This is a genomic window from uncultured Clostridium sp. (assembly GCF_934754915.1).
Taxonomy (GTDB): Bacteria; Bacillota; Clostridia; order Clostridiales; family Clostridiaceae; genus Clostridium.
This window is the reverse complement of sequence record NZ_CAKVKB010000013.1, coordinates 1-48,165: the sequence shown is the minus strand read 5'-3', so window position 1 is coordinate 48,165 and position 48,165 is coordinate 1. Positions and strand designations below refer to the sequence as shown.

Here is a 48,165-nt window from a genome sequence, read left to right as displayed (position 1 = left end):
CTAAAGAAGAAAACTGTATCATAAGAATTGCCTATAATATGGGAAAAACACATCAATTTTTAAAATAAATAGCATATTAATCCATATAATCTTTTCATAAAAATGGAGCTGTTACACAAATATTAAATTATACCATATATAGTATAAAACAACTTAATTATTGAGTAATATATGAATTGGATTTTTTAATATATAAGCTCCATTTTTTCATTTATAAACACTCTATAATATTATGCAGTTTGTAATAACTTTAATTTATTATATGCCTTATCAATGTATGGTGTTGAAACTCCAGTTTCTCTTCCCATCCTGCACAAATCATTGCAATATTGTTCTATTTCAATCTTTCGTCCATGTATTATATCATTATGCATAGAACTTATGCTCCATTTAGATAATTTCTTCAAACAATTAATAGCTGCATTATAGACATTTTCATGAAGATTTACACCTCTTGATCTGCCTATGTTTTCACATTCCTTAGCAATATTGCAGAAAGTCTCAAATTTCATTCTGTCTTCTAAGATTCCTTTTACTCCAACATCATAATATGAATCAGTCAAATTAAAAGCACAGTCAAAAACATAATTATTCCAAGCTTCTGCTTCAACATCATCTTTGATTTCACACTCTATATCAGCTTTTTTCAAAAGATTATATACTATCTGAAGATTCATTTCATATACAGGACGTTTTTTATTGCTTGATATTATTATTTTAGACTTTTGTTTCTTATGTATTACAGTTCCAGTTTCTATTGATCTTGCCCTTATATATGCGACAGCTTCTAAAATCTTTCCTCTTTCAAGATATGAATAAAGTCTGTTTCCACTATCAACTCCTCCTCCAATAGGAACTATAATAGTATATTCTCCTATCATTGGTGCAATTATTTTTGCAGTATTTTTTAGACAGCTTCTTTTTACACATACAAACATAATATCTACAATTCCTGCTTCTTTAGGATTATCCGTAACTAAATCCGGTTTTACATTAAAATTTCCATAAACATCACTATTAAGAGTTATTCCATTTTCAGCTATTTTATCTTTTGTTTTCTTGCTGCTGCTTAAAACACAAACATGTTCATCTGCTCTGCATAGCATAGCACCTAAATATCCACCTAAAGCACCTATTCCTACCACACCAATTTTCATATCCACACACTATCCTTTCTTCCTCTAAAATTATTAAAGGAAATTTTACACATCTACTATATAAGATATTCTACTATTTTTTATGATATAATAGAAATATATATTATTTATAAATACCATAACTATAAGTTATATATATGTTTCAATTAACACAAAACGTAGTTTTATTATTGATGTTTATATATTTTTTACTTATAATTAATCTCATCATCATACTAAACACATAAGATTTTTAATAATTAGGGAGTGTATATATTTAATGGTTGATTTAAATCTATATAAGGTATTTTTTACTGTTGCTGAATGCAAAAACATATCCCATGCAGCTGAACTTCTCTATGTATCACAGCCAGCTGTAAGCAAATCCATTAAAACTTTAGAACATAATTTAAATATAAAATTATTTTCAAGAAGTTCAAAAGGAGTTTCCCTCACACCTGAAGGCGAAGTTTTATATGAACATATTAAATCAGCCTTCAAAATTCTCAGCATAGGTGAAAAGTATATTGAAAAATTAAAAGATAAAGAAATGGGAAATATAAATTTAGGTGTAAGTACTACTATCGGAAAAAATTTCTTTCTTCCGAAATTCAGAGATTTCATAAAGCTTTATCCAAATTTTAAAATAAAGATCATAAATAAACCAACTCTTGAAACCATAAATCTTGTAAGAGATGAAAAATTAGATATTGGAATTATAGGTACTGCTCCTGTAGATGATGATATAGGTTTTATTAAAGTAAAAGAAATTCACGATATTCTTGTTGCAAGCAATACATACTTGAAAAAACTTAATTTAAAAAACATAGATGATATTTTTATAAAAGGATCTTTTATGCTTCTTGAAAACCCTAATGCAACAAGAGAATTTATAGATCAATACTTTAAATCACATGATTTAAACATAACACCTGATATTGAAGCCAGTAATATGGATTTTTTAATTGAATGTGCAAAAATGGGATTAGGAATAACTTCCAACTTGAAAGAATTTCTCTATGAAGAATTAAATGATGGAAGCCTTGTTGAAATACCTATTAAAGCTCCAATACCTCCAAGAAATATTGGTGTAATTTATAAAAAAAATTTAAGTTTATCAATAGCCAGTGAAACCCTTATAAAATTCCTACAGAATTAATTTTCTTATTTAATGAACTTAAACTAATTTGACTCCTTTCTATATTCTGATTTTGATAACAATATAAAAAATGAAATTGTCATAAATTTTATATAAATTTAAATTACTAGCTTTTTATGACAACTTCATTTTTGATTTTAATTTCTATATTTATTTGTTTAATTCAGTTTTAAATGTAGTTATATAATCCTTTATTACATTAATATCATAATTATTTTTTTCCATTAAAGTTATAAAATGCGATCCAACAATACATCCATCAATAATGTCTTTATATTTTTCCACATCTTCGGCATTTCTTATTCCAAATCCCATCATTACAGGAATTTTAGAAGTCTCTTTAACCTGTTTTAGATAATTTTGTACATCCTTGTGGAAATCAGCATTTTGTCCAGTAACCCCCATTGATGAAACACAGTATACAAATCCTTTTTGATCTTCAACAAGCATAGGAATTCTGTCTTTTGAAACTGGTGAAACAAGAGGTATCAAGAAAGGTGCTTTTTCATTTTTATCTAAGAATTCTCTTATTTCAAATGTTTCTTCAAAAGGAACATCTGGGATTATAAGTCCATCAACTCCACATTGAATACATTCATCTACAAATTTTTCTATTCCATGATATAAAATTGTATTATAATATAGCATAAAAACAATTGGAACTTCACAGTCTTTTCTTACACTCTTTACTAATTCAAATACTTTTTTAAGATTTGTACCTTTTTGAATAGATCTATAAGAAGCATCTTGAATTACAGGACCATCAGCTATTGGATCTGAAAATGGTATTCCAAGTTCAACAATATCAATTCCTGCTTCTGCCTGAGCTCTAATTATTTCTCCTGTTTTATCCATATCAGGAAGTCCTGCTGTCATATAAGTAATAAAAGCTTTTTTATTTTCTTTTTCAAGCTCTTTTAATCTCTTTTCTATTCTATTCATTTAAGCCACCTCTGTCTTCAATATATTTTGCAATTGTAGTAACATCTTTATCTCCACGTCCAGAAAGACATACTATTACAATATCATCTTTAGAAAGTTCTTTGCAAAGTTTTGGTAAATATGCAAGAGCGTGTGCACTTTCAATAGCTGGAATTATACCTTCCATTTTACACAATTCTAATAAAGCTTCCATTGCCTCTGTATCTGTCACACTTACATACTTAGCACGTCCTGTACTTCCAAGATAAGCATGTTCAGGTCCAATTCCTGGATAATCAAGACCTGCTGAAATTGAATAAGCAAGTTTGATATTTCCATCATCATCTTGAAGAAGATATGATCTCATTCCATGTAATACTCCAACAGTTTTTTCAGAAAACGCTGTTGCGTGTTCTCCTGTTTCAATTCCTTTTCCTGCAGCTTCAACACCATATAATTTAACATCTTTTTCATCAATAAACTCGGCAAACATTCCAATTGAATTTGAACCTCCTCCACAGCATGCAACAACAGCTGAAGGAAGTCTTCCTTCTTTTTCTAATATCTGTTTTTTAGCTTCTTTGCTTATGATGCTTTGAAAATTCTTTACTATTTCAGGATATGGATGTGGTCCTACTGCTGAACCTAAAACATAAAATGTATCCTCAGCTTCTTTTGACCATGTTCTTATTGCTTCATTGGTTGCATCTTTTAAAGTATTGCTTCCAGATGTTACAGGAACAACTTCTGCTCCAAGCATTTCCATTCTTAAAACATTAAGCTTTTGTCTTTCAATATCTTCTGTTCCCATGAAAACTTTACATTCCATATCAAATAATGCAGCTCCTGTAGCTGTAGCAACTCCATGCTGTCCAGCTCCAGTTTCAGCAATTACTTTCTTTTTACCCATACGTTTTGCAAGAAGAATCTGTCCTATAACATTGTTTATTTTATGAGCTCCTGTATGATTTAAATCTTCTCTCTTAAGATAAATCTTAGTACCATATTTTTTGCTTAACTTTGAAGCAAAATATAGAGGATTTTCTCTTCCTACATAATCCTTCATATAATAATTGTACTCTTCCCAGAACTTTGGATCATTTATTGCTTCATTATATGCATCCTCTAATTCTTTTAATGTATTCATAAGCGATTCAGAAACATACTGACCGCCAAACTCTCCATATTTTTTATTTTGCATAACTCTTCATTCCTTCCTTGTTAGCTTCCTTAATCATATGATAATATATTTTTAGAATATATTTCTATCACCGAAATTTATTTCACTTACTTTATAATTAAATATGTTCTTTTATAATTAACAATATAAAGATGATATATTTTAATACTGTTTTTCAAAATTATTCAATAAATATTTCTAAATAATTTTATTTATATGAGGAGATAAACCATGGCTATATATGATAATGAACGTCTTGTAATAAAAATCTGTAAATTATTCTATGAAGATAACATGAGCCAAAAAGATATTTCAACTGCTCTTGATATATCTAAACCACAAATATGCCGAATGTTAAATTATGCAAAGAAAAAACATATAGTTGAATTTACAATTAAAAATCCATATTCAAATGAATTTGAATTAGAAGAAAAACTTATAAAAAAATATTCTTTAAAAGAAGCTTTTGTCTTTAATTTTCCATATAATACAAATGATGAGGGCATAAAAAAACTTGGTGAATATTGTGCAGAGCAACTAGATAAATACTTTATAGATAATTCTATAATAGGAGTAATGAGCGGACGTACAATTGCAGCTATTTCAAATTTTGCTCATAAACTCACAAGAGAAGGACTTATGTTTGTACCACTTGTAGGAAATATGGGAACTAAAGGTAGGGCATGGCATGCAAATATAATTGCTGAAAATTTTGCAAGAAAAACCGGGGGAGATTACTGTCTTTTAAATGCTCCAATTGCTTTTCAAAATAAAGAAACCTGTGAATTATTTAAAAAAGAACCTTCTATTTCACAAATTTTAGAAAAAGGTAAATCCTGTAATGTAGCACTTGTAGGAATTGGTGAAATAAACCTTTCCTCTACTTCTTATTTAGAAGGTGCCTTTACTGAAACTGATATTAAAAAGCTCTCTGAAAAAAATGCTGCTGCTTCAGTGTGTACATCTTATGTTTCAAGAGATGGCCGAATTATTGATACAGATTTAACTTCTCGTTCTATCGGCATTTCTCTTAATGAATTAAAAAATACAACCACTATTGCAGTATCTACAGGAAAAGAAAAAATTAATGCTATAAATGCAGTTTTAAAAAGCGGATATGTTGACATATTTATGACATCTATTGATATAGCTGAGGAATTATTAAAGCTTTAAAATTTGAAACAATTAACAAAAAAGGAAATATAAATTAATTATAAAAGAGTATATAATTTTATTTTTTACATAAAACTATATACTCTCTTATCCAAAATTTGTTCTCCTTCAAATATTTATCATTATACTATTAATTCAAAGTCACTAATATACATTACAAGACTAAAATTACATTCAAAATTTATCTGATATATATAAAAAATATCAAAAAAATTTTTAAACATTTCATCATCAAGCACCAATTGCCCATTATAAAACGCAATACATAAAATGTAAATACTTTTTAAAACCATCAGATTTAATATATATATTTTTAAATTTCACCAAGTTCTAGATGATCTTTCACATATCTTTTCACTTTTTCTGAATCATGTTCCTTAAGTGCTTCATAAATATCTCTATGCTGAGCACATGCCTTTTCCATACTATTATTATAAATTTTCGAACTGCCTAAATATTTTTCAATCAAAGCTGATATAGAAAACATAATTGTTGAAATCAGCATATTTCCAGATGCCTGAGCAATTTTATAATGAAATTTACGATCTAGTTCTGCTCTCTTATGATTTTCACTGCATAAATTTAATTCATTCATTATATCATAGATTTCATCAAGTTCTTCTTTGCTTATATTTTGAGCTGCAATAGCAGCACATTCTGGTTCAACTATTTTTCTAAATTCAAGTATTTCTTCATTTCCATTTCCAAGCAAAAGAAATATTATTGATAATGGTTCTAATAAACTGTCTTCAAAATCTTTTTTTATAAAATTGCCTTCTCCATGCTTTGATTCGATAAGTCCAAGTATAGAAAGAGATTTTAATGCTTCTCTAACAGATGTTCTGCTTACCTGTAACTTCTCTGAAAGTTCTCTTTCTGAAGGCAGTTTATCTCCCTTTTTTAGTTCACCTGTTTTTACATTTTCTTTTATCTGTTCCATTACCACTTCATATATTTTTGTACTTTTTACTGGATTAAGCATTCCCATTTCCTTCATTTACAGATATATTTTTAATAGCTTCATCTACATATAAATTCAATTCCTTATAATTTTCTTCTGCCTTTTTTTCTTTATTTTGAAGATTATCTATTCTTGTCTTCTGTTTATCCAAATTATCTTTGAAATTCTCCAATGTGATAAATATCTCTCTTCTTATTTTTGGAATCACATCTACTATTTTCTTAATTCCATATACATATTCATCATCACTTATATTGAAGCATTGGAATAATCCTGATGTAAATCTTCCATCAGAAAATATATAGATATATCTGTCTTTCATTTCATCTGATAAATCAACTTCAATTTTATGTTTATATAATCTAAAAGTAGTATTGCCATCTTTTATAAATATAGGAAATATGCTTTCAAAAAGTCTTGTCATATCACAACTTTCATCTGTCATATTTGTAAAATCACATTCATTAAGTTTCGATAATATATCCTCTGTGAAAATGCTGTTTTTGATTTTTTTACCCAATTTTTCTTTTAGCTTCTGTTCTCTGCTTTCCATTAAAATATTATCTATGGAAGATACTATTTTTTCTAAAGGTCTGATTTTTCTTTTTGAATCTAAATCCATATAAATTCTCCTCCTCACTATAATCTTTTTGAATAGTACAAATTACTATAATTCATTGATAATACTTCATCAAAATTTTATGTAACGCATTTTTATTATACTCATACCTATATTTATCTTTTGCTTCACTGTTGAAAATTATTTTTTCTTTTTAGTTTATTATATCTATTTGTGGATATTTTATAATTGTGATTTTATATACTATAACCAATATATAATATTTATGCTTGCTTACAACATGCTATATGTTGAATTAACTTTGACATTTATACTTATATAAAAAATCCTCATTTAATAAAACTTGCGAAAACATTCCATATAGGAGGTGCTATAAGAACGGTTATAATTCCTGCAATTGCAATTGTAAGGCTACTCATAGCTCCTTCTGTTTCACCAATTTCCAAAGCCCTTGCTGTACCAACTGCATGGGATGCATTACCCATTGCTATTCCCATTGCAACCTTATCATTTATTTTTAATATCTTATCTAAAAATGGTCCCATTATAGAGCCTAAAATTCCTGTAATTATTATTGCAACAACTGTAATAGAAGGCATTCCTCCAAGCTGTTCTGAAAGTGCCATTCCTATTGGAGTTGTAATTGATTTTGGCAGTAATGATATTGTAAGTTCATCTGAAATATTAAATATTCTTGAAAGACCTATTATGGTTACTATTCCAGTAAATGCACCACATATTATTCCTATAAGTATTGGAACTGCATTTTTCTTAAATAATTCAAACTTTTTATATAATGGAAGAGCTAATGCAACAGTTGCAGGTGCAAGGAAAAATGAAATAATATCTCCACCTTTGCTGTAATCAGCATAATCAATATTGAAACATGATAATACTGCAATTAAAATTATTATTGCAATAAGAAGAGGATTAAACAATGCAAACTTTAGTTTTTCCTTAATAATCCCACCTATAAGATAGGCTATTATAGATATAAACACTCCAAATACCGGAGAACTTATTATTTCTTTCACTTTGAACACACCTTTCTCAAAAATTTAACTACATAAGCTGTTATTATCCATACTACAATTGTTGAAATTAATATTATTAGAGAAAAAGCAAGAATGTTTCCTTTTAAAAGATGAAAGCTTGTTATAAGTCCTACTCCTGCTGGAACAAATAAAAAAGACATATGAGATATTAAAATTTCACACATATCTTCTACCATCTCTACTTTTATTATTCCACTATATAATCCTAAAAATAATATTATAAGTCCTAATACTGTTCCTGGTATTGGCATATTAAATACCTTTTGAAGTATTACTCCCAAAAGATATGCCCCTAAAATAATCATAAGTTGTTTTAAATATTTCATCATATTCACCTCCATATAAATTAGCTGTTATAAAATTAAATTTAATAAATTATTAGCATATTCTTTTTATATAATATGCTGTGAACTCTTTCTCATTTCTAAAATGTAGTATAGTGGTAATACCACTATACCACTGTAGCACTTTTTTTATATTTTTTCAATAATAATCCATGATGCATTTCATATATTTTTATATTCAACATAAGAATATTTATAAATATATGTGATTGTAACTATATTTTTCATTTCAAATTTTGCATTTTATATGTATCAGATAAATTTTTAATCTTGCAATATATTAATATTAATTTTTAATAACTCCTCCTGTAAAAATTAATATACAAAAAAATATCACAATATTTTAATATTGTGATACCCTAAAAATTATTTACTTTTATCTTGAAAATTAATTATATATATTGCAGTTGCTATTATTGCTATTGCTGCTAAATATCTATAAGAAAATTTCTCTTTAAGCATTATACATGAAAATATCGTTCCAAATACCGGAATAAGAGCATTGAATATTGCTATTTCACTAACGGGATTATAACATATAAGCTGATTGTATAAAACAAATCCAACTACTGAAATTGCAATGAGTCCACATAATAAAAATAAACCTTTTAGTGTGATATGTGTAATTTCACCTCCACAAGCAATTCCACTTATAGTCAAAATAAGTCCACCAATAGAAAGACTATAGCCTGTAGCTACAATTGCATTGATTTTTCTTGTTATAATTCTTGTGATTATTCCTCCAAAAGCTGCACATATAGTATTTAATATCATCATTCCTTCTCCTGCAAGTGAAAAGCCGCTGCCTATGTCTATTCCAACATTTGCAATAATAATTCCTAAAAACCCCAAAAGACATCCTACTATTTTTTTAAAATTAATGTTTTCTTTAAAGATAATACATGCTAGAATAATAAGCCAGAATGTACCTAATGAATCAATTATAGATGCTTTACTTCCTGTACAATTAGACAATCCTATGTAAAAAAATAAATAATGAAGTCCTGTATTTACTAATCCAAAAACAAAAAGCCAACTCCATTCCTTTGATGATTTAATAATAATTGATTGTTTCATAAAATATGAAATTACTAAAGTTAAAATCCCGGCACAAAAAAATCTTATTCCTGCAAAAAGGATTTTTCCTCCAAAATCAGTATTTAAAATCTGAAATTCTTTCATTCCTAATTTTATAAACGGATATGCACATCCCCATGATGCCATTGCCATAAGTGCAAATAATATTACATATCCTTTTCTTTGAAATAAATTTTTATTCATTTTTATCTACCCACCATTATCTTAAGTTATAATTCACAACTGATTATAACACATGTTTATAATAGTTTTAAATTTCACTGATAATATTTTGTTAAATAGGAATATGTGTTATATTTTTAATTTTATTTGCTTTTTTGAAAGTTAGATTGTTTATTTTAATTAATTTTTTCGCATATTATTTATATGGTTGACGAGAATTTTTTAGTAAATTTATTTTCAGCTTTTCTCATGAACAAAATTGAAATGTTATAAATAATTTATGCAAATAAAAAAACTATAAAGCAAAATATTTTAAAATAAAAATAGATTGCTTTATAGCGTAACATCTTTTCAATAGTTAAAAATCATTCTGCTCATGAATAATTTAGTTGTGGACATTTTATAATTATAATTTATATAACATAAAATATCCTTTAACTTTTGATTACGGGCCTAAAAAATATACTCTCATCTTTTATTTTATATATTTCAAAATCAATATTATAAACAGCCTTAAGGTTTTCCTTTGTCATAACATCTTCTATAGAACCTTCTGCAAATATTTCACCATTTTTCATTAAAAATACTTTTTCACAATACTCTGCACATAAATTTAAATCATGAAGTATTGCTATAATTGTTTTATTTTCATCTTTATTTAATTTTTTTAATGTTTCCATAAGCTCAACCTGATGCTTTATATCAAGATGAGAAATTGGTTCATCAAGAATTATATATTTGGTGTCCTGTGCTATTGCCCTTGCAACTAAAACCCTTTGTGATTCTCCTCCACTTAAGTATGAAAATTTTCTTTCTTTAATGCTTGTGCAATTTGTAATTTCTAATGCATAATCAATAATTTCCTTATCTTCTTTGCTTAAATCTTTAAATTTTTTTACATATGGATTTCTTCCCATTGCAACAATATCATATACTGAAAAGTCTATATCTATGTTTACATTCTGAGGAACAAAAGATATTCTGCATGCTAATTCTTTTCTGGAATAATCATTTAAATTTCTGTCATTGAGATATATAAAACCTTCATTTACATTTAAAAATTTAAGAATATGACGTATTAATGAAGTTTTGCCAGATCCATTAGGACCTAAAATTCCATAAAATCCTCCTTCAGAGAAATTTCCATTTATATTCTTTAATATGTATTCATCTCCATAGTCACCTTTCCATGATAACTGAGATATAGTCAAATTTTTACGATCAATTTTCATATTTATGAAACCTTTCTTTTTGTACTTCTATACAAAAGATATATAAAGTATGGTGCTCCAAAAAATGCTGTAATTATTCCAACTGGAATTTCTGTAGGCTGTGCCGCTGTTCTAGCTATTGTATCACAGATAATCATAAAAATTGATCCTCCAAAATAAGAAATTGGCAGAAGCATTCTATGATCAGATCCCATTATAAGTCTTACACAATGTGGTACTATAAGCCCCACAAATCCAATTATTCCACTTACACTTACACTGGAAGAAATAAGAATTGTACTTATAATTATAAGTATCTTTTTTATCCTTGAGACATCCACTCCCAAGCTATATGCAGTTTCATCTCCAGTAAGAAGTATGTTTAATTCTCTTCCAAACATAAATAAAACAGAAATAGATATTAAAGATATTATGCTTAAAAATATTACCCTGCTCCAATTTGCAGAACTAAAACTTCCAAGTGTCCATAAATATACTTTTTCTAATTGTTCTCTGTTATAAATCATAAGAAGTGAAATTGCAGAACTTAGCATTGTACTTATAGCAGTTCCAGTAAGAAGTATATTGGTTGTTATAATACTTCCCCTTCCTCCTATGGATCCTATATTATATACTGCTATAACTGTAGCTATTGCTGCTGCAAATGAGCATATGCTTATAACTCCAATTCCTAAAAAATTCATTGTAATTCCGCTTAAAATTGCAATAGTTGCTCCAAGTGCTGCCCCTGATGAAATTCCAAGTATATGTGGATCGGCAAGACTGTTCTTAAAAACTGCCTGAAAGGTGCATCCCACCACTGCAAGGCTTCCTCCAACAAGAGAAGCCTGCAATATTCTTGGCAAACGCACCTTCCAAATAATAACTTCATATACTTGTTTAACATCTGATGAATCCACAAAACCTTTTAATATAGGAACTTTAGAAAATATTAATTTGAAAATATCTTGTATTCCTATAGATGATGAACCAACAGATGCACTTATTCCTATACAGAGGAGCAGAAAAATAAAAGAAATGCTAATGTAAACATATTTTTTTCTTTTCAGCTCCACTTATCTATCCTCCTGCTATTTAAATGCTTCTGGATGGAATATTTTTGCAAGTTCTAATACTCCATCTTTATTTCTATATCCCTGACGATCGATGAGATTATTATCTATTTCATAAACTCTTCCTTCTTTTACTGCTGTCAATTCATTATATCCTTCTTTAGACATAAAATCTTCTTTTTGTCCTTTTCCTATAACTATAATATATGGATCAGCTTCTATAAGTGATTCCAATGAAAATGACCAGCTATCAGATGAAGGAACTATATCTTTCCCTCCTGCAAGATTTATAAGGCCTCCTATGAAAGAATTTTCAGGCGCAGAAAAATCTCCACCTTCACCATATCCTACTACATAATATACAGTTGGATATTCAAGATCTTTTACTGCATTCTGTACATCATTTATTGTTTTTTTCATTTCACTTATACAATTTTCAGATTCCTTATTTTTATTTAATATCATTCCCATTGTTTCAATCATAGTGTATACACCATCAACATCATCTTTTTCATACAATGAAACGACTTTGATTCCAGCTTCTTCAAGTTTCTGTGCATTTTCTTGGTTAAAATGTGTTGACGCTATTAAAATATCAGGTTCAAGGCTTATAATTTTTTCTATATCAGGTGACATTATAGTTCCAATGGATTCAATATTTTTTGTTTCTTCTGGATAATCGCAGTAATCAGTTCTTCCAATAAGTTTATCTTGTGAACCAAGATCAAATATTAACTCTGTTATATTAGGTGCAGCTGAAATAATTTTCTCGGGTTCTTTTTCTATAGTTACCATATTTCCAAAAGAATCTTTAATATTTAAAGGATATACAGTTTCTGAACTCTCTGTAGAATTTAAGTTTACAGAACTATTATTTTGACTATTTTTAATTTCTCCACATCCTGCCATACTTAAGACAAATATAACAAGTAACAGTCCAGTGGTAAATTTCTTTAATATTTTTTTCATTGTTTTCTCCTTTGCATGTTCTTTATTATTTAAAGAACAATATATTTAATTATGGCAAATTCTCACTTTATTTCTTTTCAATCATTTCCTTGCAAAAAAACTGCCATGTTTATTCATTTGAATATTATATATTTATAATATCTGCATTTCAAGAAAAATTATACTTTATTAAATCAATCATCATTTATATACTCCAATTAACAATAGACAATTAGCAATAAAGGATGAAATCTTTGAAAGATTTCTTTATTAATTATTATGTGGTTTTCTAAAACATGTGTATATTAATGAAAAATATAAAAAGCAGCTGACGTATTAATAAATCCACCTGCTATATATAATATCAATCAAGTCGTTTGATACTAAACATAATACGATTTAATCTTTATGCGACAGCTACTTTTCATCCTACTTTATGAACTTTTACAATGAAAGTTAAATTATCTTATCATCAGATAAAAGCTTTTTATATCTATAACGCTTTTTCAATAACCATTTTATCTGTACTATTAACTCTAAAATCTTCCTTTGTCTTTTTAAGCACACTCCTAAATGCTGGTATGAGAAATGCATCTGCAAATATCCACGCAATAGGACTCGCAAGACATACTGCAATATATCCGAATATAGGAACAAGGGCAAAACCACATATGCTTCTTGCAATCATTTCACAAACTCCTGCAAGTATTGCAAACATTGAAAATCCCATACCCTGAATAGTAAATCTAACTACATTTACAAGACATAATGGAATGTAGAATAAAACATTAATTATAAGATACATATATACTTGTGAAATAATTTCTGTTTCTCCTCCATCCACAAATAAAAGAGCTATATACTTTCCAAAAAATACAGAAGCAGCAAGTGCAATTAATGAATACACTGAACCTATTATCGTGCTTGCCTTTACACCTTCAGATACACGATCTGGCTTTTTAGCCCCTATATTTTGTCCTGCATATATTGACATTGTTGATCCTAAAGAATCAAATGGACAACTTAAGAACATAATTATCTTTGTTGCTGCTGTTACTGATGCTACAACCAATGATCCTAATCCATTTACTGCTGTCTGAAGTATTACACTTCCTATAGCTGTAATTGAATACTGCAGTCCCATTGGGACACCCATAAGACATAAATTTTTTATACAGTCTCCATTTAATTTAAGTTCATCTTTATCTTCAAATTTAAGAACATCATACTTCTTTTCCATATATATAAAACATAAAACTCCTGATACCGCCTGAGCTATTACAGTTGCCCATGCTGCACCTGAAACTCCCATGTTCATATTTATTATAAAAAATAAATCCAAAACTATATTTATAACTGATGATAATATTAAAAATACCAGTGGTGTCTTACTGTCACCAAGTGAACGTATTATTCCTGACAACAGATTATAGAGATATGTTGCTGGTATTCCTAAAAATATTACAAAAATATAATCATATGCACCATCAATGATATCAAGAGGCGTATTCATCCATATCAAAATATTTCTGCACAAAATACACACTATAAATGTCATTACTGCTGAAAATATCACTGAAAGCCATCCACTGTTTGCTGCATACTTACGAAGTAATTTATAATCACCTGCTCCAAATCTTTGAGCAACAGGTATTGCAAATCCATTACATACACCCATACAAAAACCTATTATCATGAAATTTATTGAACCAGTTGAACCTACTGCTGCAAGTGCATTTACACCAAGATACTTCCCTACAATAATAGTGTCAACCATACTATAAAACTGCTGAAATAACATTCCAAAAAGAAGTGGAACTGAAAATCCAAGAATAAGCTTAAATACATTTCCACTTGTCATATCTTTTGTCCTGGTTTTACTCATTATCTATCCCTCTTCCTCTCAATATTAAAATATATAGTCTAATTAACAATTTATAAGAAATAATTAAATTTTTTTATTGTTATACAGTTCTACTATTAGAACATATATACTATAATTGTTTCTTAATTTCTTGTATAATTATAATACCTGATATCCTATATTTATATAAATATAAAACCATTTAATATAAATATAATCCCAAATTTTATTTTATTCTGTATTTTTCCTGTATATATTATAATCAAATCAAAAATACGTATGAAAGGAGTTATTAGAAATGAAATTGAATAGAATTCCAGTAGATGAAAACCTTCTTGAAACAGTTTCTCATGGAAGTTTTGATTTTCCAATGAATGCTTATTACAATGATTTTTCAAAATATTATATGAATGTGATAAACTGGCACTGGCACCCTGAAATAGAATTTACCATAATTTTAAAAGGAAAAGTAGAGTATCATACTGAAAATGAAGTATTGATTCTAAATGAAGGTGAAGGAATCTTTGTCAATGCTAATAAACTTCACTTATCAAAACTTCTAAAAGAATATGAAAATTCATTTACGATTTCTGTAGTTGCTTCTACAAAACTATTATGTTCTGATATTGAAAGCATAATATACAGAAAATATATAAAACCAATAATTGAATGTCCTTTTTTATCTTACATAAAATTAGACAAGACTTACTTATGGAAGTCAGATATCATATCTCTGGTCCTTGATATATATAAATTGAAAATGAAAATGCCTTATGGTTTTGAATTATCAATTAAAAATAAATTATCTGAAATATGGCAGCTTATTGTAATAAATACTTCTTCTATATATCTAAATAAAAATAATACTGATAACACTAATTCTCTTTCACAGTACCGACTTAAGCAGATGTTGAACTTCATACATGATAATTATTTTAAAAACATAACAATAAATGATATAGCTGCTTCTGCTAATATAAGTCGAAGTGAATGTTTTCGCTGCTTTAAAAAAACGATTAATACAAAACCTTTTTCTTATCTTACTGATTTCAGACTGAAAAAATCGATGCAGCTCTTAATGGAAACAGATATACCTATATCAGACATATGTTATTCCTGCGGATTTAACCATTCAAGTTATTATGGCAAACTTTTCAAAGATAAATTTGGCATTTCTCCTTCTGCTTATAGAAAAAACGTGTTTAAATCCCACTGATTATTGAATGAATACTTTTCATTGACATTTATTCATTGAAATGCTAAAATTAACTTCAGATGAAAGCTTGGTGGTGATAAATAAATGAGAATATCTAAAGATCCAGAAATTAGAAAACAGGAAATAATTGATACTGCAATGAAATTATTTTCAGAAAAAGGCTATGAATTCACATCAATAAGCGACATTGCACGAGAAATGAATGTGGTTTCAGGTCTATGTTACAGATATTTTAAATCTAAGGAAGAATTATATAAAACAGCTTTAAACATGTATGCTAAACAATGTAGTGCCCCAATTATAAGGTACCTTTCACAAGATTATGAAAACATAACTGATTTTCTAAACCAATTTAGTGATTTTTTTATAACACATAATGGTAAACAGAAATATCATAATTTTTTCGATAATTCTAAAAATGAACATTTTCATAGAGAGTTGGATTTAATAATGATTAAATCTATTGAACCTTATGCTGTTTCTCTTTTAGAAAAATGGATGAAACAAAAAATTATCAATATCGATGATCCAAAATATACTGCAAAATTCTTACTATACGGTGAAATGCCTATAATAAATGACAATTCGCTATCTCCTGAGAAAAAAATTGAGCTATTAAAAAAATTTATGTTAAAACTCTTAATGTAAAAAATTCTCTCTCAATATGAGAGAGTTAATTTATAAAATTCGAATGAATATATGTCATTGAATATATATCATTGATAGTTGAAAGGATGATTTATAATGAAAAATGTAAAAGAAACTACTAAAAACCACTTTAATAAAACAGCTGAAACCTATAATACTAGTAATGATGGTTTATTTGTAAAATGTATGTATGATGAAATTATAGAACGAATCATAAAACTTCATCCACAAAAAATACTTGATCTTGGGTGTGGAAATGGTAATATCCTAAAACTCATTTCTAAAAAGGCAGACTTACAGTTATATGGGCTTGATTTATCAGATAAAATGGTTAAAGAAGCTGAGAAAAAACTTGGAAACAAAGCTACCTTTACTATAGGTGATTCAGAAAACCTTCCATATGAAGATAATATATTTGATGTTATTGTCTGCAATGCTTCATTCCATCATTACCCTAATCCATTAAAAGTTCTTAAAGAAATAAAAAGAACTTTAAAAAAAGATGGTACTTTAATTTTAGGAGATCCTACCATCCCCTTTAATTTCATTCTAAAAATATTTAATTTCTTTTTACGATATTCTAAATCTGGAGATTTCAAAATTTATTCACAAAAAGAGATTACTAAACTTTTAAATACCGCTGGTTTTGATGTGACAAACTTTAAAAAAATAAATTACAAATCTTTTGTACTTAATGCTGTAAGCAAATAAATCAAAATTCATAAAAATATGGAACTGTTTTTAAGTATTTTTGATTGAAAATATTTCTAAATAATCTTAAAACACTCTAATACAGTTCCATATCATATCATTAAATCTCATAAAAAATTTTTATTTATTCTCTTTCTTCTTTTACCCTTCCAAGCATTTCCTCCAATGTATGCCAGCTCAGTACAGCACACTTTACCCTTGCAGGCATGTGAGAAATATCCTCAAGAGAACATGCTTCTTCCAATTCTTCTAATTCATTTTCTGTTATATTTCCTCTTATCATTTTCATAAATAAATCTATCAGATGAAATGCTTCATCTTTATTTTTACCTATTATAATGTCTAACATTATATCTGCTGAAGCCTGAGATATAGCACATCCAGAACCTGAAAAACTGCCATCTATTATCCTGTCTCCATCCATTTTCAGTTGTATATATATATCATCTCCACAATTGGGATTTACACCTTCTAATATAAGATCTGGATTCTCCATTTTTCTTTTATGAATTGGGTTAAGATTATGTTCCGTAAGAATTTCATTATAAAAAGTTCTGTTACTCATATCCCATTTTCCTCCTGACTTGTTTCAAACTATTTATAAAGTTATATATGTCATAACAATTATTGTAAAATGAGATGCTTGCTCTTACTGATGATTTTATATTAAGATAGTCCATTAACGGCTGTGCACAATGATGACCTGCTCTTACTGCAACATTATCACAATCTAAAATAGAAGCCACATCATGAGGATGTACATCATCAACTGTAAATGTAATTATTCCACAATGTTCCTTTGCATTTTCTGAACCGATAATATTTATTCCAGGAATCTTTTTCATCTCCATAAGAGCAGTTTCTGTAAGTTCATTTTCTATTTCACTTATTTTTTCAAATCCAATTGAATTTAAATAGTCAATAGCAGCTGCAAGGCCTACAGCTCCTCCTGCATTTACAGTTCCTGCTTCAAATTTTGATGGAATTTTTGCAAATACTGCATCTGTTCTTTTGACAGATTCAATCATTTCTCCTCCAGTCATAAATGGCTCCATATTATTTAATAAACTTTCTTTTCCATACAATACTCCAATACCCATAGGCCCCATAAGCTTATGTCCTGAAAAAGCAAGAAAATCCACATCCATTTTTATAACATCTATTGGTATATGTGGTGCTGCCTGTGCAGCATCAGCTACAACTATACATCCTCTTTTATGAGCTTCTTTTACAAACTTCTCTATAGGATTTACTCTTCCAAAAACATTAGATACAAGAGTCACTGCTGCAATTTTAGTCTTCTCTGAAAAAGCACTCTCTATTGATTCATCTGAAAATTGTCCATCATAGCTGCATTCTACAAATTTCAATTTTGCTTTAGTCTTTTTTGCTACCATCTGCCATGGAATAAGATTGCTGTGATGTTCCATAATAGTTACAATTATTTCATCACCTTCTTTTAAGTTAGATAATCCGTAACTATATGCAACTAAGTTTATGCTTTCAGTAGTATTTCTTGTAAAAATTATTTCCTCTGGTTTATGTGCACCAATAAATTTTTGAACAGTTTTCCTTGAATTTTCATATAATTCTGTTGCATTTAAACTTAATTCATACAATCCTCTTAAAGGATTCGATCTATAAGTTTTATAAAATTCTTCTTCTGCTCTCATAACACATTCTGGAGACTGAGCTGTAGCAGCATTATCCAGATAACTTATATTTCTATTCAAAAGGAGTGGAAAATCCTTTCTGTACTTATTAAACTTCTCTTTCATACTTTTCATTTATTTTCATATTCCTCTCCAAACGTGATATATATTCTTCAACTTCATCTGCCACTTTTTTGTCACCTATCTTCTTACATAAAGAATTTATTCTTGACTTAGCAAGAATGTAATAAGCCTCTTCCTTGTCAATTCCCCTGCTGCTCATATAAAATAGCAGTTCATCATCAATTTTACCAATTGTTGCACCATGACTTCCTTCAACATCTTCTTCTTCACAAAGTATTATTGGTATTGTCAAGTTTCTTGCTTTTTCACTAATCATTAAGACATCTTCGTTTTCTTCTCCAACTGCTCCCGCAGCTCCTCTTTTAAAATCAATTGTACCTCTAAATAATTTAAATGCCTTATTATCAAGCACTCCTTTAACATTTATTTCACTCTTTGATTTCTTTCCCTTATGATTTGCAATATAATTCATATCCAGTTTCTGATTTTCAATTCCAACATAAGCTATATCTGCATTCATACAGCTCTTTTCTCCATACAAGTCAACCATACATCCTGAATATCTGCATCCGCCTCCTAATATAATCTGTTCAATTTCTATTGCTGCACCATCTTCACATCTACCGCCTATATCATTTAAATGAATACACTCATTACCCAAAAGCTGTACCTGCACAAGACGAATTTCAGCATTCTTTTCAGCATGTATTTTAGTCTGTATTCCTCCAATTCCTCTTGAGTCTTCATTAGACTTATATTCCATTATAATAGTTCCTCTGCTGCCTTCTCCTGCATATATTTCTAAGCAGTTAAATAAGTTCTCATCATTATAGTTTAATTCTATTCGTAAAGGCTTATGAAGATTTATATCAGGTTTAATATAAATTTTATCTGTACGTATATTGCTGCTCTTTATCAAATTATCAATGTCTTCTCCCATACCAGATTTAATATCCAGCCTCTCTGATCTTTCACTTTTATCATACACAACCTCTTTTTCAGGTATTTCTATTTCCATTTCACAAGATGAAAATTCATCTGGCATTACAAGGTCTGTTTCATTCATTTTCAACCAATTCCATGTTTTTCCAACAAGTTTGTTTATTTTAATTTCTTTTTGCAATATTTTCACCTCTTTCTATGCAGAATCATAATATTTCAGTATATAAAATTCTTATCCAATACATCCTTTCATTTCAAGCTGTATGAGATTATTCATTTCTACTGCATATTCTACTGGAAGCTCTTTTGATATATTATCTGCAAATCCTCTTACAAGCATAGCCCTTGCCTCTTCTTCATCAATTCCTCTGGACATGAGATAAAAAACAGCTTCATTACTTATTTTGCCTATTTTAGCTTCATGACCAACATCTGCATTACATGTTTTTATATCCATGGCAGGTATTGTATCTGAACGTGATACTTCATCAAGCATCAATGACTGGCAGGATACTGCTGATTTGCTTTCCTCTGCATTTCCTTCCACAACTACTGAACTTCTAAATGTACTGATGCCACCATCTTTAGATATTGATTTAGAATTGATGTATGAAAATGTATCAGGTGCAGCATGAACCATCTTAACTCCAGTGTCAAGGTTCTGGCCCTTTCCTGCAAAAGTAATTCCAGTAAACTCAGCTTTAGCTCCCTTTCCTTTTAAAATGCTCATAGGATATAGATAAGACACATGTGAGCCAAATGATCCAGAAACCCATTCTATTGTGCCTCCCTTTTCTACAAGAGCACGCTTTGTATTAAGGTTATACATATTTTTAGACCAGTTCTCAATAGTTGAATATCTAAGTTTTGCATTTTCTCCAACAAACAACTCCACACATCCTGCATGAAGATTTGCTATATTATATTTAGGTGCGGAGCATCCTTCAATAAAATGAAGCTGTGCATCTTTTTCAACAATTATAAGAGTATGCTCAAACTGCCCTGCTCCTGGAGCATTCAATCTGAAATATGACTGAAGTGGAATAGTCACTGATACACCAGATGGAACATATACAAATGAACCTCCAGACCACACAGCTCCATGAAGCGCTGCAAATTTATGATCATTAGGTTTTACTAACTTCATAAAATACTTTTTTACTATTTCAGCATATTCACCCTTTAATGCACTCTCCATATCTGTATAAATTACTCCCTTTTTCAGTACTTCATCTTTCACATTATGATAAACTAATTCTGAATCATACTGTGCACCAACTCCAGCAAGTGATTTACGTTCTGCTTTTGGTATTCCAAGTCTCTCAAAAGTATCTTTTATATCTTTTGGTACTTCTGACCATTTAGCAGTCATATGAGTGTTTGGTCTTACATATGTTACAATATTGTTCATATCAAGTCCTTCTAAAGAAGGTCCCCAGTCAGGCACATCCATATTATTATATATTTGAAGGGATTCAAGCCTAAAAAGTTTCATCCACAAAGGTTCTTTCTTTTCTCTGGAAATCTGTTCAACTATTTCTTGTGTAAGACCTTTATCTACTTTATAAGAATCCTTTTCTTCATTCCTTTGATCGTAAATATTTCTATCAATATCGTCTATATATGTTTTTTCCTTCATTTATTCTCCTTTCCTGATATGGTCTAATCATCAATATCTCCAACAAACTGTTCAAAACCATTTAAATTAATTTCATCTATAAGAGAACTATCTCCATTTTTTATGATTCTTCCATTTACTATAACATGAGTATAATCAACTTTTAGGGATTCTAGAATTTTAGTATTATGAGTTATTATAAGCAATGCTCCATTCTGCTCCTTTTGATATTTTTCTATTCCCTTTGAAACAATCCTTGAAGCATCAACATCTAACCCTGAATCAGTTTCATCAAGAATAGCAAGACTTGGTTTCATCATCAAAAGCTGTAAAATTTCTGCTTTTTTCTTTTCCCCTCCAGAGAACCCCACATTTAAATCTCTCTCTGCATAAGATTTATCCATGTTCAAAATCTCCATATTGTCTTCCAGTTCCTTTTTAAATTTCCACATACTTAGAATATTATCTTCATGCTGTTTAACTGCACTTCTGATAAATCCAGCAAGTGATATTCCATTAATTTCTAATGGATTTTGAAAAGATAAAAACATTCCCTGCTGTGATCTTTTATCAGGTGCTTCATATGTAATGTCTTTTCCTTTAAATATAATTTTTCCATTATCAATTCTATATCTAGGATTTCCCATTAATGAAAACCCCAGTGTTGATTTTCCAGCCCCATTAGGTCCCATCAGTACATGAATTTCTCCTTTTTTTATATTTAAATTTACATCATGTAAAACTTTTTTCTCTTCTACACTGACTGTGAGATTTTTTATATCCAATAGTTCACCGTTCATTAAAACAGCCCTCCAATCTTCAAAACACATTTTTATATCTTATCAAAATACTCTGAATTGATTTCATAAAATAATTATAACTCTTTTTATCAATTAAACAATACTTATTGATATTTTTTATCATTTATTTTATATTCTCATTTTCATTTAATATTCAATAAATTGTTTATATAAAAAATATAACCTGTGTGAATTTAATGCTTTAATTAAATAATCTCATTAAATTAAACACAGGTTATTTACTACTCTATAAAATCTTTACTTTAATTAACTATGTGAATATTTCATAACTATGATTTTAGTTAATACTATACAGTTTCTATTTCTTTATTTTTTATATTCTGTCCCTGTTTTTCTACACTTTTAATCTTGTTTGCAATTTCTTCTTGATCACCCAAATAATATTTTTTCATAACTTTGAAATTATCATCGAATTCATATACTAAAGGAATTCCTGTTGGTATATTAACTCCTAATATTTCTTCTTCTGAAAGATTTTCAAAGTATTTTACCAACGATCTTATGGAATTTCCATGAGCTGCAATTATTACCTTTTTGCCTGCTAGCATGTCCTTCTTAATGTTTTCATTAAAATATGGAACAACTCTTTTTATTGTATCTTCTAGACTTTCGCAAAGTGGTAATTCACTTTCATCAATACCTCTATATTGTCTTTGATTTCTAGGATTATATTCACTTTTTTCATCTAAGATTGGAGGTTTTACACCATAAGATCTTCTCCATATCTTTACCTGTTCTTCTCCATATTTTTCAGCGGTTTCTGCTTTGTTCAATCCTTGAAGTGCACCATAATGTCTTTCATTTAGCTTGTACGATTTTATTACTGGAAGCCATTCCCTATCCATTTCTTCTAATATTAAATTCAATGTATTAATTGCTCTTTTTAAGTATGATGTATAGCAGACATCAAAATCCAGTCCACTCTCTTTTAAAACCTTTCCTGCTTTTCTTGCTTCTTCAACACCTTTTGCAGATAAGTTTACATCACTCCATCCAGTAAATAAATTTAACTTATTCCATTCACTTTCTCCATGTCTTACAACTACTAATTTCATAAAATTTGAACCTCTTCTCTTTTTTAATTTATATTTTTTTACAATATTATCATATATTTATAATATCACATTTTTTAAATAATTGATATTGATTTTCAATTAAAAAAAGAAAAAATATAATAGGATCAATAAAAGATCCTATTCATTATTGCTCAAATGCATTTTTTTCTTTAATATATCCACAAATTCTTCAATGTAATTATTAGTCCTATCTTTTTTCCAAAAAGCACAATAATTTCTTTGAATCTGTTTGGCATTTTTAATCAAAGAAACCATGGATGTATGCTGATCTCTTTCACAATAAGTACTCTCTATAGGCATAAACCCACGATTAATATTTACCATCATTTTAGCTTCATCAGGATCTCTTACAAAAAGATATTCCGTCTTGATGCCAATGATATTTTCATAAAAATCTCTTTCTATTTCTTCCTGTTCTTTTGATGTAACAATAATACATGTTTCATTCTTTAATTTTTCTACATCAATTTCATCCTCTTTGCTTATTGGATTTTGATTTGAGATCTTAATATAACATTTCATATTTAATAAATGATAATTTATATAATCTTGATGAAATTTTCTTCTCTGGTCACTTATTACAAAGCTTACCTGCTCATTTTTTAATAGAGTGTATAATTCCTCATGAGTACCTTTAACAACATTAATTTCAATATCTGGATATAACATCGAAAATTCTAAAACAGCCTCTTGAAGCTCTTTGCCATTATAACTTCTTAAATATCCTATTTTTAAGCTATTTCCTTCTTTTTCTATTTGTCTTGTTTTTTCATATAATTCAGCAACATCTTTTAAAATAACTTTACAATGTTTATAAAAATATTCACCAGCTGGTGTTAATTTAAATGTGCGCCTGTTTCGCATAAATAACTCTACTCCCAGCTCATCTTCAAGAGATTTTATCTGCTGTGAAATTGCTGATTGAGAAATAAAGCATTCTTCAGCTGCTTTTTTAAAAAAGGACTGTCGCAGAAAGATTAAATCATGCTATATATAGTGTCAAATAACCTAATCAGTATACTATATATAGCAGCCATTTTTCCTAATGCAACAGCTCCTTTTTTATTTTATAGAAAATTATATTTTGAAATATTTGGGGGATAACTTTGGAAAGAGTCAGAAACACACAGTTTGCAAAGCAGATTTTTTGTCTTAATAAAAACTTCCATGTTATCACTTTATAACTATATTATTTATCCATACTCCCCTTTTTACTAAAACATAGCCTATTATACATTTTATTATGCTTATAAGCTGACAGCATAAATAAATTAGAATTATATTCATAGATGTAAAAGTCATTAAAATATAAGCAAATGGTATAGATATAGCCCATATTGAAACACTATCAAACAAAAATGTTATAAATGTTTTTCCTCCAGAACGAAGTGTAAAATATGCTGCATTCATAAAAGCTTCAAGAGGCATACATAATGCTACTATTAAAATAAAGTACGATGCATAATATCTAACTTCCTCTGTTGTATTATATATTCTTGGAAAGAATTGTGACACTAAAGCTAAAATACTTCCAAATACTACGCAGCTTACAACTGCAAATGCTATAAGTTTTGTATCTGTATCTTTTGCTTCTTCCATTTTCCCAGCACCGAGAAGCTGGCCAACAATAATTGAAATTGAACTTCCAAGAGCAATATATACAATGTTAAATACATTTGATATTGTACTTGAAATATTGATTGCAGCAACAATAGCAAGGCCTCCATGAGAATATATAGAGTTTAGTGTAGACATTCCCATTGCCCACAATCCTTCATTCATTACAAGAGGAGTTCCTCTCAAAATTATATGTTTTGCAAGATTTTTTTCAATTTTAAAATTTTTATATGCACCAACTATAAATTTATTTTTTTCTTTGTGCCTATGAGTCCACATTACAACTATAAAACATTCTACAAATCTGGAAATAACAGTTGCTAATGCTGCTCCATAAGCTCCCATAACAGGAAGTCCCATCTTACCAAAAATAAACAGATAATTAAAAACAATATTTATACATACAGCTGTAATACCTGCTTTCATAGGAAGTATTGTTTCTCCTGTTTCCCTCAATGTACTTGAATATGACTGAGTTACTGCAAACGGTATAAGTCCTATTATATCTATTGCTATATATCCACTTCCATATCTTAAAGTTTCTGCAATATTTCCACTTGTACTTCCCTCATGAAGGAAAAGTGAGATGAGTTCCTGTCTAAAAATTCCAATAACAAACATTCCAATTGCCGTAATTATTCCGCACAAAATAAGCTTAAACCTAAATGTCTGTCTTACTCCTTCATGATCGTCATTTCCATAAAATTGAGCGCTAAAAATTCCAGGTCCTGATATTGCTCCAAATATAAATATGTTAAATATAAATATAAACTGATTGGAGATTGCTACTCCACTCATAGCATCTGTTCCAATCTGCCCAACCATAATATTATCTAACATGCTCACAAAATTTGTTATACCATTTTGAATCATTATTGGTATTGCTATGAGCAGAACCATTTTATAAAATTCTTTATCCCCTACGTATTTTTTGATATTCATTTTTCACCTCTTATAAAAAATTTTTTACATAAATTAAAAGATGCAGATAAAATTTTTACTTAAAAATTGAGTAATAAGCACTTTAAATTGCATCTTTTAGTATTACAGATATTTATTATAATAATGTATTTTCAATTAACAATGTACAATTAATGATGAAATCCTTACAAAATTTCTTTAATTATTATGTAATTTTACTACTAGAACATTCTATGTTTTTTAATAAAAAAATTTTATATTAATCTACCATGCAAAATATATAATACAACAATAATTCCTTAAGTACAACATTATATCCTTCATTTTCCTGTCCAAATTTATGAATAATTATTTTCTTAAAGCTAATAATATTTATGTAAACAGAAAAGGAGTGATTTTTATGGATATCAATTCAAGTATTAAATGTTCAGTAAGCAACTGTTCATATCATGCTCAAGAAAAAAATTACTGTACTTTAAATGAAATTCAAGTAGGAACTCATGAAAGCAATCCTACAATGGTTGAATGTACAGACTGCCAATCATTTAAAGTTAAATAACTACTAATCCTCCTGTAATATCTAACCAATATTACACACTATATATTTAAAAATGAGCTGTTTCATAAATAACTACTTTGTATCTAAATATCTATTCCTTTTTTAGATAGTAATTACAATGTTTAAATAAAACAGCTCATTGATATATCTGATTCTATCAAGTTTTGCTCTATCTAAATAAATATTATTTACAAATTATTAAGCTATGTTTTTATTAACGATTAACTTCAATTATAGTAAAACTTTGAATCATATTATATTCTGAAACTGTAAAATAGTAATAATCTCCAACAAGATCTATAAAACATGTATCAAAAGATTCTTCATCTCCATTACTGTATTTTAGTCCCACCCTGTACTCTTTATTTTTATCTAATTTCTCAGCAGGATAAAAAATATATAGATACTGATTATTATTCATCATATCTTTCACTTGTTTTTCTATTTTATAACATGGTGTTGCAATACGCCCATCTCCTGGACCAATTCCTTTTCCATTCCAATTAGAAATATCTTCTGCTTCTGCTATTGAAAAATATATATCATCATTGTTTTCAGAATTAAGATAATAAATCCCACTACTTTCTTTTACATGGTTAAAAAAATCTTTATTACTGCCATCTTTTATAAGTCTGGCATTTTTTATATACATAGCGTTTTCATATATACATTTTTCTGTATAATCTTTGCCAAAACTAACCAAACACCCATAATCATGAGTTGTTACTTTGCCTATGCTTTCATCATCTCTATAATTCACAAGAAGAAGTGAATTATATTTTCCATTAGGAAAATTCAGATTATTTAAACTATCAAAATCGCTAATTCCATTAAATTCAAATATAGCTACAACTTGAACTCCATAACTATTTAGAACATCATCTAGATTGCTTCCGTCAAAGTACAAATCTACCATTCCATTATATTCCGGACTTGCACTAATTAATGCACCATAACAGAATTTATAACCTGCTGGTTCCATTCCTGCACATTTTGAAACTTTAGAAATGGCAGCTTTTTCTATTTCATCCTTCTGATAATTATCATAACATTTTTCATCATCATTTTTTGCATCTACATATACCTGAAATTTCACACCATCATGCTCCATATCTACATGTACCTTGCCTGTGGGCGGTGGTGAATTATCCAGTATTGAACCATTTTCTCTCTGCACTCCCACATTGGTTATATTTCCTTCAAAACCATATTTATCTTTTATATAATTCTGAGCTATTTCTTTGCCTTTCTCTTTATATATTTTTTCTTTTATTATGTGTGAACCACACCCCATAAATGTAATGCTTAAAATCATTATTAAAGCTGCTGATGCTAACACTTTAAATGTTCTCATTAATTCTCCTCTACTTTCACCATAAATTTCTATATAACAAAATATAATATTAGTTATATTTATCACTCAAATCTTTTAATATAGCACTAATATATCAAATAAATACATTGTCCTAAGTTTATAATAAAAAAATAATTTCATATATTCAAATAAAAAAGTAGATACAATAGGCGACAGCACAAATAAATATGTGCAGTTATATTTATGCTTGATTTTATCGTACAAAAAAGGACCTATAAAAATAGTCTTTTCTAATGTCTATTTCATAGGTTCCATTTTACCCAGTCTTAAATTAATTTATCTTCTAATTAACTTATTTGTCCATTATCTCATAAAGCTTTTTTGAGAGCTTTTGGCTTTCATATATATTGCTTGTTTGAAGCATTTGTATTTCACAAATATGATTTATTATGTCCATATCATCTTTTAATGAATTCATAGCACCATTAAGATTGTCTGTAATCTCTATAAGCTGATTATTATTCTGAGAAAGCTTACTACATACACTATCATTGATTTTAGAACTTTCCTTCACCTTAACTGTAACATTATTAAATAATTCAGAAATATTTCTGCTTACTGAAGTTCCTTCATCAACTATAGAATGAAGTTCTGAAGTTATGTCATTATCTGCTTTTTGTGCATCATTTGTTATCTCTTCAATATAATTTTTAAATACATCTGTACAATTTTTAGTAGCATCTGCAAGTTTATTTATTTCTTCTGCAACAATTGCAAACCCTTTTCCAGCTTCTCCAGCACGAACAGCTTCAATAGATGCATTAAGTGAAAGCAAAGTAACTTGTGAAGTGATTTCTTCCAATTCATTAATCATTTCACTTGTTTTGTTTATATTATTTATAAGCTTAGACATTACCTCGCCTACTATTGAACTTGCTGTCCCTATTCTTCCACAATAACTTTCTATTCTGTTAACATTTTCTCCAACACCGTCGCCCAAATCATTTAATATTTTCATATTCTGCTTAGATGTATCCTTTACTTTATCACTTAAATCTATTGTCACATCTTTTATTTCTTTAAGCTCTTCATTTATTGTCATTATTTCTTCTACATTGTCTGTAAGATCTACAGATACATTTGACATCTTTGATATTACTTCATCATTACTTTTCAATACTACACCACATGTATCAACAAGAGCATCTCCATAGTCTTTATATAATTGAAGTTTTTCTTCATCATCTTCATCTATGTTGAATAGTAGATTTTTCTTTATATTGTTATCCTGCTTATCCTTACTTACTATATTGCTGTTTTTCTCTTCATTGTTTTTAAATAATCCAAACATAATGCGCACCTACTCCCCTACTACAATATATGTTAAAGTCTGATTTACTTGATTTTTGTCTATCTGCTCTCCTAATGTGGTAAAACCACAGTATGGTGCTACATCATTTAATATTGAATAAACTTCTTTTTGCACTTTTTCTTCCTGCATTTTCAAATATCTCAATATACAGTTAAACCCTATTATGAGCTCTGGTTTTTTCATTGAATTTTTTATCAAATCTGCTGTATTTTTTGTACACTCTATTATATTGTCTGCTTCCATAAAATGAAATGGAGATCCAGTCATAACTCGTGTATAAAAATTAATAGAACCATCATTATTTGCTGATATAGGCGATGCTATGTATGAATTATCCCCAACAACACGGCCTATTGGTTTTTCAGAAAATAGATTTGAATTTAATCTATTTACAGGAACATTACATTCCTTTGCATATAATTCAGCAAAAGGAATTCCATCTGCAGATATTCCTTTTCTGTCTGCAATACTTGCTGAAGTAACTCTATGAAGATTTCCAACTGGTTTATATATGTTCTCATGTCTTACTATAACTTTTTTATTTGTCCTAACTAAAATTAATGCCCCAGCATCATAAAGAATATCTCCATTTATAGAAACTGCAGACTTGCCAGTATTTATATCACCTACAGAACCTCCTGCAAGCTTCCAGTATCTATTATTTAATGTATTTGTAATCATAGTCATAAGACTTTCTTCCTGAGCACTGCTGAAATCTATAAGTGATATTGCAAAATACTTGTTTTCTGCTCCATCTTTATCCCAATCTATTCCAAGCTCACCCAATGCTCTTCTTATTCTTCTCTTATAAACCATTGCTTTTTCAGTAAGTCTTGTTAGTCTTACTGGTTTTACTACAAAATCATCTCCATAAATTGTGTTTATGGTTATTGTAGAGTCAGTATATCCAAGATTATTTATCTCTCCCTGTGATATTGCTCCTACAACAGGCAGATTTGGATATTCTTCATTTATAACTTTAGAAACCATATTAAAATCAAATTTTTCAGAAACAAAAAATAATACAAAACTCACCTTATCCATATGGGCTTCTTTTGCAATTTTTCGCACCTCATCTTCTGTTCCTATAGTTGTAAACTTATTGCTTAGCTTGACCATATAATACCCCCTTATAATATTGGTCTTCATTTTTCACAATTATAATATATCTTTACACTAAATATACTGTTCTTAATTTACAATTATGTAAATTATTAAAATATATTTTTTAATTTGTTTGTACATTTTAATCTATATATTTATACAATCTAAAATACATAATCACTATAACTTCTCCCTCACAATTCATTTATATCATAGACTTTTATAAGTATATAAAAATATATTATACCTTTTGTTAACAATTTTACTCAGTCCTACAATCTAATTGTATATTTTTTTTGAAATTTTTTCAATATTTCATAAGTATTAGCATTCAAGCCTGCATTTTATTTGTACTAACTCATATATGCTTTTTGTCTTATGAACTTATCCATTCTATTTTTTCCTTCCTCATCAAAATATCCACTCCATTCTTCCTTTCCATCTTTTACAAACAAAAGATATGTACAGCATTTATAAATAAGTTCAATATCATGAGTTATTAATCAAATCCTGTCTTGTTAAATTTTCAAATTCTTCTTTTGTATATTCCTTTAATATCCTTCCTTTTTGCATATATATTATCCTGTCAACTATAGGCATCAAATAATATAATCTGTGCTCTGCAATAACTATTGTCTTCTTTTCTTTTTTCCACTTTCTTAAAACACTCTGAATATTCCATGTAGAACTCACGTCCAAATTAGAAGATGGTTCATCAAGTACTATTATTGAAGGTTCAGATGCAGATACTGAAGCACATGCTATTTTTTGTTTTTCCCGTTACTAAAAACTTATAAAAATCTATAAAAAATTATAAAATCTTATGTTTTATTCCTTTTTCATTGTATCTGTTTTGGTAATAGATAAATCTAAAACTACTCACATTGGTATGATACTCCAAAGGCGTAAATTCCCGACTAACGTATCGGTACATATCAATAGTGTTGTTTAAGGTAACTAAGCTATTGGTTAATTTTTCTCCCTTGTTCATCTATTACTGGTATGTCATCAATCTGATTGACATGTTCAATTGCACTTCCAGCTACACGTATTATTGCCATTCCGCTTCCTGCTGATTCAATTTGATTAAATATTATGAATGAAACAACAATCATCATGAGACAATAAGTCAAAGATAATGTATTGTTAAAATAATATATTATGGAACTTAATATTATTGAAATGCTTGCACATCTTAATATTAATTCCTGAATAACAGAATATGGCGTAAATAATCTTTCCAGATTCAAGTTACTTGTACAATTATTTTCTATAGCCTTATCAATTTTTTTATTACTCATCCTAGATAAATTAAATGATTTTACAATAAACATTCCTCTTATATTCTCTAAAACAGATTCTACCAATGCTGCTTCTGACTGCTGACGCTTAGGTGCAACTTCTCTTGACTGCTTTTCCATTTTTGACATTGACCATAGATATAATATAATACCCACAGCTACAATTGCTGCAAAGTTCCAAATCTTTTTAAATATATCAAGCATCAATATTCACCATCCTTTGCTCCAATATGCGCTTCCCACATATCCTTGTAAAGTCTGGAACTTTTCAACAATTGTTCATGAGTTCCAATAGATTCAATTGTTCCATTATTAACTACTACGATCTGATCTGCATCAGTTATTGTAGATAATCGATGGGCAATTAAGATAAGAGTTTTTTCTTTAACAAGCTTTGCAACTGCTTTTTGAACTAAAACTTCATTTTCCGGATCAATATATGCTGTTGCTTCATCCATAATTACAATAGGAGCATCTTTAAGCATTGCTCTTGCAATTGCAATTCTCTGTCTTTCTCCTCCTGAAAGATGTGCTCCTGCTCCTCCAACCTTTGTTTCATATCCATATTCAAGGTTGCAGATAAACTCATGACATCCTGCTTTTTTTGCAGCCTCTTCAACTTCTTTATCAGTAGCATTTTCATTTCCCATCCTTAATATTTTCACGAATTGTGTCATCAAATAAATAATTTTCCTGCGATACATATGCTATCTGATCATTAAGTTGTTCTAGAGGAATATCCTTTAAATCATGTCCATTTAAAGTTACAGTTCCTTCTTTTATATCCCAAAAACCAGCAATAAGTTTTGCAGAAAAAGCAACATTCTTAAATTCAATTCCTTTTGTGCAATCCATATTCACTGAAACATTTTTATGATTTTGTTCTTCCTCATTCAATATGGATTCTAAAGTTTCAACAATAGTTCCAATACGTGCCAGACTATCAATAAAATTAGAAGCTGCAAAAAAAATCTGCTTCGCAGACTGTGTGTTTCTGCCCCTTTCTAAAGTTATCCACAGATTGTACAAATATGTAATTTTCTATAGAATAAAAAAGCTGAGCACTATTATATCTAGTGCAACAGCTTTTTCCAGTTACATATATTTTAATAATAAAATTGAAGATATTTCATAATCACAATATTAAATAATTCTAATCAATATATTGCATATATTCACTTTCAGCACCTATATGTTGGCCTGTTCTTGACTTTTATACTAATATGAAAAGTCCTCAGTTATTAATATTCGCAGAAATCTTACAAAGAATTCTTCTTTAATTGTCAATTGTACATCGTCCATTGTCAATTATTAATTGTATTGGGATTATATTATTTAATCCATGCTCCATTACTGCCAACATAATATCCATCAACATATGTATTTGATGCCATTGATCCATCACTATTTAAATAGTACCATGTTCCATTATCATTGAACCATCCTGTTGTCATTTCTCCAGATGACTGAAGGAAATACCACTTTCCGCCTACATTCTGCCATCCTGTTGTCATAGCTCCACTTGAATTCATAAGATACCACTTTCCGCCTACATTCTGCCAGCCTGTTGTCATAGTACCAATTGAACTCATAAAATACCAGCTGCCTCCTACATTCTGCCAGCCTGTTAATGCTTGTCCATCGGCATTTCCAAGATACCATTCATTTCCTATTCGCTGCCAGCCTGTTAATGTATTCCCTTGTACATCTACAAGCTTTAATGTTCCATTCAAGTCCTGCTTTATTGTTGCTGTACCTATAGCAGATACAGAATTATTGTTGTTTATTGAGTTATTAGTTTCATTGCTGTTTATTGAACTATCATTTGATGATTCAACTTCCTTTTTAGATGAACTGCTTGATGATGAACTCTTGCTTGACGAACTGCTGCTCGATGATGATCTTTTACCTATTCTGCCAGTAATATCACTTACAGAATTGCTTCCATCTGATACAACTAATTTTATATATTTTGATTGGTCATCTTTTACTAGTTTATATTCTGAATTATTACCTACTAATACTCCATTTTCTGAATTGTTATTATCTAATCTATACCAGCTGTATTTTAATCCTGAATTAACCACATTTCCCAAATTATTTTTTACAGTAGCACTTAAAGTTTTTCCAACTCTTTCAGTTCCATCTATTGTTACCAAAACTAATTTCACTGCTGCTGGTGTTGTTTCCTGTCCTGGTTTATTATTTGTATCGTCTTTATCTCCTGAATCTGGTTTGTTACCTGGATCAATCACTTCATCTTCTAACTGAGACAATAATATAGATTTAGTAGTATATTCAAATGAACCAATGCTATATTTTATGCCATCTTGTTCAAATGATATATCTTTTGTTCTGGCTGTAACAATAATATTATCATCATGTTCATTTCCAGACCTTGTAAGCCATCCACATGAATCAATATCAGTTCCATCTTTCATTGGAATGTCTCTGTTTATTACTTGACCATTATTCATATTTATATTTACATTTAATTTTTTATAGTCAATAAGTCTTTTGAATATCATCTCTGCTTGTTCATCTACACTCAATTTTTTAGATACTTCAACTACTACATCATCATTTAAAGTCACAGTTGCTGATGTTGTACTGACTGCTGAACCATTCGTAATATTTACATCTATATTTTTTGCTATCTCTGTCCCTTCTTCTATAATTTTTAAATTTTCCATATGTTGCGCATTTTTTTCTGATGCAAAAACATTGACAGATATTAAATTAGATGCTGCTCCTACAGATTGAATAATTGTAAATGCAGTTAAACCTGTAGCTGTAATTTTAAAACAATTGTTTTTTTTCATTATCATTCTCCCCTTTTATATTATTTCATTAACAATTTTACCATTTATTTATAATTTGTTCAAACATTTTTTATATATTTTTATCATTTTTTGTGTTTTTATATTATTTCCTTTGTAAAGAGAGCGAATTATGTAAATTTTAATCAATTACTATAACTAAAATACATATTGTAATTTGCAATGCATAATAGACAATTATCTTATCATATCTATACTGCAAAATTAAAATCATATTTGAAATTAAAATTTTTATATTTTATTTGATATTTTCCAAAATAGTATTATAATGTTTATTGAATATAATTTGTATGCAAACTATTTATATGCAAACTAAATAAAGGAGAGAAATGACTTGAAAAATTCATTACATTACAAATTAAGAGCCTGCCACAATAACTGTCAGAAATCTATCGTTCAAAACATTAAAACCAAGACAGATTTAAGACCTGGCGAACCTAAAATTCTGGAATTTCTTGCTGAACATGAACCTTGTGAACAAAAAGAAATTGCAGAAGGATGTAATTTAGATTCAGCATCTGTAACAGGAATTTTGAGACGAATGGAAACACGTGATCTTATAAAGAGAGAATTTAAAAATGGAAATAGAAGATCACTATATGTTTCTATGACAGAATATGGGAAAGAAATGTCTGAAAAAGTAGAAAACACCTTTTCTTTTGTTGATGGCCTAGCTGTCAAGAATCTAAGCAAAGATGAGATTGATGAATTCATTCGGCTTCTTGATATTGTAAATCTTAATTTAACAAATTTATTGGAGGGGAAAAAAACTAATGAATAATATAAAAAACAATATTGATAAACAAAATTATATAATACGATTACTTGTCTACATATTTGGACTATTTATAATGACGCTTGGAATATCTATGTCAGTAAAATCAAATCTAGGGGTGTCTCCTGTAAGTTCAATTCCTTATACAATTACATGTATTACTGGATTAGAAATGGGTAAAGCAACTATTTTGTTTCATGCAATATTAGTTCTTATGCAGATAGTGATTCTAAGAAAAGCATTTAAACTAAAAAATCTTCTTCAAATTATTGTTGGTGTTATTTTTGGTTATTTTACTACATTTTCAAACTATTTATTTTCATTTTTACCTACATCAGACAATATGGTTATCCGTCTTATACTTATGATTGGAAGCACTGTATTAATTGCTATTGGAATCTTTTTCTATCTTCCAGCAGATATTGTTCCATTAGCTGGTGAAGGGGCTATGAAAGCAGTTTCAGATACAGCCCATATCAAATTTAACAAAGTAAAAATTGGATTTGATATTTCTATGGTAGTTATCTCACTTGTATCATGTCTTATTATTCTCAAAGCTTTTGGTTCTGTAGGTATTGGCACTGTAATTGCTGCTATATTGGTTGGTTCTGTTCTAGGTATAATTACAAAGTTTTTTGGTGCAAAACGTGATATGTTGTTACACTTATAGTGAAATTGTCATTATCTCTCAATCTATAAACTTAAAGGAATAATTATTATTAAAACATTACATAGAATATAATAATCTACTATTCTACATAATAAAAACATAACAATATAATTCAATTAGCTTTAAAATGACTTCTTTTTATATTTTAATCTAATTTTGAATTTTGTTATGTTTCTCTTTTATTTAAATATGAAAATTATTATTTCCCCATGAAAACAAACCTTGGTCCTTCTTCTCCATATTCACCTATTGCTTTAAAGCCTGCACCTGACAAAACTTTTTGAGATGCTGCATTTTGAGGTTCTGTCTCTGCTTCAACTCTTTTAACATTTTTCTGTGATAATGCCCATTTAGAAATAATCTTCACTGCTTCTGTCATATATCCCTTATGCCTATATTCCTCTTTTAATCCATATCCAATTTCAACAGTTCCATTGCTTCCAAGTCCTTTAAATCAAAAATCTCCTACGATGATTCCTGGATGGTCTTTCAGCTCCATATTCCAAGCAGCATTCCAAATCCTATTATGTGGTGTGTCTAGACACCCTTGCAGTATTTCAGTATATGCTTGTTTCATGTCTAAATCCGTTTCATTTTCAATCAATTTACGCATTTCATCATCACTAATTGGATATAACAATAATCTTTCACTTTCTACAATTAATTGTTTCATTCAGTATCTTCCTGCCTTTCTATTCATCAATACCAGTGTTACTTTTATATGCTGTTTTCTAATTTGCCTTCATACAAAACAAATAAAACAGACATTCAGGAATATTACTATTCTTTCCCCACAAGTGGGGAAAATTTTAATATAGTAATAAAATCAATGATTTTTTTCCATTTTACATATGACTTATCATTTTAACCTGAACACCTCCTATTCCCTTTGCTACATATTCTGCATTTATATAAATACAATCATTTGCTATATATTACATTATAAGATCTCCAATTTTGGGAAATTTCTTTATTGCCCTCATTTAAATACATCTCATGTTAATGTTAATCCTATTATAACATGTTAATTCTTTTTATACGTGAAATGGCTATTTTAAAGGATTTACACTTATATATAAAAAAATAGAATTAACATTTTTGTACATTTAATTACATTTTTATTTGCCGTTTTTTTGCCGTCAAACAAATATTATGAAAATGGAATTGATAGTGAAATAGATAAAATGAAAAATAATGAAAGTCTAGTAAAAAAAGAAGTTCTGGAGGAAATTCTGAACTGGTATAAAGATAATGTAATTTTAGATTACAAGTCATTAAAAGAAAAATTTGATAGCATAGATTAAAAGTAAAAGTGTAGTTACTAAACTAATGTTTTAATAACTACACTTTTATGTATTTATCTCTGTTCTTAATTTAAATTATCAATTTTTTTCTTATATATTAAGTTTTTTACCAGCATTTACTACAACGGCCATAGCCTTGTGCTTCTGCATTTTCTACTGTAGTTTGTGTTGCATTATTAGGATTCATTCTTCCGCAATTATTTATCCTATGGTATTTAGAACCTGTGGCAGATAAATAACATGTTTGACTTTTGTTGTTTTGGTTAGTAACTGCAGTGGTTTGAGTTTGCGTAGGAACATTTAATGTCCAAGCACCTTGACTGTTTAAATAATAATTTCCTATCCAACAATCATGAGCCATATAACCATCTGAATAAAAATAATACCAGTTTCCATCAATCATTTTCCATCTAGTAGCCCACGAATTCCCTTCTGTATACCACCAACCTGTTGAATCTTGTCTCCATTCTGCATTTGCTGCTATTGGATTTACAACCATTAATGATAACATTGCAATAAATCCAGCAACCAATTTCTTAAATTTTTTCATCTATGTACCCCCTAGAATTAATAAATTTATTTTAAATCTATTTAAACAACTTAAACAGATCAAAAATACTGAAAGTAGTTTTATTATATACTTTATTATAAGCTGCTTTTTTAGGATTCTTTATCCATCCCATACCCTTCTTACCATAACCAGGTATTAAAGCACGTTTTACTGCTCTTTTTGCTTTTCCTGTTGTTCTAGCCTTAAAAGATTTTTTTAGACTAGGTTTTCTCATCCCCATTTTCATAAATACCACCCTCTTTTTAATATATATATAATACGCCCTAGTGTGTATTAAGTCGATACTTTTTACAAAATAATGTTAAAAAAGAGCAAAAAAAATAAGGGCAGCACATAAGAATTTAATCTTACATACTGCCTTTTTGTTTAATAATTTTATGTCTGTATTGTTATTATAATACTTTAATTGTTTCCTGTATAGTCTGCATATAAAAACATTGCAGCTTCTTTAGTTCTTCTCCTATAAAGTCCTTCTATTCTTTTACCTCCACCATTGCTCCATGCCTAGAAGTTAGATGTTATTGTATTAGAGTCTCTTACTCCAGCAACTACATTTTTATATAATGTACTTCCTAGAAGTCCAGCAGCTCCACAATTGTATGCAAAGCTTACAAGTGCATCAAATTCGTTTTGTTTAAGACTAATGCCTTTAGAACTTAAATCATTTTTTATTACTGGAGCATACTTCTTATTAATTAAATTTTTTAACATTTCTGTTGCCTGCTGTTCTGTAACATAATTCAATCCTTCTATTTCTTTTCCAGTCATTCCATATCCAAGAGTTTTAACGCCTACACAATCATAATAGGGCTTGCTATAATATCCCTCCCATGACTTAATGAAATTTATGCACTGGTTGCTTACTAAGTTATCTTCTATCCATGCTCCTTCATTGTCAAACCTGTATTCTTTACCATCTATAGTATAAGTACCTTCTATATACATAGAACCCTTATATCCATTGCTAGATGGCTCTAAATAATACCATTTTCCACTATTGGGAGATTTAAACCATCCTGTCTGCATTTCTCCATTAGCACCTAAGTAATACCATCTATTATCTTTATCTTGAATCCATTCATTTTCTGCCATAGTACCATTATCTTTTAGAAAATACCACTTGCCTTTATCTTCATACCAGCCTTTAACAATATTTTTATTATCATCTTCAACACACCATTTCCACTTACTCATATAAACATCTCCTTAAAATAAAAAATAAATAAAAAATAAGCAACCCCTAAAGGCTGCCATGATTATTCTTCCTTAGTTAGTTGTTTAGCTGTTTGATTTATTCCAATCGCAATACCCCAACATATAACACCTTGCATAAATCCGTTTATTGCTGCTTCTAACAATGTTTTATATTGAGCATTTATAATTGCTAGAAGAATTGCTAATGTAATTCCTAAAACTAAAAGTATTAATGTAATACTATGATAGTGCATTTTCGCTTGAATAATTTTACAGTTGGATATCAAAATAGATATTTATGCTATTTTTAATATTTTAAAAATTTCTGATAACGGCGTTCCGCTTGCGGCAGCTTCATAAATATATATAACCTTGTTTTTTTGTAAATCTTTCTTAGCTTCTTTATATCCAGTATGAAAGTGATATGTTGCATTAAAATACAACTTACAATAAATATTGCTGATTATCATAATTATAAGATATCTGTTTATGCTTTTTTCACTTCTTACTTGATAACTATTAAGACCTAGATAAGATTTACATTCTCTGAAAAACGGCTCAATCGCCCAACGATCAATATAATGAGTTAATATTTCCATAGGTTGTAATGATGAATCTAAAGAAATAAATGCTTTTAATGCTTTATCTTTATGAAATGAATCTTTTGGATAACTAAAAATTATGGAAACATTTTTTCTATCATTGAGATCTCCAATGTAGTTATAAATATAGTATTCTTTGTTTTTAACTGTGACGAGGTTAAAATTATCTATATTTTGGTGTTAGTATAAAAGTGTACTCCTAAAACTGAATAATTACTGGATGAAGAAAAAATGTATAAAATCTATGGATGTAGAAAAACTTCTTTCAGTTTTTCTTATGGCAAGGACAATGTATATAAATAAGGAATGTTGTGATGATGATGATTTTAAAGAAATATTTGATATGTTTGTTTTTACATCAATAAAGAAATATTTAATTGTGAATATTTAAATTTCAACATATTATTTTTAAATAAAAAATGTAACTTTATTTCTTTTAAATAAATAGAATATGTTTGTAGAGTATTCATGAGGAAAATGGTATGTATAGAGAAATTGTATACAAGTATCCAATTAAAAATGTAAATTTGAGAGAAGGAAAGTCTATAAATTCAAAGATAATCACAGTAATTCCTAAAATGTCTAAAGTGGAACTTATTGATGGTGAAGAAGACTGGCTTAAGATTAAATATAATGGTTTATAAGGATATGTGTATAATGATAATATTTCTACAAGCATGTACACATGGACTAAAGTAAAACTTAGAGAAAAACCATCAATATTATCAAGGACAATAAGAATTCTTCCTGAAAAATCTTTAGTACAGCTTATAGGAGTAAATGGAAAATGGACAAAAGTAATATATAATGATGAAGAAGGCTATATTTACAGCAAATATCTATCTTATGATGGAAACAGAAATGATGATATAAATTATAAATATTTTTATACTGATATGAGCAGGTTTGTGAATGATAATGATTTTGAGAGCAGCACAAAATATTTGATTGTAACTGATCTTAAGGATAAGGATACTTTTATATTTGAAAAACAACTAAATAATTGGAAGCAGCTTTATAAATTCAAATGTACAGTTGGAAAACCTTCTACGCCTACAATAACAGGAATATTTCATATAAGCGGCAGAAATCCGTATTTTGGAACAGATAAATACAGGGTAAAATATGCAACAAGGATTGAAGGAGCTTATTATTATCATTCTATATTGTATGATTCAAAAGGTATAAATGTAATAGATGGCCGTCTTGGGCAGGCTTTGAGTCATGGATGTATTAGATTAGATGTAAATAATGCAAAATGGATATATGAAAATATTCCTGATAAAACTACAGTTTTTATACATTGATAGTAAATAATTTGTTTTAAATATTATAAAGAAAATGAATGTTGGTAAACTAGTTTATTAATATTCATTTTTTATTTTTTCTAAAAAATTAAAGAGAGATTTTTCTAATAATTTTAAATAGGAAAGATTGACTTATATAAATAATATATTATAATTGAAAATGAATATCAATTAAAAAGAAGGAGGGATTGAAGTGAATACAGCAATAGGAATTTTGATTCCATTTTTAGGCACATCTTTAGGAGCTGCCTGTGTATATTTTATGAAAAAGCAAATAAATGAACTTTTGAATAAAGTGCTTCTTGGTTTTGCATCTGGGGTCATGGTTGCAGCATCTGTATGGTCGTTGATAATTCCAGCTTTAGATATGAGTGAGAATATGGGAAGACTGGCATTTATCCCAGCAGCAGCAGGAGTTGCTGGAGGTATGGTTTTTCTTCTTATACTTGATAAAATAATTCCGCATCTTCATGCATTTAGTGATGAACCTGAAGGGATGGAAAGTACATTAAAGAAAACCACAATGCTTGTTTTAGCAGTAATAATCCATAATATACCCGAGGGGATGGCTGTTGGAATTGTATTTGCAGGGGTTTTGAGCGGAGGAACTTCAGTAACTCTTGCAGGTGCTTTTGCTCTTTCTATTGGGATAGCAATTCAGAATTTCCCAGAAGGAGCTATAATATCTATGCCTCTTAGAAGTGAAGGATTAAGCAAAAATCTTAGTTTTTTGTATGGGGTTTTGTCAGGAATCGTAGAACCTATAGGTGCAGTACTCACAATATTATTTTCAAGTTTGATAACTCCATTTATGCCATATCTTCTTTCATTTGCAGCAGGTGCAATGATTTATGTTGTGGTTGAAGAACTTATTCCAGAATCTTCATATGGAGAACATTCTAATATGGGAACACTTGGATTTGCAGTTGGATTTATATTGATGATGATTTTAGATGTAGCCTTGTCTTAATAAAATAGTTTGCAAAGTTTAATATAATCTGTTTAAAAGTATAAGAAAGTAAGGTATGTAATTATATTATTTTAAATTAAGATTAGAAAAAATAAGGTTGAAAAGCGAATTATTACAAATCATAAATATATGATTTCCAAAGTCCTTTGATGTTGCATTTTTAATGCAGTCAAAGGATTTTTTTGCAGGTATTTTTATGTTTCAATAATCAAAAAAATTTGTAAAGATTTAATTTTCTTAATGTAGATTGTCAATTATACACTATGCATTTTTAATTGGCATAAGGGAAAATTAATATTAAAAATCTTATGAATTTTAAATAAATCCATTGACATATACTCCTAGGGGGTATATAGTGTTAATATACTAGTGGGGAGTATATTGAAAGGTTATAAAAGGAGGATGAAAAATGGAAGATAAGGTTAAAATGCCGTGCTGTGAAAAGAAAACCATGCGTGATGATAAACAAAAGAAAGCTTTAATTAATCGATTAAAAAGAATAGAAGGACAGATACGGGGGATTCAATCCATGATTGAAAAAGATGCTTATTGTAATGATATTTTGCAGCAGTCAGCAGCTGTAACAGCAGCTGTAAATGGATTTAACAGGGAACTTATTGCAAGTCATATAAAAGGATGCGTAAGCAGGGATATTCGAGAAGGAAAAGATGAAGTTATTGATGAACTTGTAACCACAATACAAAAACTTATGAAATAAATATATTTCAATTGACAATGTACAATGGATAATTGTCAATGAAGGATGAAATCTTTACAAGATTTCTTTTGAATTTTAAATGTGGTAGATAAATTATATAAACAATATTTAATTTTATAATACATGAAAAAGAAAGGATTGATTTATTATGATTAAAACTATTTTAGGAATTGATGGAATGATGTGTGGAATGTGTGAGAACCACATGAATGATTTAATAAGAAAGACTTTTAAAGTAGAGAAGGTAACTTCATCTCATAAAAAGGGAGAAACAGAAATTTTATCAGAGGAGTCTTTAGATGAAGAAAAGCTTAAATCTGCAGTTGAATCAATAGGATATAAAGTATTATCAGTAAAAGAAGAAAATTATGAAAAGAAGAGATTTTCTTTTTTTAAGAAGTAGGACATAGTTAAGAAAGTTTTATTCTGATTTCCAATTAATGCAGAATGTGTGTTGGAAATAAAAATAGAAAGTAGGAATTAAAATGAAACAATATAATGTAACTGGCATGAGCTGTGCTGCATGTAGTGCCAGGGTAGAAAAAGCAGTTTCTAAAGTTAATGGAGTTACATCATGTTCAGTAAATCTTCTTACAAATTCTATGGGTGTAGAAGGCAATGTAAGTGATGAAGTTATTATTGCTGCTGTTGAAGAAGCAGGATATGGCGCTTCTGTAAAAGGAAAGAATAATGCTCATAAAGAAGCATCTGTTTCAGATATGGAATCTTTAAAAGATAAAGATACACCTGTATTAAAAAAGAGATTTATATGGTCTTTAGTTTTTCTTTTAGTGTTAATGTATTTTTCTATGGGGCATATGATGTGGGGATGGCCATTACCACATTTTTATGATGATAATCATATTGCAATGGGACTTACACAATTATTGCTTACAGTTATTATCATGGTCATAAATCAGAAATTTTTTATTTCGGGATTTAAAAGTCTGCTTCATAGAGCACCAAACATGGATACACTTGTTGCACTTGGTTCAGCTGCAGCTTTTGGCTACAGTACATTTGCATTATTTGCTATGACTTCAGCTCAGGTAGCCGGTGATTCAGAAGCAGTTATGAATTATATGATGGATTTCTATTTTGAATCAGCAGCAATGATTTTGACTTTAATTACAGTTGGAAAGATGCTTGAAGCACGTTCTAAAGGAAAGACTACAGATGCATTGAAGAGTCTTATGAAGCTTGCACCTGAAACTGCCAATATTCTGCGTGATGGAAAGGAAGAAACAGTTTCTATTGAACAGGTTCAAAAAGGTGATATTTTTGTAGTGCGTCCCGGAGAGAATATTCCTGTAGATGGAATAATATTAGAAGGAAGCAGTGCTGTAAATGAATCTGCATTGACAGGAGAAAGTATTCCAGTAGATAAGGAATGTGGAGATTCTGTATCAGCGGCAACTATTAATCAGTCAGGATTTTTAAAATGTCAAGCAACAAGGGTTGGTGAAGATACTACATTATCACAGATTATCAAAATGGTCAGTGATGCAGCTGCAACAAAGGCACCAATTGCTAAAATTGCAGATAAAGTATCAGGAATATTTGTTCCTGCAGTTATTACAATATCAGTTATTACAACAATTGTATGGCTTATTTTAGGCAGAGAATTTGGTTTTGCAATTGCAAGAGGTATTTCCGTTCTTGTTATAAGCTGTCCATGTGCACTTGGCCTTGCAACACCTGTAGCTATTATGGTTGGTACTGGAAAGGGAGCAAGAAATGGTATTCTTTTTAAAAATGCTGTTTCACTTGAAGAAGCAGGAAAAGTGGATATTGTGGCTTTGGACAAAACAGGAACTATTACAAAAGGTGAACCAAGAGTTACAGATATTTATCCTGTTTCAGGAGTAGAAAAAGATGAACTGCTTCAAATTGCATATACATTAGAATACAGCAGTGAACATCCACTAGCAAAAGCAATTTTAGACAAGGCAGCAGAAAAGAATATGAAACCAGATGTTATATCTGATTTTAAAGCAATGCCAGGAAATGGACTTATGGCAGTATGGAAAGATTCTTTACTTATTGGTGGAAGTTTAAAATACATATCTGAAAAAGCAGATGTAAATGAAGAAATGAAAAAGATAGCAGAATCTATGGCAGAGGAAGGTAAAACACCATTATTGTTTGCACAGGATAAAAAACTCCTTGGAATAATAGCAGTAGCTGATGTAATAAAAGAAGATAGTGCACAGGCAGTTCGTGAACTTCAAAACATGGGTATTCATGTTGTTATGCTTACTGGAGATAATGAACGTACAGCAAATGCCATTGGAAAACAGGCTGGAGTAGATGAAGTAATTGCTGGGGTTCTTCCAGAAGGAAAAGAAAATGTTATAAGAAGATTAAAAGCAAATGGAAAAGTAGCAATGGTAGGAGATGGGATAAATGATGCCCCAGCACTTACAAGAGCAGATATAGGAATTGCCATAGGTGCAGGAACAGATGTAGCAATTGATGCAGCAGATGTGGTCTTAATGAAGAGCAGAATTCTTGATGCAGCAGCAGCTATTCGTTTAAGCAGAGCTTCCTTGAAAAATATACATGAAAATCTTTTCTGGGCATTTTTCTACAACACCATAGGTATTCCTATTGCTGCCGGATTGTTTATTCCTTTTGGATTGACATTAAATCCTATGTTTGGAGCAGCGGCCATGAGTTTAAGCAGTTTCTGTGTTGTATCTAATGCGCTACGTCTAAATCTTGTAAATATATATGATTCACATAAGGACAAAAGAAAAAAAGTTCATAAAAAAGAGTCTATAAAGATATCATCAGAAATGACAAGAACATTGAAGATTAAGGGAATGATGTGTGGACATTGTGAAGCAAGAGTAAAAGAAGCATTAGAAGCAGTTCCAGAAGTTATTGAAGCAAAGGTAAGCCATGAAAAAGGAACAGCAGTTGTTTCATTAAATAAAGAGATAGATGACAATTTATTAAAAGAATGCGTAGAAACACAAGGGTATAAAGTAATTAGTGTTAAATAGATATATATTCTGATAAAAGATATACTTACAGAGTATTTTACGTATCTGTCACAAGAAAGATGGATAAATAAACAATAATATTATTTAAGTTATGTAAATGACTATTAATTAGAATTAAATATATGAATTATTGAATAAAAGTTTACATAGTAAAGAAGAAATATCAGATGATATGGAGTGTATAAAAATGGAGTACAAAAAATTTGAAAAAACAATCATTGCAAGAATTGATAAAGGAGAAGAAATTCTTGAAAAGGTGAAAGAAATTGCTTTAAAAGAAGATATAAAGTTAGCAAGTATTCAAGGACTTGGAGCAGTTAATCAATTTACTGTGGGAGTATTTAAAACAGATGAAAAAAAATATCTTGCCAATAATTTTAAAGGTAGTTTTGAGATAGTTTCTCTTGCAGGAACAATAAATACCATGAATGATGAATTTTACTGCCATCTTCATATGAGCGCTGGAAATGAAAAAGGGGAAGTGTTTGGAGGACATTTAAATGAGGCAGTAGTCAGTGCTACTTGTGAAATAGTAATAAATATTATTGATGGAAAAGTGGATAGATATTATGATGATAAGATAGGATTGAATTTATTTAAATTTTAATCTTGAAACATAATATATAAAAATTAAATAAAGAACAAGATATTTTATAAAGAACAAATAGTTATTCAGAAAATTTAGGATAATTATTTGTTCTTATTTTTAATGAAATTTATATATTTTAATTGACAATGTGCAATTGGTAAGAAAATATGAAATTCTTACAAGATTTCTTTAGCTGTTATGTTATTTTAGATATTAGAATAAGATTATATTTTTGCATTTATGATTTTCTATGTTACATATATGAGATAGATTTTAACTTTGCAGCATATATATTTATATTAATAATTAAAATTTAGAGAATTGAGAGGGATATAATGAGAGGGGCAAAGAAGTTAATTTTAAATATCATTATTATTGCATCAGCAGTCAGTTTATTTTCTGGGTGTAGCATTGAAAAATATTCAATTCAGATTTTTGCAGATAATAATAGTGCTAAATTAAATGATGCTAATACTAATATTGTTTCAAATAAAGATGAAAAAGATTATTATACAGAAGCATTAAATTATTCAGATAAAGAAAATTGGGCTTATTATGGCATAGGTGAGAATAAAGAAGCAGATTTATTCATAGTATGTCCAACAGTAGATATGGGATATAAGAATAATTATAATATGTCTATGTCAGATGAAGAAGTTAGAGGATATTTTATTGGAGAATTAAATATGGAAAAAGGAATCTATGAAAAAAATACCTGTATATATGCACCATTTTACAGACAGGTTTCTTTTCCAGTTTATAATCTAAAATCTGAGCAGACAGATCAGTATTTTAAAATTGCGTATGCAGATGTGAGAGAAGCATTTCTTTATTACATGGAAAATTTAAACAATGGAAGGCCTCTAGTGCTGGCTGGATTTTCACAGGGTTCTGATATGATACTGCGCTTATTAAAAGAATTTTATAATAATGAAGAATACAGCAGGAATTTAGTGGCTGCCTATTGTATAGGATGGAGAATTACAGAAGACGATATATCAGAGTATCCATGGCTTAAAATGGCTGAAGGAAGAAACGATACAGGTGTAATTATATCATTTAATTCAGAAGCAGAAGGAATTAAAGAATCTTTATTAATTCCTTCTGGAACAAAAACACTTGGAGTAAATCCATTAAATTGGAAAACAGATGGGACTTTTGCTTATTCATCAGAAAATAAGGGAGCATGTTTTACAGATTATGGTGGAAATATTGTTAAAGAAATAAATAATTTTTCAGGAGCATATCTGGATGAAAAAAGAGGGTCGTTAATTGTAACAGATGTTAATCCAGCTGACTATAGAAATTCACTTTTTCCAGATGGAATTTATCACTTATATGATTATCAATTTTTCTATAGAAATCTTCAGGAAAATGTTACAGATAGAATTGAGGCTTTTAAGACTAAAAACCACAAATAGAAAAACGTATTTTTATTTATGATATAATTTTGTTAAAGGTAAGTTAGAAAATTCAGTATAAATGGTAAAGATTAAATATAGCATAATGAATTTTGCATCAAATATCTGCAGGAATATTATGTCAGACTTGGTTGGTAGAATCAGAGACTATTTAAAGATATAATATTACATAGAGAATATTTATCTATGATAATAGAATTAAGTGCACCGAAATGGATGAGAAAAGACTGAGAGAAATAGACCAGATTGTTTAACCTATAAAATTGACACAATTTCCTATATTCTCAGTCTATTATATTTTTTTGTAAAAGTGTATGATAAAAATGTGAGGAGGCCTTGGTACTATGTCAAGAAAAAGTACAAGTTAAATTCGG

49 protein-coding genes and 3 pseudogenes are annotated in these 48,165 nt (G+C 28.9%); 18 read left to right on the top strand and 34 right to left on the bottom strand.

The genetic code is table 11. The features are described from left to right. Window positions 1-230: 230 nt before the first annotated feature. A complete protein-coding gene (locus Q0F58_RS04175) occupies window positions 231-1,157 on the bottom strand; it encodes a ketopantoate reductase family protein (protein ID WP_294372926.1) in 927 nt (308 codons plus the stop codon). 259 nt (window positions 1,158-1,416) lie between these two features. Here Q0F58_RS04175 and Q0F58_RS04170 point away from each other — a divergent pair, with 259 nt between their 5' ends. After that, window positions 1,417-2,295 carry a LysR family transcriptional regulator gene (locus tag Q0F58_RS04170; protein WP_294372924.1) on the top strand — a complete coding sequence of 293 codons (879 nt, stop codon included), beginning with the start codon at window positions 1,417-1,419 and terminating at the stop codon, window positions 2,293-2,295. A 150-nt stretch (window positions 2,296-2,445) separates the two neighbouring features. On the opposite strand, the gene trpA is transcribed toward Q0F58_RS04170, so the two are convergent. Together trpA and trpB are read right to left on the bottom strand one after the other, a co-directional pair. Next, the gene (trpA, locus tag Q0F58_RS04165) at window positions 2,446-3,237 is read right to left on the bottom strand and encodes a tryptophan synthase subunit alpha (protein WP_294372923.1); all 792 of its coding nucleotides are present in this window, start codon (window positions 3,235-3,237) and stop codon (window positions 2,446-2,448) included. Beyond that, the gene (gene trpB, locus Q0F58_RS04160) at window positions 3,230-4,417 is read right to left on the bottom strand and encodes a tryptophan synthase subunit beta (RefSeq protein WP_294372921.1); all 1,188 of its coding nucleotides are present in this window, start codon (window positions 4,415-4,417) and stop codon (window positions 3,230-3,232) included. The genes trpA and trpB overlap by 8 nt, the downstream gene beginning before the upstream one ends. Window positions 4,418-4,627: 210 nt before the next feature. Here trpB and Q0F58_RS04155 point away from each other — a divergent pair, with 210 nt between their 5' ends. Next, window positions 4,628-5,569 carry a sugar-binding transcriptional regulator gene (locus tag Q0F58_RS04155; RefSeq protein ID WP_294372920.1) on the top strand — a complete coding sequence of 314 codons (942 nt, stop codon included), beginning with the start codon at window positions 4,628-4,630 and terminating at the stop codon, window positions 5,567-5,569. A 313-nt stretch (window positions 5,570-5,882) separates the two neighbouring features. Here the strand turns inward: Q0F58_RS04155 and Q0F58_RS04150 are convergent, their stop codons facing one another. From Q0F58_RS04150 to Q0F58_RS04110, 9 genes are all read right to left on the bottom strand, one after another. Beyond that, on the bottom strand, window positions 5,883-6,551 hold the full coding sequence (locus Q0F58_RS04150; RefSeq protein WP_294372918.1) for a FadR/GntR family transcriptional regulator: 669 nt from the start codon (window positions 6,549-6,551) through the stop codon (window positions 5,883-5,885). Continuing rightward, on the bottom strand, window positions 6,544-7,152 hold the full coding sequence (locus tag Q0F58_RS04145; RefSeq protein ID WP_294372916.1) for a hypothetical protein: 609 nt from the start codon (window positions 7,150-7,152) through the stop codon (window positions 6,544-6,546). The genes Q0F58_RS04150 and Q0F58_RS04145 overlap by 8 nt, the downstream gene beginning before the upstream one ends. A 287-nt stretch (window positions 7,153-7,439) precedes the next feature. Then, on the bottom strand, window positions 7,440-8,144 hold the full coding sequence (locus Q0F58_RS04140) for an LrgB family protein (protein ID WP_294372914.1): 705 nt from the start codon (window positions 8,142-8,144) through the stop codon (window positions 7,440-7,442). After that, window positions 8,141-8,491 (bottom strand): CidA/LrgA family protein, encoded by a 351-nt coding sequence (locus Q0F58_RS04135; RefSeq protein ID WP_294372930.1) that lies wholly within the window; start codon window positions 8,489-8,491, stop codon window positions 8,141-8,143. The genes Q0F58_RS04140 and Q0F58_RS04135 overlap by 4 nt, the downstream gene beginning before the upstream one ends. Before the next feature lie 384 nt (window positions 8,492-8,875). Beyond that, entirely contained in the window at window positions 8,876-9,790 is a 915-nt protein-coding gene (locus Q0F58_RS04130; RefSeq protein WP_294372909.1) for a DMT family transporter, read from the bottom strand. Between the two features lie 413 nt (window positions 9,791-10,203). Continuing rightward, entirely contained in the window at window positions 10,204-11,001 is a 798-nt protein-coding gene (locus tag Q0F58_RS04125) for an ABC transporter ATP-binding protein (RefSeq protein WP_294372907.1), read from the bottom strand. A gap of 2 nt (window positions 11,002-11,003) precedes the next feature. Next, window positions 11,004-12,056 carry an iron ABC transporter permease gene (locus Q0F58_RS04120; protein ID WP_294372905.1) on the bottom strand — a complete coding sequence of 351 codons (1,053 nt, stop codon included), beginning with the start codon at window positions 12,054-12,056 and terminating at the stop codon, window positions 11,004-11,006. Window positions 12,057-12,071: 15 nt separating this feature from the next. After that, window positions 12,072-13,022, bottom strand: a complete 951-nt coding sequence (locus tag Q0F58_RS04115) for an ABC transporter substrate-binding protein (RefSeq protein ID WP_294372903.1) — start codon at window positions 13,020-13,022, stop codon at window positions 12,072-12,074. A 472-nt stretch (window positions 13,023-13,494) separates the two neighbouring features. Continuing rightward, a complete protein-coding gene (locus tag Q0F58_RS04110) occupies window positions 13,495-14,886 on the bottom strand; it encodes an MATE family efflux transporter (RefSeq protein ID WP_294372901.1) in 1,392 nt (463 codons plus the stop codon). A gap of 277 nt (window positions 14,887-15,163) precedes the next feature. Here Q0F58_RS04110 and Q0F58_RS04105 point away from each other — a divergent pair, with 277 nt between their 5' ends. The 3 genes from Q0F58_RS04105 to Q0F58_RS04095 all read left to right on the top strand — a co-directional run bounded on the left by Q0F58_RS04105 (window position 15,164) and on the right by Q0F58_RS04095 (window position 17,440). Further along, window positions 15,164-16,081, top strand: coding sequence for a helix-turn-helix domain-containing protein (locus tag Q0F58_RS04105; RefSeq protein ID WP_294372899.1), 918 nt, complete (start codon window positions 15,164-15,166; stop codon window positions 16,079-16,081). Between the two features lie 84 nt (window positions 16,082-16,165). Then, entirely contained in the window at window positions 16,166-16,729 is a 564-nt protein-coding gene (locus Q0F58_RS04100) for a TetR/AcrR family transcriptional regulator (protein ID WP_294372897.1), read from the top strand. Between the two features lie 96 nt (window positions 16,730-16,825). Then, entirely contained in the window at window positions 16,826-17,440 is a 615-nt protein-coding gene (locus Q0F58_RS04095) for a class I SAM-dependent methyltransferase (protein ID WP_294372895.1), read from the top strand. Window positions 17,441-17,564: 124 nt separating this feature from the next. On the opposite strand, the gene sufU is transcribed toward Q0F58_RS04095, so the two are convergent. The 8 genes from sufU to Q0F58_RS04055 form a co-directional block, all read right to left on the bottom strand. Then, on the bottom strand, window positions 17,565-18,005 hold the full coding sequence (sufU, locus tag Q0F58_RS04090; RefSeq protein WP_294372893.1) for a Fe-S cluster assembly sulfur transfer protein SufU: 441 nt from the start codon (window positions 18,003-18,005) through the stop codon (window positions 17,565-17,567). Continuing rightward, complete coding sequence (locus Q0F58_RS04085) at window positions 17,998-19,227, bottom strand: aminotransferase class V-fold PLP-dependent enzyme (protein WP_294372892.1); 1,230 nt, start codon at window positions 19,225-19,227, stop codon at window positions 17,998-18,000. The genes sufU and Q0F58_RS04085 overlap by 8 nt, the downstream gene beginning before the upstream one ends. Continuing rightward, entirely contained in the window at window positions 19,202-20,299 is a 1,098-nt protein-coding gene (locus Q0F58_RS04080) for a SufD family Fe-S cluster assembly protein (protein ID WP_294372890.1), read from the bottom strand. The genes Q0F58_RS04085 and Q0F58_RS04080 overlap by 26 nt, the downstream gene beginning before the upstream one ends. Window positions 20,300-20,350: 51 nt before the next feature. Beyond that, window positions 20,351-21,757, bottom strand: coding sequence for a Fe-S cluster assembly protein SufB (gene sufB / locus Q0F58_RS04075; protein ID WP_294372888.1), 1,407 nt, complete (start codon window positions 21,755-21,757; stop codon window positions 20,351-20,353). Window positions 21,758-21,780: 23 nt separating this feature from the next. Then, the gene (gene sufC / locus Q0F58_RS04070; protein ID WP_294372886.1) at window positions 21,781-22,536 is read right to left on the bottom strand and encodes a Fe-S cluster assembly ATPase SufC; all 756 of its coding nucleotides are present in this window, start codon (window positions 22,534-22,536) and stop codon (window positions 21,781-21,783) included. A 308-nt stretch (window positions 22,537-22,844) separates the two neighbouring features. Then, window positions 22,845-23,612 (bottom strand): 2,3-diphosphoglycerate-dependent phosphoglycerate mutase, encoded by a 768-nt coding sequence (gene gpmA, locus Q0F58_RS04065; protein ID WP_294372885.1) that lies wholly within the window; start codon window positions 23,610-23,612, stop codon window positions 22,845-22,847. A 138-nt stretch (window positions 23,613-23,750) separates the two neighbouring features. Further along, complete coding sequence (locus Q0F58_RS04060; RefSeq protein ID WP_294372928.1) at window positions 23,751-24,605, bottom strand: LysR family transcriptional regulator; 855 nt, start codon at window positions 24,603-24,605, stop codon at window positions 23,751-23,753. Window positions 24,606-24,806: 201 nt separating this feature from the next. Next, a complete protein-coding gene (locus Q0F58_RS04055; protein WP_294372884.1) occupies window positions 24,807-26,192 on the bottom strand; it encodes an MATE family efflux transporter in 1,386 nt (461 codons plus the stop codon). Between the two features lie 379 nt (window positions 26,193-26,571). Between Q0F58_RS04055 and Q0F58_RS04050 the strand changes: the two genes are divergently transcribed. Beyond that, a complete protein-coding gene (locus Q0F58_RS04050; RefSeq protein WP_294372882.1) occupies window positions 26,572-26,730 on the top strand; it encodes a DUF1540 domain-containing protein in 159 nt (52 codons plus the stop codon). Between the two features lie 214 nt (window positions 26,731-26,944). Here Q0F58_RS04050 and Q0F58_RS04045 read toward each other — a convergent pair whose 3' ends face one another. From Q0F58_RS04045 to Q0F58_RS04015, 7 genes and pseudogenes are all read right to left on the bottom strand, one after another. Further along, complete coding sequence (locus Q0F58_RS04045; RefSeq protein ID WP_294372880.1) at window positions 26,945-28,084, bottom strand: hypothetical protein; 1,140 nt, start codon at window positions 28,082-28,084, stop codon at window positions 26,945-26,947. 313 nt (window positions 28,085-28,397) lie between these two features. Then, on the bottom strand, window positions 28,398-29,396 hold the full coding sequence (locus Q0F58_RS04040; protein WP_294372878.1) for a methyl-accepting chemotaxis protein: 999 nt from the start codon (window positions 29,394-29,396) through the stop codon (window positions 28,398-28,400). Between the two features lie 9 nt (window positions 29,397-29,405). Further along, window positions 29,406-30,536 (bottom strand): FIST signal transduction protein, encoded by a 1,131-nt coding sequence (locus Q0F58_RS04035; protein WP_294372877.1) that lies wholly within the window; start codon window positions 30,534-30,536, stop codon window positions 29,406-29,408. A 474-nt stretch (window positions 30,537-31,010) separates the two neighbouring features. After that, window positions 31,011-31,220 carry a hypothetical protein gene (locus Q0F58_RS04030; protein ID WP_294372876.1) on the bottom strand — a complete coding sequence of 70 codons (210 nt, stop codon included), beginning with the start codon at window positions 31,218-31,220 and terminating at the stop codon, window positions 31,011-31,013. Between the two features lie 263 nt (window positions 31,221-31,483). Beyond that, window positions 31,484-32,026, bottom strand: coding sequence for a hypothetical protein (locus tag Q0F58_RS04025; RefSeq protein ID WP_294372875.1), 543 nt, complete (start codon window positions 32,024-32,026; stop codon window positions 31,484-31,486). Beyond that, window positions 32,026-32,785: pseudogene (locus tag Q0F58_RS04020) on the bottom strand (ABC transporter ATP-binding protein); the annotation flags it as partial. The gene Q0F58_RS04025 and the pseudogene Q0F58_RS04020, both read right to left, overlap by 1 nt. Before the next feature lie 368 nt (window positions 32,786-33,153). Next, a complete protein-coding gene (locus tag Q0F58_RS04015) occupies window positions 33,154-34,644 on the bottom strand; it encodes a hypothetical protein (RefSeq protein WP_294372873.1) in 1,491 nt (496 codons plus the stop codon). A gap of 352 nt (window positions 34,645-34,996) precedes the next feature. Between Q0F58_RS04015 and Q0F58_RS04010 the strand changes: the two genes are divergently transcribed. Further along, the gene (locus Q0F58_RS04010; protein WP_294372871.1) at window positions 34,997-35,443 is read left to right on the top strand and encodes a MarR family winged helix-turn-helix transcriptional regulator; all 447 of its coding nucleotides are present in this window, start codon (window positions 34,997-34,999) and stop codon (window positions 35,441-35,443) included. Beyond that, the gene (locus tag Q0F58_RS04005) at window positions 35,436-36,107 is read left to right on the top strand and encodes a YitT family protein (protein ID WP_294372869.1); all 672 of its coding nucleotides are present in this window, start codon (window positions 35,436-35,438) and stop codon (window positions 36,105-36,107) included. The genes Q0F58_RS04010 and Q0F58_RS04005 overlap by 8 nt, the downstream gene beginning before the upstream one ends. A 199-nt stretch (window positions 36,108-36,306) precedes the next feature. Here Q0F58_RS04005 and Q0F58_RS04000 read toward each other — a convergent pair. Continuing rightward, window positions 36,307-36,531, bottom strand: a pseudogene (locus Q0F58_RS04000) (GNAT family N-acetyltransferase); the annotation flags it as partial. Window positions 36,532-36,561: 30 nt separating this feature from the next. Next, complete coding sequence (locus tag Q0F58_RS03995) at window positions 36,562-36,780, bottom strand: hypothetical protein (RefSeq protein ID WP_294372868.1); 219 nt, start codon at window positions 36,778-36,780, stop codon at window positions 36,562-36,564. Between the two features lie 460 nt (window positions 36,781-37,240). Between Q0F58_RS03995 and Q0F58_RS03990 the strand changes: the two genes are divergently transcribed. Further along, complete coding sequence (locus Q0F58_RS03990) at window positions 37,241-37,411, top strand: hypothetical protein (RefSeq protein WP_294372866.1); 171 nt, start codon at window positions 37,241-37,243, stop codon at window positions 37,409-37,411. 106 nt (window positions 37,412-37,517) lie between these two features. Here Q0F58_RS03990 and Q0F58_RS03985 read toward each other — a convergent pair whose 3' ends face one another. From Q0F58_RS03985 to Q0F58_RS03965, 5 genes and pseudogenes are all read right to left on the bottom strand, one after another. Next, a complete protein-coding gene (locus tag Q0F58_RS03985) occupies window positions 37,518-37,961 on the bottom strand; it encodes a cell wall-binding protein (protein ID WP_294372864.1) in 444 nt (147 codons plus the stop codon). Between the two features lie 37 nt (window positions 37,962-37,998). Then, entirely contained in the window at window positions 37,999-38,208 is a 210-nt protein-coding gene (locus Q0F58_RS03980; protein ID WP_294372863.1) for a hypothetical protein, read from the bottom strand. 176 nt (window positions 38,209-38,384) lie between these two features. Continuing rightward, window positions 38,385-39,176: pseudogene (locus Q0F58_RS03975) on the bottom strand (glycoside hydrolase family protein). 62 nt (window positions 39,177-39,238) lie between these two features. Further along, window positions 39,239-39,430 (bottom strand): phage holin family protein, encoded by a 192-nt coding sequence (locus Q0F58_RS03970; RefSeq protein ID WP_294372862.1) that lies wholly within the window; start codon window positions 39,428-39,430, stop codon window positions 39,239-39,241. A 42-nt stretch (window positions 39,431-39,472) separates the two neighbouring features. Next, the gene (locus tag Q0F58_RS03965) at window positions 39,473-39,775 is read right to left on the bottom strand and encodes a hypothetical protein (protein ID WP_294372861.1); all 303 of its coding nucleotides are present in this window, start codon (window positions 39,773-39,775) and stop codon (window positions 39,473-39,475) included. A gap of 223 nt (window positions 39,776-39,998) precedes the next feature. Here Q0F58_RS03965 and Q0F58_RS03960 point away from each other — a divergent pair, with 223 nt between their 5' ends. The 9 genes from Q0F58_RS03960 to Q0F58_RS03920 all read left to right on the top strand — a co-directional run bounded on the left by Q0F58_RS03960 (window position 39,999) and on the right by Q0F58_RS03920 (window position 47,791). Beyond that, entirely contained in the window at window positions 39,999-40,169 is a 171-nt protein-coding gene (locus tag Q0F58_RS03960; protein WP_294372859.1) for a hypothetical protein, read from the top strand. A gap of 91 nt (window positions 40,170-40,260) precedes the next feature. Further along, entirely contained in the window at window positions 40,261-40,422 is a 162-nt protein-coding gene (locus Q0F58_RS03955; protein WP_294372857.1) for an SH3 domain-containing protein, read from the top strand. Window positions 40,423-40,428: 6 nt separating this feature from the next. Further along, a complete protein-coding gene (locus Q0F58_RS03950) occupies window positions 40,429-41,085 on the top strand; it encodes a L,D-transpeptidase family protein (protein ID WP_294372856.1) in 657 nt (218 codons plus the stop codon). A gap of 193 nt (window positions 41,086-41,278) precedes the next feature. Then, window positions 41,279-42,055: a ZIP family metal transporter gene (locus tag Q0F58_RS03945; RefSeq protein ID WP_294372854.1), complete on the top strand. Its 777-nt coding sequence runs from the start codon at window positions 41,279-41,281 to the stop codon at window positions 42,053-42,055. 409 nt (window positions 42,056-42,464) lie between these two features. Beyond that, entirely contained in the window at window positions 42,465-42,773 is a 309-nt protein-coding gene (locus Q0F58_RS03940) for a metal-sensing transcriptional repressor (protein WP_294372851.1), read from the top strand. A gap of 148 nt (window positions 42,774-42,921) precedes the next feature. Beyond that, complete coding sequence (locus tag Q0F58_RS03935; protein ID WP_294372849.1) at window positions 42,922-43,176, top strand: heavy-metal-associated domain-containing protein; 255 nt, start codon at window positions 42,922-42,924, stop codon at window positions 43,174-43,176. An 82-nt stretch (window positions 43,177-43,258) separates the two neighbouring features. Continuing rightward, window positions 43,259-45,781 (top strand): heavy metal translocating P-type ATPase, encoded by a 2,523-nt coding sequence (locus Q0F58_RS03930; protein WP_294372847.1) that lies wholly within the window; start codon window positions 43,259-43,261, stop codon window positions 45,779-45,781. A gap of 187 nt (window positions 45,782-45,968) precedes the next feature. Beyond that, window positions 45,969-46,388 carry a PPC domain-containing DNA-binding protein gene (locus Q0F58_RS03925; RefSeq protein ID WP_294372845.1) on the top strand — a complete coding sequence of 140 codons (420 nt, stop codon included), beginning with the start codon at window positions 45,969-45,971 and terminating at the stop codon, window positions 46,386-46,388. A 317-nt stretch (window positions 46,389-46,705) separates the two neighbouring features. Continuing rightward, window positions 46,706-47,791, top strand: coding sequence for a DUF3089 domain-containing protein (locus tag Q0F58_RS03920; protein WP_294372843.1), 1,086 nt, complete (start codon window positions 46,706-46,708; stop codon window positions 47,789-47,791). Window positions 47,792-48,165 lie beyond the last annotated feature (374 nt).

Excerpts from the sequence above, each read along its gene's own strand:
- Q0F58_RS04175 (WP_294372926.1), bottom strand. The coding sequence starts at position 1,157 with ATGAAAATTGGTGTGGTAGGAATAGGTGCTTTAGGTGGATATTTAGGT.
- Q0F58_RS04170 (WP_294372924.1), top strand. The coding sequence starts at position 1,417 with ATGGTTGATTTAAATCTATATAAGGTATTTTTTACTGTTGCTGAATGC.
- trpA (WP_294372923.1), bottom strand. The coding sequence starts at position 3,237 with ATGAATAGAATAGAAAAGAGATTAAAAGAGCTTGAAAAAGAAAATAAA.
- trpB (WP_294372921.1), bottom strand. The coding sequence starts at position 4,417 with ATGCAAAATAAAAAATATGGAGAGTTTGGCGGTCAGTATGTTTCTGAA.
- Q0F58_RS04155 (WP_294372920.1), top strand. The coding sequence starts at position 4,628 with ATGGCTATATATGATAATGAACGTCTTGTAATAAAAATCTGTAAATTA.
- Q0F58_RS04150 (WP_294372918.1), bottom strand. The coding sequence starts at position 6,551 with ATGCTTAATCCAGTAAAAAGTACAAAAATATATGAAGTGGTAATGGAA.
- Q0F58_RS04145 (WP_294372916.1), bottom strand. The coding sequence starts at position 7,152 with ATGGATTTAGATTCAAAAAGAAAAATCAGACCTTTAGAAAAAATAGTA.
- Q0F58_RS04135 (WP_294372930.1), bottom strand. The coding sequence starts at position 8,491 with ATGAAATATTTAAAACAACTTATGATTATTTTAGGGGCATATCTTTTG.
- Q0F58_RS04130 (WP_294372909.1), bottom strand. The coding sequence starts at position 9,790 with ATGAATAAAAATTTATTTCAAAGAAAAGGATATGTAATATTATTTGCA.
- Q0F58_RS04125 (WP_294372907.1), bottom strand. The coding sequence starts at position 11,001 with ATGAAAATTGATCGTAAAAATTTGACTATATCTCAGTTATCATGGAAA.
- Q0F58_RS04115 (WP_294372903.1), bottom strand. The coding sequence starts at position 13,022 with ATGAAAAAAATATTAAAGAAATTTACCACTGGACTGTTACTTGTTATA.
- Q0F58_RS04110 (WP_294372901.1), bottom strand. The coding sequence starts at position 14,886 with ATGAGTAAAACCAGGACAAAAGATATGACAAGTGGAAATGTATTTAAG.
- Q0F58_RS04105 (WP_294372899.1), top strand. The coding sequence starts at position 15,164 with ATGAAATTGAATAGAATTCCAGTAGATGAAAACCTTCTTGAAACAGTT.
- Q0F58_RS04100 (WP_294372897.1), top strand. The coding sequence starts at position 16,166 with ATGAGAATATCTAAAGATCCAGAAATTAGAAAACAGGAAATAATTGAT.
- Q0F58_RS04095 (WP_294372895.1), top strand. The coding sequence starts at position 16,826 with ATGAAAAATGTAAAAGAAACTACTAAAAACCACTTTAATAAAACAGCT.
- sufU (WP_294372893.1), bottom strand. The coding sequence starts at position 18,005 with ATGAGTAACAGAACTTTTTATAATGAAATTCTTACGGAACATAATCTT.
- Q0F58_RS04085 (WP_294372892.1), bottom strand. The coding sequence starts at position 19,227 with ATGAAAAGTATGAAAGAGAAGTTTAATAAGTACAGAAAGGATTTTCCA.
- sufB (WP_294372888.1), bottom strand. The coding sequence starts at position 21,757 with ATGAAGGAAAAAACATATATAGACGATATTGATAGAAATATTTACGAT.
- sufC (WP_294372886.1), bottom strand. The coding sequence starts at position 22,536 with ATGAACGGTGAACTATTGGATATAAAAAATCTCACAGTCAGTGTAGAA.
- gpmA (WP_294372885.1), bottom strand. The coding sequence starts at position 23,612 with ATGAAATTAGTAGTTGTAAGACATGGAGAAAGTGAATGGAATAAGTTA.
- Q0F58_RS04055 (WP_294372884.1), bottom strand. The coding sequence starts at position 26,192 with ATGAATATCAAAAAATACGTAGGGGATAAAGAATTTTATAAAATGGTT.
- Q0F58_RS04050 (WP_294372882.1), top strand. The coding sequence starts at position 26,572 with ATGGATATCAATTCAAGTATTAAATGTTCAGTAAGCAACTGTTCATAT.
- Q0F58_RS04045 (WP_294372880.1), bottom strand. The coding sequence starts at position 28,084 with ATGAGAACATTTAAAGTGTTAGCATCAGCAGCTTTAATAATGATTTTA.
- Q0F58_RS04040 (WP_294372878.1), bottom strand. The coding sequence starts at position 29,396 with ATGTTTGGATTATTTAAAAACAATGAAGAGAAAAACAGCAATATAGTA.
- Q0F58_RS04035 (WP_294372877.1), bottom strand. The coding sequence starts at position 30,536 with ATGGTCAAGCTAAGCAATAAGTTTACAACTATAGGAACAGAAGATGAG.
- Q0F58_RS04025 (WP_294372875.1), bottom strand. The coding sequence starts at position 32,026 with ATGCTTGATATATTTAAAAAGATTTGGAACTTTGCAGCAATTGTAGCT.
- Q0F58_RS04015 (WP_294372873.1), bottom strand. The coding sequence starts at position 34,644 with ATGAAAAAAAACAATTGTTTTAAAATTACAGCTACAGGTTTAACTGCA.
- Q0F58_RS04005 (WP_294372869.1), top strand. The coding sequence starts at position 35,436 with ATGAATAATATAAAAAACAATATTGATAAACAAAATTATATAATACGA.
- Q0F58_RS03995 (WP_294372868.1), bottom strand. The coding sequence starts at position 36,780 with ATGAAACAATTAATTGTAGAAAGTGAAAGATTATTGTTATATCCAATT.
- Q0F58_RS03985 (WP_294372864.1), bottom strand. The coding sequence starts at position 37,961 with ATGAAAAAATTTAAGAAATTGGTTGCTGGATTTATTGCAATGTTATCA.
- Q0F58_RS03980 (WP_294372863.1), bottom strand. The coding sequence starts at position 38,208 with ATGAAAATGGGGATGAGAAAACCTAGTCTAAAAAAATCTTTTAAGGCT.
- Q0F58_RS03970 (WP_294372862.1), bottom strand. The coding sequence starts at position 39,430 with ATGCACTATCATAGTATTACATTAATACTTTTAGTTTTAGGAATTACA.
- Q0F58_RS03965 (WP_294372861.1), bottom strand. The coding sequence starts at position 39,775 with ATGGAAATATTAACTCATTATATTGATCGTTGGGCGATTGAGCCGTTT.
- Q0F58_RS03960 (WP_294372859.1), top strand. The coding sequence starts at position 39,999 with ATGAAGAAAAAATGTATAAAATCTATGGATGTAGAAAAACTTCTTTCA.
- Q0F58_RS03955 (WP_294372857.1), top strand. The coding sequence starts at position 40,261 with ATGTATAGAGAAATTGTATACAAGTATCCAATTAAAAATGTAAATTTG.
- Q0F58_RS03940 (WP_294372851.1), top strand. The coding sequence starts at position 42,465 with ATGGAAGATAAGGTTAAAATGCCGTGCTGTGAAAAGAAAACCATGCGT.
- Q0F58_RS03935 (WP_294372849.1), top strand. The coding sequence starts at position 42,922 with ATGATTAAAACTATTTTAGGAATTGATGGAATGATGTGTGGAATGTGT.
- Q0F58_RS03930 (WP_294372847.1), top strand. The coding sequence starts at position 43,259 with ATGAAACAATATAATGTAACTGGCATGAGCTGTGCTGCATGTAGTGCC.
- Q0F58_RS03925 (WP_294372845.1), top strand. The coding sequence starts at position 45,969 with ATGGAGTACAAAAAATTTGAAAAAACAATCATTGCAAGAATTGATAAA.
- Q0F58_RS03920 (WP_294372843.1), top strand. The coding sequence starts at position 46,706 with ATGAGAGGGGCAAAGAAGTTAATTTTAAATATCATTATTATTGCATCA.